The 57,671-nt window shown below is 33.2% G+C and carries 54 protein-coding genes (2 of these 54 cut by a window edge); 27 read left to right on the forward strand and 27 right to left on the reverse strand.

Annotated elements, in window-relative coordinates:
* A protein-coding gene (locus ACNQGB_RS04800; protein ID WP_417943750.1) for a PAS domain-containing sensor histidine kinase crosses the window boundary here: on the reverse strand, window positions 1–979 show its 5' portion. The gene continues 851 nt to the left of window position 1, outside the view; the window shows 979 of its 1,830 coding nt (coding positions 1–979); the start codon lies at window positions 977–979; its stop codon lies beyond the left edge, outside the window.
* Window positions 980–1,341: 362 nt separating this feature from the next.
* On the opposite strand from ACNQGB_RS04800, the gene ACNQGB_RS04805 reads away from it, so the two are divergent.
* Together ACNQGB_RS04805 and ACNQGB_RS04810 are read left to right on the forward strand one after the other, a co-directional pair.
* Window positions 1,342–2,403, forward strand: a complete 1,062-nt coding sequence (locus tag ACNQGB_RS04805) for a hypothetical protein (RefSeq protein ID WP_417943751.1) — start codon at window positions 1,342–1,344, stop codon at window positions 2,401–2,403.
* Window positions 2,404–2,444: 41 nt separating this feature from the next.
* On the forward strand, window positions 2,445–3,323 hold the full coding sequence (locus ACNQGB_RS04810; RefSeq protein ID WP_417943752.1) for a hypothetical protein: 879 nt from the start codon (window positions 2,445–2,447) through the stop codon (window positions 3,321–3,323).
* On the opposite strand, the gene ACNQGB_RS04815 is transcribed toward ACNQGB_RS04810, so the two are convergent.
* Entirely contained in the window at window positions 3,306–7,040 is a 3,735-nt protein-coding gene (locus tag ACNQGB_RS04815) for a metallophosphoesterase (protein WP_417943753.1), read from the reverse strand. The genes ACNQGB_RS04810 and ACNQGB_RS04815 overlap by 18 nt on opposite strands.
* 155 nt (window positions 7,041–7,195) lie before the next feature.
* Here ACNQGB_RS04815 and ACNQGB_RS04820 point away from each other — a divergent pair, with 155 nt between their 5' ends.
* Window positions 7,196–7,381 carry a hypothetical protein gene (locus ACNQGB_RS04820; protein ID WP_417943754.1) on the forward strand — a complete coding sequence of 62 codons (186 nt, stop codon included), beginning with the start codon at window positions 7,196–7,198 and terminating at the stop codon, window positions 7,379–7,381.
* A 159-nt stretch (window positions 7,382–7,540) separates the two neighbouring features.
* Here ACNQGB_RS04820 and ACNQGB_RS04825 read toward each other — a convergent pair whose 3' ends face one another.
* The 5 genes from ACNQGB_RS04825 to ACNQGB_RS04845 all read right to left on the reverse strand — a co-directional run bounded on the left by ACNQGB_RS04825 (window position 7,541) and on the right by ACNQGB_RS04845 (window position 11,257).
* Window positions 7,541–7,780: a DUF1660 family phage protein gene (locus tag ACNQGB_RS04825; RefSeq protein ID WP_417943755.1), complete on the reverse strand. Its 240-nt coding sequence runs from the start codon at window positions 7,778–7,780 to the stop codon at window positions 7,541–7,543.
* Window positions 7,781–8,011: 231 nt separating this feature from the next.
* Entirely contained in the window at window positions 8,012–9,070 is a 1,059-nt protein-coding gene (locus tag ACNQGB_RS04830) for a nucleoid-associated protein (RefSeq protein ID WP_309756110.1), read from the reverse strand.
* 209 nt (window positions 9,071–9,279) lie between these two features.
* On the reverse strand, window positions 9,280–9,819 hold the full coding sequence (locus ACNQGB_RS04835) for an IS1096 element passenger TnpR family protein (RefSeq protein WP_417943756.1): 540 nt from the start codon (window positions 9,817–9,819) through the stop codon (window positions 9,280–9,282).
* 398 nt (window positions 9,820–10,217) lie between these two features.
* Complete coding sequence (locus tag ACNQGB_RS04840) at window positions 10,218–10,610, reverse strand: hypothetical protein (RefSeq protein ID WP_309756114.1); 393 nt, start codon at window positions 10,608–10,610, stop codon at window positions 10,218–10,220.
* 83 nt (window positions 10,611–10,693) lie between these two features.
* A complete protein-coding gene (locus ACNQGB_RS04845; protein WP_417943757.1) occupies window positions 10,694–11,257 on the reverse strand; it encodes a sugar O-acetyltransferase in 564 nt (187 codons plus the stop codon).
* Between the two features lie 273 nt (window positions 11,258–11,530).
* On the opposite strand from ACNQGB_RS04845, the gene ACNQGB_RS04850 reads away from it, so the two are divergent.
* The 6 genes from ACNQGB_RS04850 (at window position 11,531) to ACNQGB_RS04875 (ending at window position 17,470) form a co-directional block, all read left to right on the forward strand.
* Window positions 11,531–13,690 (forward strand): TonB-dependent receptor, encoded by a 2,160-nt coding sequence (locus ACNQGB_RS04850; protein ID WP_417943758.1) that lies wholly within the window; start codon window positions 11,531–11,533, stop codon window positions 13,688–13,690.
* A gap of 223 nt (window positions 13,691–13,913) precedes the next feature.
* Window positions 13,914–14,534 carry a hypothetical protein gene (locus ACNQGB_RS04855; protein ID WP_417943759.1) on the forward strand — a complete coding sequence of 207 codons (621 nt, stop codon included), beginning with the start codon at window positions 13,914–13,916 and terminating at the stop codon, window positions 14,532–14,534.
* 55 nt (window positions 14,535–14,589) lie between these two features.
* Window positions 14,590–15,924 (forward strand): histidine kinase, encoded by a 1,335-nt coding sequence (locus ACNQGB_RS04860; RefSeq protein WP_417943760.1) that lies wholly within the window; start codon window positions 14,590–14,592, stop codon window positions 15,922–15,924.
* Window positions 15,925–15,943: 19 nt separating this feature from the next.
* A complete protein-coding gene (locus ACNQGB_RS04865; protein ID WP_417943761.1) occupies window positions 15,944–16,243 on the forward strand; it encodes a 2TM domain-containing protein in 300 nt (99 codons plus the stop codon).
* Between the two features lie 75 nt (window positions 16,244–16,318).
* Entirely contained in the window at window positions 16,319–16,654 is a 336-nt protein-coding gene (locus tag ACNQGB_RS04870; protein ID WP_417943762.1) for a 2TM domain-containing protein, read from the forward strand.
* A 48-nt stretch (window positions 16,655–16,702) separates the two neighbouring features.
* On the forward strand, window positions 16,703–17,470 hold the full coding sequence (locus ACNQGB_RS04875) for a LytR/AlgR family response regulator transcription factor (protein WP_417943763.1): 768 nt from the start codon (window positions 16,703–16,705) through the stop codon (window positions 17,468–17,470).
* A gap of 106 nt (window positions 17,471–17,576) precedes the next feature.
* On the opposite strand, the gene ACNQGB_RS04880 is transcribed toward ACNQGB_RS04875, so the two are convergent.
* From ACNQGB_RS04880 to ACNQGB_RS04920, 9 genes are all read right to left on the reverse strand, one after another.
* The gene (locus ACNQGB_RS04880; RefSeq protein ID WP_309759718.1) at window positions 17,577–17,759 is read right to left on the reverse strand and encodes a CsbD family protein; all 183 of its coding nucleotides are present in this window, start codon (window positions 17,757–17,759) and stop codon (window positions 17,577–17,579) included.
* A gap of 238 nt (window positions 17,760–17,997) precedes the next feature.
* A complete protein-coding gene (locus tag ACNQGB_RS04885) occupies window positions 17,998–18,771 on the reverse strand; it encodes a CDP-alcohol phosphatidyltransferase family protein (RefSeq protein ID WP_417943764.1) in 774 nt (257 codons plus the stop codon).
* 55 nt (window positions 18,772–18,826) lie between these two features.
* Complete coding sequence (locus ACNQGB_RS04890) at window positions 18,827–19,846, reverse strand: COX15/CtaA family protein (RefSeq protein ID WP_417943765.1); 1,020 nt, start codon at window positions 19,844–19,846, stop codon at window positions 18,827–18,829.
* A gap of 58 nt (window positions 19,847–19,904) precedes the next feature.
* Window positions 19,905–21,320, reverse strand: a complete 1,416-nt coding sequence (locus ACNQGB_RS04895) for a CCA tRNA nucleotidyltransferase (RefSeq protein ID WP_417943766.1) — start codon at window positions 21,318–21,320, stop codon at window positions 19,905–19,907.
* A gap of 108 nt (window positions 21,321–21,428) precedes the next feature.
* Window positions 21,429–21,728: a GxxExxY protein gene (locus ACNQGB_RS04900; protein ID WP_417943767.1), complete on the reverse strand. Its 300-nt coding sequence runs from the start codon at window positions 21,726–21,728 to the stop codon at window positions 21,429–21,431.
* A gap of 38 nt (window positions 21,729–21,766) precedes the next feature.
* A complete protein-coding gene (locus tag ACNQGB_RS04905) occupies window positions 21,767–22,330 on the reverse strand; it encodes an L-threonylcarbamoyladenylate synthase (protein ID WP_417943768.1) in 564 nt (187 codons plus the stop codon).
* On the reverse strand, window positions 22,327–23,151 hold the full coding sequence (locus ACNQGB_RS04910; protein WP_417943769.1) for a glycosyltransferase family 2 protein: 825 nt from the start codon (window positions 23,149–23,151) through the stop codon (window positions 22,327–22,329). Before ACNQGB_RS04910 ends, ACNQGB_RS04905 begins: the two co-directional genes overlap by 4 nt.
* 100 nt (window positions 23,152–23,251) lie before the next feature.
* A complete protein-coding gene (locus ACNQGB_RS04915) occupies window positions 23,252–24,184 on the reverse strand; it encodes a glycosyltransferase family 2 protein (RefSeq protein WP_417943770.1) in 933 nt (310 codons plus the stop codon).
* Between the two features lie 24 nt (window positions 24,185–24,208).
* Entirely contained in the window at window positions 24,209–24,964 is a 756-nt protein-coding gene (locus ACNQGB_RS04920) for a glycosyltransferase family 2 protein (RefSeq protein WP_417943771.1), read from the reverse strand.
* A gap of 75 nt (window positions 24,965–25,039) precedes the next feature.
* On the opposite strand from ACNQGB_RS04920, the gene ACNQGB_RS04925 reads away from it, so the two are divergent.
* Window positions 25,040–25,750 (forward strand): polysaccharide deacetylase family protein, encoded by a 711-nt coding sequence (locus ACNQGB_RS04925; RefSeq protein WP_417943772.1) that lies wholly within the window; start codon window positions 25,040–25,042, stop codon window positions 25,748–25,750.
* Here ACNQGB_RS04925 and ACNQGB_RS04930 read toward each other — a convergent pair.
* The gene (locus tag ACNQGB_RS04930; protein ID WP_417943773.1) at window positions 25,742–26,479 is read right to left on the reverse strand and encodes a glycosyltransferase family 2 protein; all 738 of its coding nucleotides are present in this window, start codon (window positions 26,477–26,479) and stop codon (window positions 25,742–25,744) included. The genes ACNQGB_RS04925 and ACNQGB_RS04930 overlap by 9 nt on opposite strands.
* A 54-nt stretch (window positions 26,480–26,533) precedes the next feature.
* Here ACNQGB_RS04930 and ACNQGB_RS04935 point away from each other — a divergent pair, with 54 nt between their 5' ends.
* The gene (locus ACNQGB_RS04935; RefSeq protein ID WP_417943774.1) at window positions 26,534–27,352 is read left to right on the forward strand and encodes a glycosyltransferase family 2 protein; all 819 of its coding nucleotides are present in this window, start codon (window positions 26,534–26,536) and stop codon (window positions 27,350–27,352) included.
* 29 nt (window positions 27,353–27,381) lie between these two features.
* Here ACNQGB_RS04935 and ACNQGB_RS04940 read toward each other — a convergent pair whose 3' ends face one another.
* A complete protein-coding gene (locus tag ACNQGB_RS04940) occupies window positions 27,382–28,443 on the reverse strand; it encodes a glycosyltransferase family 9 protein (RefSeq protein WP_417943775.1) in 1,062 nt (353 codons plus the stop codon).
* 64 nt (window positions 28,444–28,507) lie between these two features.
* Here ACNQGB_RS04940 and ACNQGB_RS04945 point away from each other — a divergent pair, with 64 nt between their 5' ends.
* Window positions 28,508–29,263, forward strand: a complete 756-nt coding sequence (locus ACNQGB_RS04945) for a lipopolysaccharide kinase InaA family protein (protein ID WP_417943776.1) — start codon at window positions 28,508–28,510, stop codon at window positions 29,261–29,263.
* A 46-nt stretch (window positions 29,264–29,309) separates the two neighbouring features.
* On the opposite strand, the gene ACNQGB_RS04950 is transcribed toward ACNQGB_RS04945, so the two are convergent.
* The gene (locus ACNQGB_RS04950) at window positions 29,310–30,125 is read right to left on the reverse strand and encodes a 2,3,4,5-tetrahydropyridine-2,6-dicarboxylate N-succinyltransferase (protein ID WP_417943777.1); all 816 of its coding nucleotides are present in this window, start codon (window positions 30,123–30,125) and stop codon (window positions 29,310–29,312) included.
* 295 nt (window positions 30,126–30,420) lie between these two features.
* Between ACNQGB_RS04950 and ACNQGB_RS04955 the strand changes: the two genes are divergently transcribed.
* From ACNQGB_RS04955 to ACNQGB_RS04965, 3 genes are all read left to right on the forward strand, one after another.
* Window positions 30,421–31,008 carry a hypothetical protein gene (locus tag ACNQGB_RS04955; RefSeq protein WP_417943778.1) on the forward strand — a complete coding sequence of 196 codons (588 nt, stop codon included), beginning with the start codon at window positions 30,421–30,423 and terminating at the stop codon, window positions 31,006–31,008.
* 68 nt (window positions 31,009–31,076) lie between these two features.
* Window positions 31,077–31,493, forward strand: coding sequence for a Holliday junction resolvase RuvX (gene ruvX / locus ACNQGB_RS04960; RefSeq protein ID WP_309759683.1), 417 nt, complete (start codon window positions 31,077–31,079; stop codon window positions 31,491–31,493).
* A 119-nt stretch (window positions 31,494–31,612) separates the two neighbouring features.
* Entirely contained in the window at window positions 31,613–33,109 is a 1,497-nt protein-coding gene (locus ACNQGB_RS04965; RefSeq protein ID WP_417943779.1) for a malate:quinone oxidoreductase, read from the forward strand.
* A gap of 59 nt (window positions 33,110–33,168) precedes the next feature.
* Here ACNQGB_RS04965 and ACNQGB_RS04970 read toward each other — a convergent pair whose 3' ends face one another.
* Window positions 33,169–35,385 carry an FUSC family protein gene (locus ACNQGB_RS04970; protein WP_417943780.1) on the reverse strand — a complete coding sequence of 739 codons (2,217 nt, stop codon included), beginning with the start codon at window positions 35,383–35,385 and terminating at the stop codon, window positions 33,169–33,171.
* Window positions 35,386–35,579: 194 nt separating this feature from the next.
* Between ACNQGB_RS04970 and def the strand changes: the two genes are divergently transcribed.
* The 4 genes from def (at window position 35,580) to ACNQGB_RS04990 (ending at window position 39,138) form a co-directional block, all read left to right on the forward strand.
* The gene (def, locus tag ACNQGB_RS04975) at window positions 35,580–36,167 is read left to right on the forward strand and encodes a peptide deformylase (protein WP_417943781.1); all 588 of its coding nucleotides are present in this window, start codon (window positions 35,580–35,582) and stop codon (window positions 36,165–36,167) included.
* A gap of 87 nt (window positions 36,168–36,254) precedes the next feature.
* Window positions 36,255–36,737, forward strand: coding sequence for a DUF5606 family protein (locus ACNQGB_RS04980; protein ID WP_417943782.1), 483 nt, complete (start codon window positions 36,255–36,257; stop codon window positions 36,735–36,737).
* 80 nt (window positions 36,738–36,817) lie between these two features.
* Window positions 36,818–37,591: a nucleoside triphosphate pyrophosphohydrolase gene (gene mazG / locus ACNQGB_RS04985; RefSeq protein WP_417943783.1), complete on the forward strand. Its 774-nt coding sequence runs from the start codon at window positions 36,818–36,820 to the stop codon at window positions 37,589–37,591.
* A 92-nt stretch (window positions 37,592–37,683) separates the two neighbouring features.
* The gene (locus tag ACNQGB_RS04990) at window positions 37,684–39,138 is read left to right on the forward strand and encodes an APC family permease (protein WP_417943784.1); all 1,455 of its coding nucleotides are present in this window, start codon (window positions 37,684–37,686) and stop codon (window positions 39,136–39,138) included.
* A 5-nt stretch (window positions 39,139–39,143) separates the two neighbouring features.
* On the opposite strand, the gene ACNQGB_RS04995 is transcribed toward ACNQGB_RS04990, so the two are convergent.
* A complete protein-coding gene (locus ACNQGB_RS04995; RefSeq protein ID WP_417943785.1) occupies window positions 39,144–39,824 on the reverse strand; it encodes a Crp/Fnr family transcriptional regulator in 681 nt (226 codons plus the stop codon).
* 109 nt (window positions 39,825–39,933) lie between these two features.
* On the opposite strand from ACNQGB_RS04995, the gene ACNQGB_RS05000 reads away from it, so the two are divergent.
* The 8 genes from ACNQGB_RS05000 to ACNQGB_RS05035 all read left to right on the forward strand — a co-directional run bounded on the left by ACNQGB_RS05000 (window position 39,934) and on the right by ACNQGB_RS05035 (window position 48,795).
* Entirely contained in the window at window positions 39,934–42,381 is a 2,448-nt protein-coding gene (locus ACNQGB_RS05000) for a heavy metal translocating P-type ATPase (RefSeq protein ID WP_417943786.1), read from the forward strand.
* Between the two features lie 117 nt (window positions 42,382–42,498).
* Window positions 42,499–42,690 carry a cbb3-type cytochrome oxidase assembly protein CcoS gene (gene ccoS, locus ACNQGB_RS05005; protein ID WP_417943787.1) on the forward strand — a complete coding sequence of 64 codons (192 nt, stop codon included), beginning with the start codon at window positions 42,499–42,501 and terminating at the stop codon, window positions 42,688–42,690.
* A gap of 49 nt (window positions 42,691–42,739) precedes the next feature.
* The gene (ccoN, locus tag ACNQGB_RS05010) at window positions 42,740–44,929 is read left to right on the forward strand and encodes a cytochrome-c oxidase, cbb3-type subunit I (RefSeq protein ID WP_417943788.1); all 2,190 of its coding nucleotides are present in this window, start codon (window positions 42,740–42,742) and stop codon (window positions 44,927–44,929) included.
* A 5-nt stretch (window positions 44,930–44,934) separates the two neighbouring features.
* Window positions 44,935–45,105, forward strand: a complete 171-nt coding sequence (locus ACNQGB_RS05015; protein WP_417943789.1) for a CcoQ/FixQ family Cbb3-type cytochrome c oxidase assembly chaperone — start codon at window positions 44,935–44,937, stop codon at window positions 45,103–45,105.
* 27 nt (window positions 45,106–45,132) lie between these two features.
* Window positions 45,133–46,032 carry a cbb3-type cytochrome c oxidase N-terminal domain-containing protein gene (locus ACNQGB_RS05020; RefSeq protein WP_417943790.1) on the forward strand — a complete coding sequence of 300 codons (900 nt, stop codon included), beginning with the start codon at window positions 45,133–45,135 and terminating at the stop codon, window positions 46,030–46,032.
* 75 nt (window positions 46,033–46,107) lie between these two features.
* Window positions 46,108–47,526, forward strand: coding sequence for a cytochrome c oxidase accessory protein CcoG (gene ccoG, locus ACNQGB_RS05025; RefSeq protein ID WP_417943791.1), 1,419 nt, complete (start codon window positions 46,108–46,110; stop codon window positions 47,524–47,526).
* Between the two features lie 42 nt (window positions 47,527–47,568).
* The gene (locus ACNQGB_RS05030; protein ID WP_417943792.1) at window positions 47,569–48,021 is read left to right on the forward strand and encodes a FixH family protein; all 453 of its coding nucleotides are present in this window, start codon (window positions 47,569–47,571) and stop codon (window positions 48,019–48,021) included.
* A gap of 72 nt (window positions 48,022–48,093) precedes the next feature.
* Window positions 48,094–48,795 carry a sulfite exporter TauE/SafE family protein gene (locus ACNQGB_RS05035; RefSeq protein ID WP_417943793.1) on the forward strand — a complete coding sequence of 234 codons (702 nt, stop codon included), beginning with the start codon at window positions 48,094–48,096 and terminating at the stop codon, window positions 48,793–48,795.
* Between the two features lie 67 nt (window positions 48,796–48,862).
* Here ACNQGB_RS05035 and hemN read toward each other — a convergent pair whose 3' ends face one another.
* The 6 genes from hemN to ACNQGB_RS05065 all read right to left on the reverse strand — a co-directional run.
* Window positions 48,863–50,227, reverse strand: coding sequence for an oxygen-independent coproporphyrinogen III oxidase (gene hemN, locus ACNQGB_RS05040; protein WP_417943794.1), 1,365 nt, complete (start codon window positions 50,225–50,227; stop codon window positions 48,863–48,865).
* A 145-nt stretch (window positions 50,228–50,372) separates the two neighbouring features.
* Window positions 50,373–52,295 (reverse strand): DUF349 domain-containing protein, encoded by a 1,923-nt coding sequence (locus ACNQGB_RS05045; protein WP_417943831.1) that lies wholly within the window; start codon window positions 52,293–52,295, stop codon window positions 50,373–50,375.
* Between the two features lie 402 nt (window positions 52,296–52,697).
* Entirely contained in the window at window positions 52,698–53,447 is a 750-nt protein-coding gene (locus ACNQGB_RS05050; RefSeq protein ID WP_417943795.1) for a shikimate dehydrogenase family protein, read from the reverse strand.
* A complete protein-coding gene (locus ACNQGB_RS05055) occupies window positions 53,447–54,844 on the reverse strand; it encodes a tetratricopeptide repeat protein (RefSeq protein ID WP_417943796.1) in 1,398 nt (465 codons plus the stop codon). The genes ACNQGB_RS05050 and ACNQGB_RS05055 overlap by 1 nt, the downstream gene beginning before the upstream one ends.
* A gap of 239 nt (window positions 54,845–55,083) precedes the next feature.
* The gene (locus ACNQGB_RS05060; RefSeq protein WP_417943797.1) at window positions 55,084–56,271 is read right to left on the reverse strand and encodes an aspartate aminotransferase family protein; all 1,188 of its coding nucleotides are present in this window, start codon (window positions 56,269–56,271) and stop codon (window positions 55,084–55,086) included.
* Window positions 56,272–56,422: 151 nt separating this feature from the next.
* Window positions 56,423–57,671, reverse strand: the 3' portion of a protein-coding gene (locus tag ACNQGB_RS05065; RefSeq protein ID WP_417943798.1) for an OstA-like protein. Its footprint extends 383 nt past the window's final position; 1,249 of the gene's 1,632 nt are visible here — the last part of the coding sequence; its start codon lies off the right edge, out of view; the stop codon is at window positions 56,423–56,425.

Here is a 57,671-nt window from a genome sequence, read left to right on the forward strand (position 1 = left end):
TGCTTTCTTTATTTTTGATGGCTTCTCTCATTAATTTTGAAGCTGTAAAATCAGTTTCTGGACCCTTAGATAAATAACCAGGTTTTTGACCAATAACCTCTTCCATAGCCAAACCAGTTAAATCTAAGTAAGCTTGATTTGCCCAAACCGCTTCCCCATTTCTATCTGCTATTACAAGGGTATCCGTTGTTTCTGAAGCTGCTAGTGACAGTAAATTTAATTTATTTTCCGCATTTTTTCTCTCGCTAATATCCCGGATAAAGCATACAACGTAGGTTTTTTGATCGACTTTAAATTTTTTTCCGGAAGCTATCTCAACGGGTGTTATCACATTAGATTTTGTTTTGATAACGGTTTCATTGATGGTATATTCGTTTCTATCTAAATTATATTTCAGAAAATAACGGATGTCTCTTTTAAATTCATCTGGAAATAATTTTGAATTATGCAAGCCTTTTAATTCTGCATTACTATAACCAGTAAGTTCTGTCGATCTAAGATTACAGTCACTGATTTGTCCATTTGAAGTATCAATGATAAAAATGGCATCATTTGCACTAGAAAAAATAGAAGAGAATTTCTCTACATTATATTGCAATTCATTTATTAAATTCTGTTCATTTGTTATGTCTTGAAATGTACCTAAAAGCTCGATAGGCTTAACATTTTTAAATACAACCTGGCAAATACATTCTATGTACTTGATGTTGTTTTTAGCAGTCATAATCTGAAATTTACTCTCAAAAGAAATCCCTTCATTGATTGATTTCTCAATAAGTACTTTAATCCGATCACGATTTTTCCCTGGAGTATAAAAATTTAATGCCTTGTCAAGCTCTGGCTTGTAGTCAATGGGTACTTCATGAATACATTTAGTGACTGCATCCCAAAAAACATCATTGGTTTGCAAATTAATTTTCCAGATTCCTATTTTAGCAGACTGTGCAGCCTTGATGTAAAGGTCAAGTTTTTCTTTCATTAGTAGAACTTTAAGGATTTAACTACAGTATTGATAAATGAATATAAAGTTTGTAGTTTAGGTTTTAAAATTTCCGGTTATAAAACAGTAGGCTGTAATTCTATTTTTATTAGTCGTTAATAGTATTGATTTAGGGTAGTATTGTGTTTATACATTTAACAGTAAATAAAAATTGATTTTTATCCATTGACTAATTAATTTTCATTTTATAGCTAATACATATTGTTTTAATTCCATTAAGAAAATGTGCCAGCGTATGCAGGTTATTTTAATAATTCTTCATTAAAGGTAGTTAAAACATATGAAATGAGTGTATTACATCGGCTTATTTTATTGTAATTTTGTTCTAAATCCTTATTTCAATGAGTAGTGAGCCTGTAATGCTTTTTAAAAAACCATCGTATCCAGTAAATAAATCACTTTTAGAATATTTGGAGCGTTTTGATCGTTTGTCAAAAGTTGCTATTGTCTATGATGATTTATTGCGTTTTTCAGGATCGGTAACTGTTTATGATAAAAACGATGAAGATACGTTATGGATTCGTGTGTATTATACTGAATTTGAGAGACAAGAAATTGATTTAACTTTAAAAAAAATCTATTCATTGCTGCATTCTGATGGTAATTTGGGAATCATTAAATTCTTAAATGTAGATTCTATAGATTATTGCACTTTTGGTAATTCAAAACCGTTTCGGATAAAAATCAGAAATATATTAAATGACAATTACACGCACTTCTACATAAAGAAAGCCGATGCTTCTCGAATTTATGGACTCGAATTAGAGCATATTTTATCTCCAGATAAAATTAATTTCCTAGTGTATAACGACACTTTAATAGAGGAACACATTATGGGGATTCCCGGTGATGTTTTTATTAAAAAATTATTATTAGAGTGCACCGAAACTGAGAAATCTCAAATTGCTAAAGAGTTCGTAAAATTCAATGAGCGTTGTATGATTCGATTGCTTGGCGATATGCGTTCCTATAATTACGTGATAGTTCCCACACATGATTTTGATCATGTTGTGTATAAAATTCGCGCTATAGATTTTGATCAGCAGTGCTACGAAGGAAATTTTAAAGTGTACCGACCTCAATTTTTTAAGGAAAATTATCCAATGGTAAAATTGGTAAAGGACAAACTTCAAAACAGTTCTATCGAGCAATACAAGGATGAAGAAAGAGCGGTTCTTGCCAAGAGAATTCATTCTGCTGAAAACCGAATAAAACGATTGTTGCAAATTATGGGAGATGACGTAATCGCTCCCGAAGAACATTTGAAACAATTGCAATTAGAATTGTATCGCTACACGAATGATATGAATTTTAAAAAAGCCAAATCTATGGGGAATATCATGAGCGCAGCTTTTGGATTTATTACAAGAAATTTCAAGAATGCGACTGTTTTTAAGATTTGATATTAGTTTTCTTAAATCTATTTATTACTACTAATTTTACTATGAGAAATTATATTTTCACTTTATTTGCATTGACTTTTTTGTCCTGTCAGCACGATTCAGGAACTGTATCACCCGTTTATTCATTACCCAAAAAACTAAAAGAAATCTCAGGAATTATATATGTAGATTCAAGTAATTTACTCTGGGTGCTGGAGGATAGCGGTAACGCGAATGAAATTTATGGACTCAATTTTGAAAACGGTGCAATTGAAAAAACATTAACGATTGCAAACACAACCAATATCGATTGGGAAGACATTACTAAAGATAAAGACGGTAATCTCTATGTTGGAGATTTTGGTAACAATGATAATGAACGAAAGGATTTATGTATTTACAAAATTGATAAAAAGTCTTTAACTACAAAAAGCGCCATTCCAGCTTACAAAGTTTCCTTTGCATATCCTGAGCAAAAAGATTTTCCTCCTAAAAAAGCAGAAATGTTTTATGATGTTGAAGGATTTTTCGAATTCAAAAATAATTTCTATCTCTTTACAAAAAATCGAAATAAAGGTTTTGACGGAACCGCTTTTTTATATAAAATCCCCAATACTGCAGGTTTTCATCAAGCAGTTTTGATGGGAAAATTTAAAACTTGTGATAACTACAATCATTGTGCAATCACGGCTGCAACTATAGCTCCAGATGACTCTAAATTTGTTATTTTAACCCATGATAGGATTTTCTTATTCGAAAATTTCGAAGGGGATAATTTTTTGGATGGAACAAAAACTACTCTCGAATTAAATCATTTTTCCCAAAAAGAAGCAGTATCATTTATAGATAATGACCGACTTTTTATTGCCGATGAAAAAACTAAAAGCGTAGGAGGGAAGGATTATGAAGTTAGTGTCAAAAAATTAAAATCCAAATCCTAGTCCAAAAGCGATTCGGGCTTCCTCATTAGAATTTTTAAAATAAGTGATTCTGGCTGTGATTACATTTAATCCATTGAGCCATAATCCGCCACCAAAAGATTGATGCCATTTCTCTGAATTTTCTCCTTTTTTCCACACGCGTCCATAATCAACACCACCCAGAATTCCGTACGTCATAGGCAACACGCTTCTTCTTATTTTTCCAATATTCCAGCGAATATCGCTGCTTTGATAGAATGATTGATTGCCTAAAAAACGTTCGTTTCTAAACCCTCTTAAATCATAATCACCGCCCAAAGTCGCTCCTTGATGAAATTCGAAATTAGTGTTTAAAAGTATTTTTGCTTTCAAAATTGTTGCAAATACTACTTTTCCATTGGCATCAATTTTATGGTTAAAATTCAGTTTACTCTCTAATGAAGGAAAATTTCGTTTTGTATCATTCACATTCATTTTCCATGATCCTGCAATAGAAAATCCCATTCCCATTGAAGGAAATGACGGCATATCATAATTTTCAAAACTGTATTTGAAGGTTGCTCCAGCAAATCGTTGGTTATCAAAAACATTGGGATTTACAATTCCGGGAATGTTTATGAATCGGTTATTGGTTTCCTCTACACTGATTTGTTCAAATGAAGTTTGAAAATAAATTGTACTACCATATTTCCCTACTTTTTTGATTGACGGTAAAACTTTGAGCATTCCAATACGAACGCGATTGTAATCCATTCCGAAAATTTCGTCATTATTTGCGCTTTCGTTACCAGTTCCAAAATAATTAATGGTAAAATTAGGACTGTTAAACTGGCTCTCTAAGTCTAAATCCCATTTACCTATTGATTTTGGAAAATGTGCATTGTAAACCAGTTCGTACCCATCTGTTGCAAAAAAGTAATTTGCTTTCAGAATATGTTTTTGTGTGTATGGATTTTGATTAAATTTATTGATTGTATAGCTGGTAATAAAACCTATTTTCACTCCATCATCTGGATTAAAACCTATATTGGGTAATCCTGAAAATGCATTGTATTTTGGTTTTTTAAAATCATATAAACTAGCTTTATAATCATCAGATAAAAGAACTCTTGTTTTTGAGTCTAAAGAATAGGTATTCATTTTGGATTTAAAATCATGAATTTTTATCTTTTTACCATTCTGAACAGTATAAGAATCTTCGTTTTGACCGCCAATTAACCGTATGTTTATATCTGATTTTGCGTTTCCTTTTACTTCAAAAATATCGTCTTCATCCAATCCGTAAATCCAAATATTTTTTGTTTTATCGGCAAAGAATTCTTTCTTGTACAGTAATTCATCTCCTTCATTTTTAGCACGGTATACGTCGACTTCTATTTTGTTTTTGGTAGCTTGTCGAATTATAAATTTATCTTTTTTATCAGTACCAACAATTAAAACTGTTTTTTGTAAAACCATATAATAAGCTGATGCGTAGTTTTGTAAAGCTGTTTTTCTAATAATTAATTTTTGTTTAATGCTAGTAAGTGTTTCATCTTGAACTTCCTTTGGTAGATTGTCAAAGGCATTGTATATAGCAGTATCGGTTAGATTTTCCTGAATGAATTTAGCTTGTTTGAGCCACTCCTTTTCGTCTGCCGTTTTAAGCAAAGCGAGGTCCAAAGAATAAGGTTCGCGATTAAACCATTTTACATTTTTAATTTTATTTTCAAAACTTTGCATGTGGCGCAACAAAGGCATATTCATCAATACGGTAAGCAATGCTCCATCATATTTTGTAAAAGCCTGATCTCGATCCCTTGGTATTGGTTTGTAAACTATTTTTTTTTCTACTTTATATTCGCCCCAGCGCCATTGATCTTCGTTTCTGTTCCAATCTCCTATGAGCATATCAAACAATCGTGCTTTGATGTATTCGGCTTCGTCTACACTATATTTTTCATCTTTATGAAGGTTCTTTAAAACATCTTGTGTACTGATAATAGCACTAGGATTTCCATAGCTTTTCGCATTAATTTGGCTATCAGTAGGACTTTCTTCAACCAAATACAATTCATCTCCAAAACTTGTATTGAAATCTTTTAAGGCTTTGTGTTTAGGAATATAATACAATACTGGATTGGGATGTGAAACTCCAATTTTTTCGGCTAAATTCCCAACTGCAAATGTTGTGTAAGGATGCGAAGTTGTGTAAAAATCAAGCAAAAAATTCTCTGCATAGGTGTCTTCAAATTCATTTTCGATGAATTGGTTTTTAAATGCTTCCGCTTGAAGGAAACGAGAAGCACTTTTTTTCAAGGCTCGCATTACATATTCTTTTCCGTTTTTGTCCACAATTTGTAATGATCTGGACTGATGACCACCTCCAGCTCGTTTTGGTTGTAACCCCCCAAAAAGAGTATCAAGAGTTGTGGTTGTTGCTGTTATGGGTAAACTGTAATAATTTCTATAATGTTTTCCAAAAAGCAATCTATAAAAGGCTTTTTGATCCGTTTGTTTTGCGGTATAGACAGTTGCAGTAGTGGTTTTAGCAAATGAAGTAGGGAAGCTTCTAGTACTGAAATCGTCTTTTTTTGCAAGTATAAACTGTTTGAAAATCAGTTTTTCTTTATTGTTTTCTTTTCCATAAAAAGTAACTTTTGCCGCTCCGTTTTCATAAACACTTAATTGAGTATAACCATTTCCCCCATAAGAAAAATCATTAGGGTTCACCGCTTTTGCAGCTTCTGATTTTGAGCCGGCCCCACTTATAATTTGTCTGAGGTTGTCTTTTTCAATGTATTGTAAATTATGGTCATGACCAGAAACTACAATGACATTTTCTTGACTTTGTAACAATGTTTTTAGTCGTTTAATAAAAATTGTATACTGTTTATTTTGAATGTCTTGCGGGCTAATTCCCGATGTTTTACGAACGAAGTTAAGAATAGAGCCTACCACTGGTAACGGAATTTTTTGCTCTAATGGGAATAGTTGTTTTTCTAGTGAAAACTGTCCACCATGTATCCCGTTACTCATTAATGGGTGATGCAACGCCAGAAGTATTGTTTTTTCTTGGTTTTTATTCAGAATTTCTTCTAATTCATTAAAAAAAGCATCTCTAGATTTTATTGTACAATCATCATTTATAGTAGGACTGTTGTCCCAGTCTTCTAAAAACCATTGACTGTCAATAGTTATTAAAACTAGATTTTTATTGATTTCTAGGTTGTCGATACCACAGCCTTTTCTGGGCAAAAATGAATTTTTATCATTCAAATAATCGGTGATAAATTTTGCTTGGCGTTCTAAACCTTTTATTCCGCTGTACCAATCGTGGTTTCCTGGTATAAATATGGTTTGGCCCTTAAAATTTTCAGACAATTTGAGTTGATTGGTAAGCTTACTTTCGGCAATTAATCGCTCATTTGCATTAGTAGTATTAGGCAATCCTTTTGGATAAATATTATCACCAAGAAATAAAAGTGTTGCGTTATTATCTGCTTTTTTTAAACGATCCTCAAGTAAACTAATTGTTTGTTGCGCTTTTTCTTCATTGGCATTTCCAGCATCCCCAATTAAATAAAAAGTATGCGAAACTTTAGAACTATCTATTCCTTTTTGTTCTGCAGTATTTTTAGTTTTTTTACCAAATTGTTCGTAATGCGTAGCACAAGATTGGAAAATAAATACAGCTATAAGTGCCTTAAAAATTATTTTATTCGAAGCTATAAAACAATTATCCGAAAATAATTTCATCTTTCAGTTGTTTAAAAAATTTTGTACGAACCTTATCGAACAATCCGAAAATTTGGTTAGTAAATTACTCAAAGATAAACTTTCTCGTTCATATACCTACCATAATTTTAAGCGCACGAGTTATGTAGTCCATGTTGTTATAACATTTGCGGATAGTGAGGATATTACTGCTTGATAAGGAAATTTTAGTAGGTAGCGCGTATTTTTATAATACAGGATATTCAAAAAATTGTAGAAATAATGTTGCTGCTAATAGTACAATAGGTTCTGATTTTTTATCAGAAATAGGGAAATCAGAAGATTATATTGAGAAAGTGACTGGACTAATTGAAGGTACCTAAATACAATGTGTTCTTCAAAGCCTTTCTGAAAAAATAATTAAAGACGCAGCTTATTTTTCATATTGTAATCGATTAGTATATTTCAGTTGTGAAAGATTACGAAAAGAGAAAATAGTGTGATAATAAATAAATGTAGAAGCGAATTTTTAATAGTTCAATTTAGGCAGAGTGTATTCTTTTATTATGAAATCCTATTAGGGTTTCGTTAATTTCTTTTAATTCAGGCGTGAGAAATGTTTTTCTACCTTTTTCATCATTCGTTAATTCGAGTTCACAAACAGTGCATTTAAATTCTTTGAAATGATCCGTAACATTTCGTGTTGTAATTATTTTGTGCCCAAATAGAGTGCAGAGTATTTTTTTGCTTAAAATTTTTTCTTTAATTTCGATTAAGTTCATACTGATTAGATGTTAATATTATGATTTTAAGAGCAGTATAAATATAATCAATAGTAATTAAGTTTTCAAATTTAATCGTTAAAAAACACTATTTCTGAATAAAAACCATATATTTCTTATATAATTAGATTTATTTCTTATATAATTTTTGTTTAATTGTGATATTAAATTAAAAAAAATCCTCAATTGCTTAAGCAATTGAGGACTATATAGTTGCCATTGAGGTTGAGTCTAGCTTTTTTCTTCTTTGTTAAAATAGACCAGATAATAGTACATTTGTTTTTCTTCATCCCAACCCTTTTCCACATACTTTTCAGCACTCTCAGGGTTGATAAAATCCATTTTAATTTGAATGTGCGTATCTAAATTAATGACGTTTTTGATTGATTTACGTGCGTCAGAAACTGCTGCATTTGCAATAGGAAATGAGGTAACATCTTCTATACTGTATTTCTCTCCTTTGTCTACTTTATAATTTTTAAATTCAGGAATTAAATCGGGATTGTCTAAGACTTCATTTAAAAAGTTTGTTTCCTCGAACTGATCGTTTTTTGCAAAATAGTTTACAGAGCGATTCATGAACATCACTTCTTCTTTTTTATCCTCAGCTGGAAAAACGACGTCTTTAGCAAAGTTTTGGCAGAATTTTAAATACTTTTTAGTGATAAAGTTTTCATCCTCAAAGGCATCAACTGATAAAAAATGCTCTAGCCAATATCTGGCATCATAGCGGTTGCTGTCAACTGTTAGTATTTTATATCCTTCCTCTTTTTTGTAATTAAAGATCAAGCACCCTTTATCTAGTTTATTTAAACTCACACCATGCTGTAAAATCATCTCTAGATGGGAACTTTTTTCTTCAAACTGTAAAAAGTCTGCTTGAATTTCACTTTTAAAAATTCCAATAGCATCAACCACATTATTATCAATACTTACGTTACTTAAATAGGTCACGTATACCTCACCATTTTTGATATGAGGATGATTGGACTGCTCAAAGAGGTGTGTTGTGATTTTTTTAGAAATTTCATGAGCACTACTAGGATTGTCAAAAATTTCTGTCGCAAACTTGAACATATCATTGTAATCCAAATCAACTTCATGTGCAAACTGAAAATAATTTTCTTCTTTTTCTCTAAAGGATTTAAAGAAAAATTCCTTCATTAAAGGCACAATTTCATCATTGAGCGTAAAAGGTTGCTCTGATAAAAAAATGGCTTCGTTTCTACTTTTATTCCCCACTCTGTGAATGGACAAATTTTCGATGTGCGTATTGTATAAGTTGATCATTTTTTTTATGGTTTCCTCCCCCCAGCCCCCTCCGAAGGAGGGGGAGATGAGGAGTGATTTTGTGCTTGTTAAATTTTTTTATATTTGTCTGGAGTACTACCTAACAAAGAAACCCATTAAAAAGATGTCCTCTGGGAATAGATACGGACATTCTTTTTATTTTTGTGCAGGTATCCCTCCCTTTCCTTTGGAGAGGGTCGGGGAGAGGACTAATTCCAATTTTCTTCAAAACCGTAGTCTTCAAAACTATCGTCTCCCTCAAACATATCTAAATCATCTTCATCTAATCCGTCTTCAAATTCAGCATTGTAGTCATCGGCATTGTCAGATTCAAAGTTTTTTTCCATTGCTTCATCCGGCATTTCGCCATGAGAAAAAATAGTTTCAGGATATAAATTTCCAATATTTTGATCTTCTACAGCTGCAAGCTCTACAAGGAAGGTCCACATATTAATAAAATCATAAACGTAGAGGATTTTAGTATTTTGTTTGTCTAAAATATCAGACAATTGATAGTCGCTCATGATTTTTTGCTCGCCGGGAACATCACCAGTATCAAAAAGTGAAATCTCTTCTTCTTGGTTCCACGTTTCATCACAAGTGTAAAACGAAGCCACTTCCATGCCATCAAATCCAAAGGAATTAAAAATAGCATTGTGCAAATCTTCTAAAGTATCGTCTTCAAATATTGCGATGTCTCTAAAAACATCTTCTTCCGCGTCTAGAATCACTCTAAATTTATAAACCATAATCTTTCTTTTTATTGAAAGGTCAAAGGTAAAATTTAATTTCAGTTTTCGATTTCAGTTTTTAGTTTTGTTGATAAGATTTTTGCAATCGATTTACGAAGGGAATGAGCTCTTGATTATCAAAAACAGTTACTGCTGTATATTGGTTAAGGCAATAAATGGAATTGTTTTGCTTTATTTTCAGTACCGTTTACACGTTTTTTAAATAGGGGTGTTGTTAGCTTTTCATATTCTATGAAGCTGTTATTCATATACATTATCAGGTATTGAGCGAATCATTTATTAGGATTCACCTAATCCATTTTAAATTCGGGATACTATCAGAATTTTAACTTCATAAAAATACCCCCAAAAAAAGCATTAGTTTTTGGGGGCTGTCTATCAAATAATAAGTTGAATTATTTCGTCTCAGAACAAAGTCCTACGATCTCATGAAAAACATCATGCAATTCAGTAATTGATTTTACTATCGCAGCATCAGCTCCGTTTGAAGTAACTAATTCATGAAGCGCTTTACTTTTTAATTGCAAGCGTTCTGCCGAAGCTAATATTGCTTTTGTTTTAAATTCTGTTGGGATATCAGACTTTAATAGTAAAGCCGCCTTGTTCATCATTTCCTCTGAACGTGCTTTTATTGGTGCTAAATTTCCTTCCTCTGCAGGATGAAAAGTTTCAGACATTACACCATGAAATTCTTTTATGGCTGGCCATTTATCAAAAGTAGATTGTGCCGAAACAGAGTTTGCGACAACAATAAGTGCTAAGACTAGAAAGGTTTTAAGATGTTTCATTATGATTTGTTTAGGTTTAATTTTTATAACAAATATAGTAAAATTTAGTTTTGACATGTTCCTATTTTTGCTTTTCAAATTTATTACTCATTCAATTTCCGAATCACTGTTGCTGGGTTTCCAACTGCCAATGAATTATCAGGAATATTTTTGGTCACCACAGAACCTGCTCCAATAACACAGCCTTTCCCTATCGTGATTCCAGGGCATATAACCGTATTGCCACCAATCCAGCAATCATCACCAATGGATATTGGTAAGGCGTTTTCCTGGATTTTTCTCAGTTCAGCATCTAGCGGATGTGTGGCGGTATACAACTGCACATTGGGCGCAAAAAACACATTAGAACCAATTGTAACGGGTGCGCCATCTAAAACCACACAGTTTACATTGAAATACACATTCGTGCCACACGTAATATTGTATCCGTAATCACAATGAAAGGGCGGTTCCACATAAAAATTCGCTCCTGCATTCGGGATCAACTCTTTTAGGATTTCCCGTGCTTTTTTTGTCACTCGGTATTCCGTTACATTCAATCTGTGAAGCAAATTTTTAGCTCTTCGACGGTCTTTTACTAAAACCGTATCGCCTGCGGAGTAAAAAGCTCCGGCAATCATTTTTTCTTTTTCGGTTTGTACTATCATTTTTTCTTTGTTATTTTTTGGGCATGCCCTCCGCAAAAGCTTCGGTCGGGCTCCTTCGCTTCAATCTTTATTATCTCGTTTTGAAAACGATACAATAAAGGATTTCCACTGCGATACCTTATGCAAATTAGATCCGTATTTTGACACTTGATGTAAATATACCAGAAAAATAGGTGCGTTACAATTCATCCATTAATTTCAACAGTTCGGTAAAGTATAGTTTTTTATCGTTGGTAGCTATTCTATTTTTGTTTCATCAAAAAATCAAATCACATGAAAACTATTATTACACTTACTATTTTTTTATGTACCACGTTTGTTTTTTCTCAAACTACACTATCAGGAAAAGTAGTAGACGAGAAAGGAAAACCCGTTGCAGGTGCAAATGTTTTTATCGAAGGAACCTATGATGGTGCTTCAACTACTGAAACGGGTAATTTTAGTTTTACAACTGCAACCACGGGCAAGCAAACTTTGGTGGTGAGTTTCCTGATTTATGAAACTTCAAGAACGGTAATTGATGTGGCTACTTTTCAAAATAAAACCATCAAGCTTCGGGAGAGTGTAAACGCGCTTGATGCCGTTGTCATTACAGCTGGAACATTAGAAGCAGGCGACAAATCAAGGGTTTCGGTGCTAAAACCATTAGATATTGTAACTACAGCTGGTTCTGCAGGAAATATTATTGCCGCGCTGCAAACCTTGCCGGGAACACAAACCGTGGGCGAAGATGGCCGATTATTTGTTCGTGGTGGCGAAGCCAATGAAACACAAACCTTTGTAGATGGCATTCGGGTTGCCCAACCGTATGGAGCAACCACGAATAATTTGCCTACTCGAGGTCGATTTTCTCCCTTTTTATTCAGCGGAATATCATTTTCAACTGGCGGTTACTCAGCAGAATATGGTGAAGCCTTGTCTAGTGTTTTGCTATTAAATACACAAGATGAACCAGATCAGAATAAAACCGAAATCTCTTTAATGACCGTAGGGTTGGGAATTGGAAATACTCAAAAATGGAAAAAAAGTTCGTTGAGCGTCAATGCCAATTACATTAATCTGGCTCCGTATCAAGCCGCAATTCCTCAAAACGTAGATTGGAATAGTCCTTTTCAATCTTTGTCAGGAGAAACGGTGTATCGCTATAATTTCAATAACGGAATTTTGAAAGTATATGCTGCTTTCGATTCTTCAAAATTTGATATCAATCAGGAAAGTATTAATTCGCTAAATAAAATTAGGATTGCATTAAACAATAATAATTTCTATTTGAATTCATCTTACAAGGGAGTTTTTGGAAATAATTGGCAACTTACTTCTGGGTTGAGTTATGGCTACAGCACAAACAAAGTCGATTTAGCTACTGATAAAGTGAACAATGATGAAAATGCAGCACATTTAAAATTAAAACTACGAAAAAGCTTTTCAGACCGATTGAAAGTTTCCTTTGGAGCAGATTATTTTGTAACCCAATTCAAAGAAGATTTTAAAGAAAATTCGGGTTCTGTTTTTACCAATGGATACGATTCAAATATTGGTGCTATTTATACCGAAGCTGATCTATTATTCTCTAAAAAGTGGGCGGCAAAAGTTGGTGTACGGGCTTCTAATAATGATTTGTTAAATGAAACGGCTATTTCTCCGCGGGTTTCTTTTGCATATAAAATGGCTAAAAACAGTCAGTTCTCCTTTGCCTACGGTGATTTCACACAAACTCCAAGTGCAGATTATATCAAATATTCTAATAATCATCAATTTGAGAGTGAGAAAGCATCACATTATATTTTGAACTTTCAATACAGTAAAAACGGAAAAACATTTCGTGCCGAAACCTATTACAAAGACTATCGTAATTTAGTAAAATTCGACACTCAAACGGCTCTATTTAATTCAGTTTATGACAATACAGGTTCTGGATATGCAAAAGGCTTGGATTTGTTTTGGAGAGATGGAAAATCCATAAAAAACTTAGAATATTGGGTTTCTTATTCATATATCGATACCGAGAGAGATTATAAAAATTTTAGTTCTCAAGTCACACCAAGTTTTGTTGCAGATCATAGCTTGTCTATCGTTACTAAATACTGGATCAATGACTGGAAATCACAAATAGGTTTTACAAACTCCTACAGTTCCGGTCGTCCCTACAACAATCCAAACGAAACAAAATTCATGAACGGTAAAACAAAATCCTACAATAGTTTAAGTTTCAATTGGGCGTATTTACTGTCACAACAAAAGATTTTATATTTCTCAGTTTCTAATGTTTTAGGTTCTCAAAATGTATTTGGTTACGAATACGCCAACAATCCAGACAATGCTGGTTTTTATAAGCGAAAAGAGATCATTCCTACTGCTGATCGGTTTTTCTTTGTAGGTTTCTTTTGGACGATAAGCAATGACAAAAAAGACAATCAATTGAGAAATCTATAAAAGGAGTCATACTATCTTAAAGTCAAAGGTCTAAAGTCCTTGTAAACGAAAACTCTTTCAAGTTTATGACTTTCGACTTTTTATCAAATAACAATTCATCCATCAAATTCTACAGTTCAGTATTTATAAATTTTAAACCACGAATAACCGAGATACTTTTGAAGTATAAATTAATTATAACGTTTCAATCACAAAAAAAACAACTATTTAAAACCAAGAAATTATGATCAAAATTATCACAACTATCGCATTTTTTATCTGTAGTTTAGTATCTGCTCAAGGACAATTCGAGCAGGGAATGGGAAAAGCTTTTCAATTATGGGGCGAAGGAAAAAACACTGAAGCTTCGGATGTATTCGAACGAATTGCAGCTGCCGAAAAAACAAGTTGGTTGCCAAATTATTACGTGGCATTAGTTAACACCACAACTGCTTTTAAAACAAAGGATAAAGATCAAATGAATTTGTTGCTTTCAAAAGCACAAAAAGCATTGGATATAGAAATGGATAAAAATCCTAACAATGCAGAACTATTAGTTGTACAAGCAATGATTCACACCGCCTGGATTGCTTTTGATCCCATGACAAACGGACAAAAATTATCTGGAACAGTAATGCAATTATATGGCAAAGCACAGGCAATTGCTCCAGAAAATCCAAGAGTAGTTTATAATAAAGCAGAGTTTGAAATAGGTAGTGCTAAATTTTGGGGAACCGATACCAAGCCAATGTGTGCTCAAATTGAAAAAGCTATCGGACTTTTTGCTACTTTTAAACCAGAAACACCTTTCTCACCAAAATGGGGTTTAGAAAGAGCGATCGAAGCACAAAAAAACTGTAAATAAAAACGCAGCATCTTGAAATTTCATAAAAAATGCGCACCAATAAAAAGCTACACAAATGAATATTCTCTATAATCAACTACTGAAAGCAATAAAACTAACACTAGTTATTTTTGTAGTAATGCAAATTATTAATGTGGTTATGGGTAGCGAAATCCATTTTGGTAAAAAATTACTAGTTCAGTTTTTCTTTACGGCGTTGTATACGTTTTCATTATACACTGCAAATGCGCTTTTGTTTATGAAATTAGATTCCTTTTTTGCTGATCGATTTTCAATAAGAGGATTAGTAACAGGTTTTATAGGTTCTTTAACACTATCGTTAACGGTTATTTTTTTATTGCACGTTTTTGAAGAAGTAATCTATAATGGCAACTCATTTGACTACTTTTTGGCAAATGAAAAGCCTTCAAATTATCTAGCAGGAATCGTAATTACTTTTTTTGTCACGCTTTCAGTACATGCCATTTCATTTTACAAGGCCTACAATGAAAACAAAGTCAAAGAGCAAAAAATCATAGCAGGAACAGCTAATGCCAAGTTTGAAAGTTTAAAAAACCAAATCGATCCGCATTTTCTTTTTAACAGTTTGAACGTATTGAGTTCTTTGATCGAAGAAAATCCAGAAAATGCGCAACGGTTTACCACTTCTTTGTCTAAAATTTATCGGTATGTTTTAGAACAAAAAGACAAAGAATTAGTTTCTGTTGATGAGGAATTGGCTTTCGCCAAAACCTACATGAACTTGCTGAAAATGCGTTTTGAAAACAGTCTTTTTTACGATTTACCAGCAACAGCTATAAATCCAGAGGCCAAAGTAGTGCCGCTATCGCTGCAATTATTGTTAGAAAACACAGTAAAACACAATGTAGTCAGTGAGCAACGGCCGTTGCATATTAGGATTTATGTAGAGGGCGATTACTTAGCAGTTCAAAACGATTATCAAAAAAAGGAAGTGTTACAAGAACGTCAAGGCGTTGGTTTACAAAATATTATCAATCGATATGGAATTATTACCAAAAGAAAAGTATTGATTGCCCAAAACGAAAAAACATTTACAGTCAAAATACCTATTTTAACCAAACAAATAATAGTAATGGATACCACTACAAATTACAACGAAAACAATGCGTATTACAAAGCAAAAAAGCGAGTAGAAGAGCTGAAAGGGTTTTACGGAAACCTAATTTCATACTGTTGCATTATTCCTTTTTTAATATTTATAAATTTAAAATTCTCCCCACATTTTCAATGGTTTTGGTTTTCTGCTGTGGGATGGGGATTTGGATTAATTATGCACGCTTTAAAAGTGTATGGATACAGTTCGAACTGGGAAGAACGTAAGATTCAGGAAATTTTACAAAAAGAGGACAACAAGAAAAATTGGAATTAAATACATAAAAAAGTACAACATGGAAAATACATTTCAGAACGACGTGCGCTACTTTAGAGCAAAAAAGCAAATTGAAGAAATTAAAGGATTTTATGGGAACTTGGTTTCCTACATTGTCTTTAACAGTGTGTTACTAGTGATTAATTTAGTTACATCACCAGATCATTTATGGTTTTATTGGCCTTTGTTTGGTTGGGGAATTGGGGTAATTATCCACGGATTGAGAGTTTTTAATTATTTGCCATTTCTAGGTAAAGATTGGGAAGAGCAAAAGATTAAAAAACTTATGGATCAGGAGAATAAAAAAAATTGGGAGTAATCCAGATTAGATAATTTTTTAAATTAGATTATGATTTTGGAGATCTTAATCAGTTTCACTTAAAAATAAAATAGTATGATAAACAATACTGAGGTGGATTATAATGGCCACCAACCTGAGGATAAGTATGCAGAAGCTCAAAGAAAAGTTAAAAAATTAAAAGGCTTTTATAACCATTTGATGATTTACATATTGGTCAATATTTTTATTTTTTTCCTAAACGTTAATGACCTAAAACCGGGTGAAAGTTACTTTAAATTAGAAAATTTCTTTACAGCATTTTTTTGGGGTATAGGACTGTTGTTTCATGGTTTGTCTGTTTTTGGGGGAAATATATTTTTTGGTAAAAGCTGGGAAGACAAAAAAATCAAGGAATTGATGGAAAAAGAGAAAAGTGAAAAATGGGAGTAAAAATGAGTGTTCAGTTCGACAAATAACCAAATTAACGATTCAATATAAATGACTACTATAATAATTGAAGACGAAAAACCTGCTGCCAGATTACTGCAAAGAAAATTAGAAAAACTAAACGTTGCAGTAGGAGTAATGTTGCATTCTGTTGAGGAATCTATTGATTGGTTTTCTAAAAATGAGCATCCTGATTTAATTTTTTTAGACATTCAATTATCAGATGGGTTGTCCTTTGAAATTTTTGAAAAAGTAAGTATCAAAAGCGCTGTGATTTTTACAACTGCCTATGATGAATATGCGCTTCGTGCTTTTAAATTAAACAGTATCGATTACCTCTTGAAACCCATCGATGAAGATGATCTTGAGGCCGCTGTTACTAAATTTAAATCACTGTTACCAAAACAAGAATTACAAACTCAAAATCTCACCATCGATTTTGAGCAAATCAAAAAAATGCTAACCAATCCTTTTGAAAAAACCTTTAAAAAGCGATTCACAGTAAAAATTGGGCAACATTTAAAAGTGATTTCAATTGAGGAAATTGAATGTTTTTTTAGCGAAAATAAAGGAACGTATTTACATACTTTTGACAACAGGAATTATTTATTGGAATGCACATTGGAACTTTTGGAACAGGAATTAGATCCAGCAGATTTCTTTCGAATCAGTCGAAAATTTATAATTCCTCTGAAAGCAATCAAAGAAATTGTTGTGTACAGCAACTCTCGGTTGAAAGTTATTTTGCCTTCTTATAAAGACGAAGAAGTGATTGTGAGCAGAGAAAAAGTATCTGATTTTAAGACTTGGATTGAGTAATTTTAAAACATAAAAAAAACTGTTTCAAATGAATGTCAAAAAATCCTAATAGGAAATTTTGACTCTAACGATTGAAACAGTTTTAAGTACGTGTTGGATTTAAAAATTAATCAAATAATGATTTAATTTCTTTTTCTGTCTTGCCTAATTTTTGTTGTAATTTACCCCACATTTCATCTTCTTTTCCTTCGTCGTAAAGTAAATCATCATCGGTCAAATCGGCATATTTCTGTTTAAGTTTTCCTTTCAACTCATTCCAGTTTCCTTCAATCTCTTTTGAATTTGGCATAATATCTAAGTTTTAAATTACTATTTGTTCTTTACAATTTTGGCTATTTTAAACGGTTAAAATGTTATGCAATTCTAGGAAACAGTTGTATAATTACTATCCGATTAATTTTTCTTCACCGTAATAAAAATGAAATAGTTATTATGAAATTAATTAAATTATTGATTCATATAAAATTATTTAAATCACTGGTAATGTATTGTATAAATAGGTGATATAGATTTTTGTTATCAGGAGTTTATGCCTTAAATGCTGTTTTTCTAATGCCAATTATCACAAAAATAAATAGGGTGTAAATAATGAAAAATGGGATGATGTATTCTATGAATCCAGCAGGTAGCATTATTGCAATTATCAACAATTGAAAACCCAAACCGTAAATGGATAGTAGTGTCATAAACCAGTTGGGGAATGTCTTAACCTTATATGCGTTTTTATCTAGGGAGTGAATTATTTTGTCAAAAACGCCATACACAATAGTATAAATGCCAAACAAAATATCGACCGATTTTTGAGTTTCTCCTGCTAAAGCGCGCGGTGATTTGTATTCGAAAACTTTGCTAGTTGTGTCGCCTCCAACCGATTTATTTCGGAGAATTACATAATAATAATTGTATAAAGTACCTTGTAATTGAATGCCAATAAAGGCCAAAATTGTTAGCCAAATTGTTGTTTTCGAAACATAACAAATAGTCATTAAAAACAAAAAATTGAGTATGATGTCAAACACGCTATCAAGGTATCTACCGGTATAAGAAGGGGTGTTTTTCTGTCGTGCTAATTCACCATCTGCAGCATCAATTCCGGATTTTAAAACTATAAAAAAACCTGCCCAAAAATACGATCCGTCAAGAATACTATAAATAGCGATTAAACCCGAAACACCAAAAAGTAGGGTCACATGAATGGGTGTAAAGCGGGTGTCTTTTAATTGACTGGCTAGAAGTTTTCCGAACGTTCTCCCATAATCTGATAAATCTAAAAATTTATCTTGAGCGGCAAGTTTTGACATTTTAGTACTACGTGAACAATGGTAAATGCGACAATATAGTCTGGATTTTATGTTTTTATGAATGTATTCTTTTTGCTTTAGATTCTAAAATAATGTAAAATTGAACTCCAAACAATAGAGTTGCTAATACCACATGAACAGTTTGCGTACCAAATGGAAAATCAAGATAATACATGGCTATTCCCGAAATGATCTCCATAATTAAGATTGATATTACCCATTTTGTTTTTGAAAATCCTAAACTTAATTTGTGGTTTAGTGAAAACAAATATAAATTAGTTAGCAATACTACAATAGAAAAAGAACGATGAATATAAAACACAAAGGTTGGGTTTTGAAGCCACATAATTTCTGGTGCACCCGTTTTTGAAATGATATCTACTTGTTCTCTCACATCGGTACCTAAAACAATTTGGATTAAAGTAAGCGCTAAAGAAATAAGTAAAACGGTATTGAATTTAGCATTATAGCCAACTATTTTCTTGTTGTTTTGAGTGCTGTGAATAACAATTAATTGAAAGGCTACAATCAACAATGCAGCAAGCATGTGAGTAGTTATTTTGTAGGGACTCAAATCAGAGTCTACAACGGTTTTGCCAAGCCATGCTTGAAATCCCATTAAAACACACACTAAAAAGGTCAGTAAAAGGAGTGTTTTATTATCTTTCCTATACCCAAAAGCAAGTGCAAAAGTGATTACACACGCAATTCCGGCAAGTGCTCCCAATAATCGGTTTATATATTCGACCCAAGTGTGTATTGGGTTGAAAATAGCGTAATCGTGTTTGGTATATTTTTCCCAGTTCGATGCATCAAAACTTGTTTTTGAAGTAAAATCAGTTTTTGCAACTAAAAGCATTTCGTCTTTGATTATAACTTGACCTTTATCATATTCTTTTTGTGCTGTAAAAAGCAGTTCTTTTTTCTCTGTTGGAGGTATGTAATATCCAAAGCATTTTGGCCAATCTGGACAACCCATTCCAGAGCCTGTCAATCGTACAAAGGCACCGGCAAAAATGACAAGATATACAAGAACTAAAGCTATTTTGGCTGATTTTAAAAAGTATTTTTGCACTTGAAATTTATTTTGGTAAAATTATCTTTTTTTGGTGTAGAAATAAAATGCACAATAGTTAAACTTTAACTAAACCTAATTTGGTCGCTTTTTTCAACATAAAGTCATAAGCAGCTTGGTACTCGTTAAGGATTTCGCCTTCCAGAATGGCTTCCTTTATAGCTTCTTTGAGCATTCCGATTTCTTTTGATGGTTTTAAGTTGAATAACTCCATAATTTCTTCTCCTGAAATAGGCGGTTGAAAATTACGTACGTGATCACGTTCTTCAACTTCAACAATTTTTTTTCGAACGATTTCAAAATTTTTGTGGTATTTCTTGAACTTATTTGGGTTTTTAGTCGTTATGTCTGCTTCGCATAACGTCATTAAATTTTCAACATCTTCACCAGCATCAAAAACTAAACGACGAACGGCACTATCTGTAACTGTATCTTGCGACAAAACGATAGGGCGGGAGCTCATCATCACCATTTTTTGCACAAATTTCATCTTTTGGTTTAACGGCATATGCAATCTTTCGAAGATTTTTTTTGCCATTTTCCCGCCAAGAAATTCATGACCGTGAAAAGTCCATCCTTGTTTTTTATTGAAACGTTTCGTGGGTGCTTTTCCAATATCGTGCAGTAAAGCAGACCAGCGCAACCAAACATCAGCCGTATTAGGGCAAATATTATCAACAACTTCCAGCGTGTGATAAAAATTATTTTTGTGTGTGTGACCTTCAATTTCCTCTACTTGATTCAATGCAGTCAATTCAGGTAAAATAATATCCAAAAGTCCGGTTTGGAACAAAAGTAAAAATCCTACTGATGGTTTGTCTGTAGATAGTATTTTATTCAACTCGTCTACGATGCGCTCCCCAGAGATGATCTTGATTCGGTTCGCGTTTTTGGTTATCGAATTTAGCGATTTTGCTTCAATTTTAAACCCCAATTGGTTGGCAAAACGAATTCCTCTCAACATGCGTAAAGGATCATCAGAGTAGGTAATGTCTGGCTCTAGGGGTGTTCTTAAAATCTTTTTTTCAAGATCTAGTAATCCTTCAAAAGGATCCAGTAAATCTCCATAATTTTTTACATTAAGCGAAATAGCGAGCGCGTTGATTGTAAAATCACGACGGCCTTGATCGTCTTGTAGTGTGCCGTTTTCTACAATAGGATTTCTACTATCAGATTGATAGGATTCTTTACGAGCGCCTACAAACTCTATTTCGGTATCTTCAAAACGCAACATGGCGGTGCCATAGGTTTTAAAAACTTGAACTTTCGGTTTATTGGGAAGTAGTTTTGAAACGTGTAAAGCCAATTCGATTCCGCTGCCAACGGCAACAATATCAATATCTTTTTTGAAATCTCTTTTTAAAAGTAAATCTCGCACAAAACCACCAATTACATAACTATCAACGTTAAGTTCTTGGGAAGCTTGAGAGATAACTTCGAAAATTTTATTTTGTAATGCTTGTTTATAGTTCATTTTTTATTACCGCAAATTCGCTAATTATTTTTTGGTATCAACGATACGTTTGTATTCAAGGGAGGTCAAGTTAAAATTAACTAGTATGGCAAGTTTGTTTCCAAAAATTTATAAATAATTTAAACACTGATTGTAATGGCTATTGTTAAAACATTCGACAGTTTTTATTTCAAGAATTATTTTGTCAAGAATTATAAAATCTGCATAAAATTTATGTTTTAAGATGGAATTTTTATAGTTAACAGAATATTCTTTTTCCCTCTCATAATGAATATTATTTTCGTTAAATTCAAATTCTAGAGCATCTTTATATACGATTTCTGAAAAACCTTTTCCTAAATTTTTGTGTACTTCATACAATAGTCCAACAATTTTATAACATTCTTCTTTATAAATTAAGTCATCCATTTCTAAAATTAAATTAGCGAATTAGCGGTGAAAAACTTTTATTTCCGAATAATTTTAACCTGACTGTCTGAACTCAATTTTATAATCGTAGAAGGTTTTCCTCCAATTTTTTCACGATGCAAATTTACAACATAGTCCACACCTTTTATAATTTCGGGACTAATATCTTTAAAGGCAATGGGCGTGGGTTTTCCAGAGATATTTGCCGATGTTGAGACTAATGGTTTTTTCATTTTTTCCATTAATTTAAAGCAAAAAGGTTCCTTGACAATCCGAATTCCAAGAGATTTATCTGCGGATATGATATTTGGAGCTACATTTCTAGGATTATCTAAAATTAGAGTGGTTGGGTTTTCAGATAAATCAATGATTTGCCAAGCCACTTCTGGGATATCTTTAAAAACATTATACATCATTTTTTCGCCATTCATCAAGACGATCATGCTTTGGGTTTCTGCTCTTTGTTTCAGTTTGTAGATCTTGGCCACCGCCTCAGCATTTGTGGCATCACAACCAATTCCCCAAACGGTATCTGTAGGGTACAAAATAATTCCGCCTTCTTTTATTATTTCGTAAGCATTGTGTACTTCTGTGTTGATCATTTGTTTGATTTGTTCCTTAATTTATAAAATAGTTTCCTGTACCACACATTGTAATATTTTTTTTTATACTTTCCATTGCTGTCTTTTGACTGTAATAGGGTTTCGATATCATAACCGTTTGCAGCAAAAAAAGAGTAGTTTTTGTTGTAAATGTATATGGTTGATTGTTGTCCTAGGTTTTTACTATTGTCCGTAATAGAGCTTTTATCGAATCTTTTTCTGTAAAAGAATAGTGGTTGATCGATTTTATATACGCCTCCCACTTCTTGAACGATTCGGATCCATAGGTCCCAATCTTCTGTGTATCCTAATTTTTCATCAAAACCACCTACCTTTTTAAAGACTTCGTTTCGTATGACAGCTGAAATTGGAATACAATTTGCTTCTAAAAAATTTGGAATACTAAAATTTGGTAGATTCCATTTTCCTGTTTTTGCGCCAAAATATTCACCTTCGGTATAAACTATATTTAGATTTTTATCACGTTCTAAATTTGCAATACAAGAATCGATGTAAGTTGGAGCCAAGAGATCATCCGCATCCAAGAACATCAAGTAGGTGCCTGCTGCAATCTGAGCACCATTGTTTCTTGATTTTGATGGTCCTGCATTGGCTTGATTAATCAAAGTAATATTGGTAATTTTTTTACTTTCGATATAACTAGTAATTACTTTTTCGCTGTTGTCAGTTGATCCATCATTTACGATAATCATTTCTATGGATGAGTACACTTGTTTCATGACAGATTCGATTGTTTCGATAATCGTATTGTCGTTATTAAAGCAAGGGATTACTATTGATATTTTTGGGAATGATTTCATTGTTGTGTGACCAATTGTTTCTTAAATAATTTATTTTTTTACTGGATATGATTTTCTTATTTCTTTAGATTTTTGCTACAAGTAATTGCACATTAAAATTTTAAAACAATTCAATGTTTTGTAATTTCTGCTTAATTTTTAACGATTTAGACAGAGGCGCTCCAACTATTAATACTTTAAATAAAGCCCAATATCTTGGTTTGAAAAAGCTCTTAAAAAAATATTGAATTTGGAGATGGGTTATTAAAAATTTATAATTCAAATAATTCGAGTGCTTTCTCAGCACATATAACATCGAAATTTTCAATTCAATTTTAATATGAATAGAAGGTGTTGTACTAGCACCGTGGTAATGTATGTATCTTGCCTCGGGAATCAAAAAACAACTTTTATTAATTTTTTCTAGTCTTCTGCACAAATCTGTTTCTTCATAGTATAGAAAAATAGCAGTATCAAATCCTCCAACTAAATTAAAATCAACAGTATTAACCATCATAAAGCTTCCTTGCACATAGTTGACTTTTGTAGGTGTAAGGTATTCCGCTTTTCTCTTGGGATATTTTTTTGGGTTAATTTTTTCTAGAAAATCTCTACCAAATAATTCTTTAGTGAGCGATGTAAAATGGTCAAATGCTTGCATTCTTTTTCCATCTTCTTTAAAGGATTGCCCGCCAACAATTGCTACTGATGTATCGTTTTTAAGTGCGTTCCATAAAATGCTCAAACAATCGTTTAAAAAAACGGTATCATTGTTAATAAAAGCTAGATGGTTCGCCGATGCATAATGAACTCCCAACATGTTCCCTGCTCCAAAACCTGTATTTATTTTACTTCTTACAAGTTGTAAATGTGGCCAAGTAAGCGTATCACAAAAGTGTTTTAGTTTTAAAAAGTCTTCTTTTTCAGAGCAATTATCAACAACAATAATTTGAAAATTGATAGCGTCTGATGTATTTTTAATAATGCTTTCTATACATTCTTGAGTAAGTCTACTGGAGTTGTAGTTGATTATTATCGCTGCAATTTCAAACATTTTTTTGTTTATTAATTTAATTGATTAGTATATTTTTCGATACATAAGCCATAGTAATAAATAGCGTTTAAGCACGGCGAAAGAATGTAAATAGGCTAAAATAAATCCTTCTTTCCCATCTAGAAATCCTAATTTCACAATATAGTTTTTTATAAAAAAAACTATTGGGCGAAGGAAGAAATGATAGGCATTAGGTCTTGTTTTTTTTTGATAAAGTTCTTGTGCCTCTAGCTTACTAAACAAATTTAGTTTCTCATTATAGGCGTCAAAATTTTTGTAAGCGTAATGATTACTATGATTTTTTAAAACATCGGTTTTTCCTTGTGTAATAAGTTTTTCGTGTACTAAACTTTCGTTATAATGGCATGATTGCTTCTTAAAAATCCGAATCGATTTTTTGGAGTTGCAACCTCCAAATTTCATCTGTTTTCCCATAAAATGGAAATTACTTTTCAAATAATATGCTGAAAAAATATTTCCAGAGCTAATTGTCATTTGAATTTCTTCAGCAAGTTCTGGAGTGACATTCTCATCTAAATCAAAAAAGAGAACCCAGTCGTTATTGGATTGCTGTAGTGCAAAGTTACGTTGTGTTGCAAAATCATCAAAAACTCTTTGAATTACGGTAACTCCAAGTTCTTTTGCAAGGGCTGTTGTCGCATCAGTACTATAGCTATCAATAAATATAATTTCATCAGCAAAAGATAAACTTTGAACATATTTTTTTACGTTCTCTTCATCATTCAAAGTGATTGCCAATGCAGTTATTTTAGGTTTCAAATTTTTTTCTTTAGGATGAGGCATGAACGAGGCAAATGTAATAAATTTACAACTGTATTTTTACAAAAAAAGCAAATGGCGCAATTACCTATTTTAATGTATCATAATGTTTCCCAAAAGGAATTAGAAAGTAATGGTCTTACCATTTCTATTCAAAAATTAGATAATCAATTTCGCTATTTAATGGAGAATAATTTCGTTTCCTTTCATCTTTCAGAATTAGAATCGCTGTCAACCATTCCGCCAAAAAGCGTAGTGTTAACTTTTGATGATGTGACTGAAAATCAGCTTTTTTATGCTTATCCTTTACTCGAAAAATACAATTTGAAAGCTACTTTCTTCATTCCATTTCAATACATTGGTAAAGCTGATTTATGGAATCAAGGAAAAGAAAAAATCATGTCGGTTCAAGACCTAAAAAGCCTTAGTCCTAGAATAGAATTGGGTTTGCATTCTTATGCTCATGGCAAATACGATTCAATGTCAGCTGCTGAAATTAATGAAGATTTCGAAAAATGTTTTCAGATTATCGAACAAAATGATCTGAAAGTATACCATGCACTAGCTTATCCTTACGGTAATTTTCCAAAAAAGAATCCAAAAAATGCAAATTTCAAAACTATATTAGAAAACAATAATATCAAAATGGGATTACGCATTGGAAATAAAGTCAATAAATTTCCGTTTAAAAATAGGTATGAAATTATGCGAATTGATGTGAAAGGCGAGGACAGCTTACTGCAATTTAAATTAAAATTACGCTTTGGAAAACTGAAATTATTTTAGACCTTTTTCGATTAAAATTATTTTTGCATAGCGAGAAAAAACACCATAAGCATTCACGCTTGCGAGAGCCAAACCTGGAATTCCATCCATAAAACCTCTTTTTAAAATATAGGACGAAAAAAAGCGGTAAAAAGGTTTGAATATCAGATGAAAGTAGGTTGCTTTTTTCCCCTTATCAAAAGATGTTTTTGCTTGAAACCAAGCATAAGAATCTTTTTTCTGTAATAAATTTGTTAATCCTTTGTAGGTGTAATGAATCATAAAATTTTTTAGTATTCCAATACTTCCTTCTACGTGTAATTTTTCATGAACATCTCCTGTGAAATAAATGTTTTTATTTTTTACCAAACGAACAACTTTGTCTACTTTGTGGTATAAAAAACGATTCATATAAAAATGGGGAAAACAAATTTTATAACCAGCATGCTTGCCCTCCTCGATTACGGATAGAATTTCTAGCTTGAGCTTTTGAGTTACACGTTCATCACCATCCAAAAATAATATCCAATCTCCCGATGCTGATGAGATGGCATGATTTTTTTGATTCGAAAAGTTGTCAAATTTACGTTCAAGCAAAGTACAGCCTAATGCGATTACTTTTTCCCTTGTACCATCAGTGCTGAAAGAATCAATTACAATAATTTGATCAGCAAAATCGATCGATTTTATAGCGTCTTCAATATAATTAATCTCATTATAGGTAGGAATTATGACCGAAAGTGTACTCATTATTTCTTTTTAAGAAAAACAAAATTAACAAATTTGCGTTACCTTTGCAGCATTATGCAGAAGAATATTTCAGTAATTATAAGCACATACAATTCGACCGAATGGCTTAAAAAAGTAATTTGGGGCTACAATACGCAAACCTATCGCAATTTTGAAATGGTCATAGCTGACGATGGTTCTCGACAGGATACCTTCGATTTAATTGAAGAATTGAAAAAAGAAGTTTTTTATCCCATAGTTCATGTTTGGCATGAAGACAATGGTTTTCAGAAATCCCAAATTTTAAATAAAGCAATTGTAGCTTGCACCACAGATTACATTATGATGTCTGATGGCGATTGTATTCCACGTCCAGATTTTGTTGAACAACATATAAAATTTAGAGAAGAAGGCTATTTTCTATCTGGTGGTTATCATAAATTACCCTTACAATTATCTAAGGATATTAGCAAATCTGATATTTTTGCTGATTTGTGTTTTGATGTTTCTTGGTTAAGAAAACACGGAATGAAATCTTCATTTAAAAACAATAAAATTAATGCTACAGGTTTAAAAAGTAGTATTCTAAATTTCTTGACCCCTACAACTCCAAGTTGGAATGGCCACAACGCATCAGGTTGGAAAAAAGATATTCTCGCTATTAATGGTTTTGATGAACGAATGCAGTACGGCGGACAAGACAGAGAATTGGGGGAACGATTAGTAAATTATGGCATTAAGCCAAAGCAGATAAGGTACAGTACAGTTTGTTTGCATCTGGATCATCCTCGTGGATATGCCACTGAAGAATCGATAAACAAGAACAGAAACATTCGTAAAGAAACAAAAGTGGAAAAGAAAAAATGGACTGATTTTGGTATCCGAAAAAAATAAAAAAAGCAACTCTTGGAGTTGCTTTTTTGCTATAAATTATTTTTTAAAAAGAGGTCTAATTCTGGTAGAACTAACTCTGGTGTAAGTTGCTGGTATAATGCATCAGGATTTTTCTCGATTTTCTTGCGTTCTTCAAAAGTAAACTCATCAAATAGGTTTGGTTTTATTTCGAGTAAATGAACTGAATGATGAAATTTTCCGTCCTCGAAACTTGCCCAATGATCTTTATTGACATAAGGTGAGAAAATGGTAAAACTAGGTTTATTCAATGCTTTGGCAATATGTACCGTTCCTCCTTCATTGGCTACTAAAACATCGGATTTATCCATGATTTTGATAAAATCACGTATGTTTTTAGCTTTAATATCAAAAATGATATCCGCCTTATTTTGGCAAAGATTGTAAATTTTTTGTGCTTCTTCTTTTTGGTTAGGCGCATAGTTAAACAATATAGATACATTGTAGTTTGTGGCTATAAAATCAACCATTTCTGCAACATATTCGTAGGGCATAGATTTTTGGGGTGTACTTCCTAATATACCTACTACAACTACTTTTTTATTTGAATGCAACTCTAAGTTAGCTTCATTTTTCTCGTTGTCAGTTAAAAATATTTTAGGTTCATAATCTATAGGTTCATAATTGCCCGATTGGTTTAACAAATGAATCCGATCTTCGATAGCCTTACCACAAATTTTTGTTTTCTCTTTCGAAATAGCTACAGGATGGGTATAATAGCCCCAGTTTCCTAGTTTTTTTCTGCTTTTATGACCAATAGTTTGTTTGGCTCCAGAAAATTTACAGATTAGTTTACTCTGTGTTTTGGAGTAGGGATCAAAAATAATATCATATTTTTCGTTTCTGATTTGGCGAATTAATCGAAATAAAACGGGTAGTTTCTTTAGCTCTTTATCGTTAATTGAGATAATTTTATCAATATTTGGATTGTTTAGGATTACACCATGGGTAAAATCGTATGCCAAAAAATGAACCGTACTGTTTGGGTATTTTGCCTTAAAGTTATTTGCTATTACGGAACTAATCAAAACATCGCCAATGCGCTTATTTTGTATGATTAAAACTTTTTTCATAAAATTATTTCTAGGTACAAAGTACTATTTTTTATACTTTTAAACCAAATTTAAATAAAACATAGTGCAAGTTATTCTTCATCCCGATTTTAAAAATCAGAAAAATTCTATTCTTCAATTAGTTGCGACTTTTTTTAATGAAGGAGATTTAATTGTAAAAGGTGCAAGAAACACAATAAAATCCAACGATTTAGACGGAAAAAGAGTTAACATTAAATATTTTGCCAAACCAAATCTTTTTAAATCAATTATCTATTCTTTTTTTAGGAGCACAAAAGCTAAACGTTCTTTTGATTATGCTAATTATTTATTGGTACATAATATTGCTACTCCTGCTCCGATTGCTTATGTTGAAAACCGAAATCGCTTCGGTTTTTTATCAGAAAGTTATTATATATGTGACCAAGTCGAATATGATTTTACAATCAGAGAATTGATACACAATCCCTTATTTCCCGACCGAAAGAATATTTTAGAGCAGTTCACAGAATTTACCTTCAGGATGCATGAAGCCAGTATTAATTTTTTAGATCATTCTCCCGGTAATACTTTGATTGTAAAGAAAAGTGAAGGGAAATATGATTTTTATTTAGTTGATTTAAACCGAATGAAATTTGAAAATCTGTCCATTGAAGCACGAATTGATAATTTTAAGAAAATGTGGTTGTCTAAAACAATGGTAAAAATAGTGGCTAGTACTTATTCAAAATTAAGCCAACACCCTGAAGAAAAATTGCATAAAATACTTTTAAAAACAACAACCTCATTCAAGCGAAAAATTACTAAAAAGAAATACTTGAAAAGAAAAATAGGCAAATAAAAAAGTCCCAATTTTTAATTGAGACTTTTAATATATTAATACCAAATTAAACCGCTACGTCATATTCTCGAAGCGCATTATTCAAGGAAGTTTTTAAATCAGTTGATGGTTTGCGTGTACCAATAATTAATGCGCAGGGTACTTGAAAATCTCCAGCTGGAAAAGATTTGGTATAACTCCCTGGTATCACAACTGAACGTGCAGGAACATATCCTTTCATTTCAACAGGCGTTTCTCCGGTTACATCAATAATTTTTGTTGAGGCTGTTAAACAAACATTGGCACCTAGAACGGCTTCTTTACCCACATGAACACCTTCAACAACGATACAACGAGATCCAATAAAAGCACCATCTTCAATAATTACTGGAGCAGCTTGTAAAGGTTCAAGAACACCACCGATACCAACACCACCACTTAAGTGTACATTTTTACCGATTTGAGCACAGCTTCCTACAGTTGCCCATGTGTCTACCATAGTTCCTTCGTCAACATATGCACCAATATTTACATAGCTAGGCATCAAAATCACACCACTTGAAATGTAAGCTCCGTAACGCGCAACAGCGTTTGGAACAACGCGAATTCCTTTCTCGGCATAGCCTCTCTTTAATAACATTTTATCGTGGTATTCAAAAATTCCAGATTCCAATGTTTCCATTTTTTGAATAGGGAAGTACATAACGACCGCTTTTTTCACCCATTCGTTTACTTGCCATCCTTCACCAACTGGCTCCGCAACACGTAATTTCCCGGTGTCTAATAATTCGATAACTTCTCTGATAGCATCAGTTGTTGTCGTTTCTTGCAACAAAGCACGGTTTTCCCAAGCTTGTTCTATAATTGTTTGTAATGGATTCATTTTTGATAGATTTTTGGCAAAGATAAGATTTTTAGCTAAAAGCAAAAACGCAAAAGTGATTGAAAATGTTATATATTTCTAAATTATCGAAGGCATTCGAATAGAATTTCGGACCAGCATTAAAACCCAAACTTTATAATTATAGAGTTCGGTCATTTAGGATGAATTATATTTAGTTTAAAAAGATTTATAGTAATGAAAATGAACTAAAATCTTAAATAGAATAAAATTTGTAAAGTAATTTTGATGTTTTGGCATTGTATGTGTTACTACCTTTTTTAAAAAAGTTATATTTATGAAAAAAATTATACTAATTGGAATTCTACTATTTATTTTTCAAAGTTGTGGTCTTTATTCTTCAAATGGCATCTATAGACAAACAGATACTATTAAAAACACCATTATAGTCTCTTATAAACAACGGTATTTCATCAAAAACAACCGTGAAATCTATTATGTAAATAATGATTTTGTTCTAGAAAAAAAGAAAGAATCTGATACATTTAGTTCTTTTTTTAATTTTTTTACAATTCAAGATTTCGGTAAAATAGACAGCTTGGTTTATGTAAAGATAAATGATAGAATTTACTGTAAAACGATCAAAAATTATAGTCAAAGTATAAATACAGAAACTAAAACTGAAACCGAGTCTATTAAAGACAATGAGGATAAAAAAGTCGAAATTGTTACAGGTTTCCAAAGTGATTCTCGTTTACTGCATCAATTTGAATTGAATTATAATGAAGAGGAGCTGCTAGAATTTAAAAATATTAATACACTTAGTTTTCAGTTTTATAAAAATAAAAAGCCAATCTTGATTGATGTTAACACTTCTGAAATTGTTAAAATAAGAAATATTTTTAACCAAAAATTATCTAATTAAATAATAACTTTATCTTAGCATTTTAATCAGTTAACCTTTATTTTAGTACTAAGTTTTTATATTGTAATATGCCAAGAATTCTCTCCATAGATTACGGACAAAAACGAACCGGAATAGCCGTTACTGATGAAATGCAAATTATAGCTTCAGGACTAACAACCATTCCTTCTCCAACCGCGATTGCTTTTTTGAAAGATTATTTTGCCAAAGAAAAAGTAGAAGCAGTACTTATTGGAGAACCCAAACAAATGAACGGAGAACCATCCGAAAGTGCTTCTATCATAAAAGGATTTGTAACCCATTTTTCGAACCATTTTCCTGAGATGAAAGTCATTCGCGTTGATGAGCGCTTTACTTCAAAAATGGCTTTCCAAACGATGATCGATAGTGGCCTCAGTAAAAAAAAGCGTCAAGATAAAGGACTTATTGACGAAATTTCAGCAACTATAATGTTGCAAGATTATTTGAATCGGAAGCCTTTTTAGAATCTAATTGTTATCCATTTGGTTCGGTTGAGCTTACATTACAATTCCTTACTTTTTAACAATAAATTGTTATACTTTTTTTATAGATATAAAGTATCTTTGCGCCTTAAATTTTTGTTATGCCTGATACAACCATTCGTTCGCAAAGTGATGTAGTTTTGATAGGTGCTGGAATTATGAGCGCCACTCTTGGCTTAATCCTAAAAGAGTTACAACCAGATATTAAAATTGAAATATACGAAAGATTAGCCATGGCCGCTGCCGAGAGTTCTGATGCATGGAATAATGCTGGAACCGGTCATTCTGCTTTTTGTGAACTCAATTATACTCCAGAAGGGTATGATGGTAGTATTGATCCCAAAAAAGCGATCAGTATTGCTGAATCTTTTGAAGTTTCAAGACAATTTTGGGCCTACTTAGTACAGCAAAATAAAGTTTCCGCACCTGAAAATTTTATCAAAAGTATTCCGCACCTAAGTTTTGTTTGGGGCGAAAAAAATGTCGATTATCTTAAAACACGTTTTGAAGTTTTGCAGGCAAATCCACTTTTTAAACAGATGGTTTTCAGTACAGATTTCAATCAATTAAAAGAATGGATGCCTCTAGTCATGGAGGGTAGAACTGAAACAGATAGAGTAGCAGCGACCTCAATGACAATTGGAACTGATGTGAATTTTGGTGAGCTAACCCGAAATATTTTCACTTATTTGGCCAATTTAGAAGGTGTAACGATGCATTTTAATTGCGAAGTTCAAAAACTGAAACAGGGTGAAGATAAATTGTGGCGTATAAAAATCACTGATTTGGCAACTGGAATAAAAAGAAAGGCATATACCAAATTCGTATTTATAGGTGCAGGTGGTGGTTCTTTACCTTTGTTAGAGAAAGCCAATGTTCCAGAAGGAAAAGGCTATGGAGGTTTTCCGGTAAGTGGGCAATGGTTAAAATGTACAAATCCTGACGTTATTGCCAAACACAAAGTAAAAGTATACGGAAAAGCAAGTGTTGGTGCTCCGCCAATGTCAGTTCCACATATCGATTCCAGAATGATAAATGGAGAAAAACAGTTGTTATTTGGACCTTTTGCTGGTTTTTCTACTCGCTTTCTAAAAAATGGTTCCTATTCTGATTTACCTTTATCTATAAAGCCCGATAACATTATCCCGATGATTGCTGCGGGTATAAAAAATATCCCACTTACTAAATATTTGATAGATCAAGTGCGTCAGTCGCCTAAGGATCGTATCAATGCTTTACGCGAATATGTGCCTGGTGCAAGATCCAAAGATTGGGTATTAGAACGAGCTGGTCAACGCGTACAAGTAATAAAAAAGGATGAAAAAGAAGGCGGTATATTAGAGTTTGGCACAGAAGTGATTACCACTGCTGACGGCTCTTTATCGGTTTTGTTGGGTGCTTCTCCTGGTGCATCAACAGCAGTATCGATTATGTTGGACTTAATTACAAGATGTTTTAAGGATGATATTGAAACTCCTGAATGGCAGGAAAAATTAAAACTAATGATTCCATCATACGGACAGACTTTAAATGATAATCCTGCTTTATTAGATGAAATAAGACAAAATACGGCGACCGTTTTAAAACTAAACAATTAGAGATTCAATAGTAATTTACAGGCGCTGAATAATAGATGTATCTATTTTCAGCGCTTTTTTTATGAAGTTTTTAATAATATTTTGATGTTTTTTACAATGTTTTCTGAGAGGTTCGTCAGCCACATCAACTGCTCTATCACTAATTGAGCTTCTTGCATTTTTAATTGAAACGCCTCTTCATCAATTGCAATTCCCTGCTTCAATTCCTTTTCACGAATATTTTTTAGTTCTGTAAATCGGATTTCCAAGTCTTCCATTAAAATATTTTCTTGAAGCTTTGCGTTATTTTCATTCAAAAGAAAAATGGCATTGTCAAGTTTTTTAATAGCAGTATCAACAACTACATTAAATGCTTCAGAAGCTGTTGTCGTTTTGTGTGATTGGATGTAAGTTCCCAATGACGCTAAAGACGAAAGTAACGAATGATTTAAAACAGCCAGTTTGTACACTTGTGGTAATTGTTTTTGCTTCGATTTGGGTTCTTGTGTCATACGTTGAAAAGAAGCCATTAAATTACCTATTTCAATAAAGGCATTCTTGCGCGCCAAACGGTAGGAAGTCGAAATACTTCCTTTTTTATTATAAAAAGCAGCTATTTCTTTAAGATAAATTTGATTGGCTTTGATTGCTTTTTCTAGATGTATTCGCACATTTAGAAATTCCCAGGAAGGCCATAAAAAATGGTTTGCAACAAATGCCAAAACTGCTCCTACCACTGTGTCCAGAATTCGATACTGCACTAAATCACTAATATTTGGTGTAATGATTCCATAAATAAATACAACATACATGGTGACAAATGTGGCACTTATTTTGTAATTGACTTGCGTAAAATAAAATCCCAATAGCATGCAAGCAATAGAAAAAACACCAATAATGCTCTTATCGTCTACAAGGTAAAGGATTCCAAATGCGAGTATGCCTCCCAACACAGTGCCAATTAAACGATGAAAAGATCGCTCCTTCGTCAAGCCATAACCCGGTCTCATGATTACAATTATGGTCAATAATATCCAATATTCATTGTGGAATGATACAAATTTACCAATAATAAACCCCGTCATTAAGGTTATGGTTAATCGCATGGAATATCTAAAAATCGTAGATGAAAAACTAAGATTTTGGGTTAAAGTACTTAATGGATAGTATTGCGGATTGAGGAATTTTTCAAGATCCTTGTCAATTCCTTTCCAATCATGTGCGCTAAAACTAGGAGAGAACGCACGCTCTACAATTTTAATCTTTTCTACTTGTTTTTCAGCATATTGTAGCATTGTTGTCAACATAAAAACGCCTTCGGAAGCATTTTGTTTCCCTAATTCATTTTCATAAGCTGCTATTGAAAGTTGTAAGGCATGCATATCATGCAACAAAGTAGACTTATAAATGTATGTCGTGCTTTTTTTGACACTTTTTGATAATTGTTTTAGACTAGTCGCAAGTGAATAGGCTAAGTTTTGATAGGAGCGCAACACTTTCGGATGGTCATCGAATTTTTGATGTAACGTATTATGATCAAATGCTGTAGATAAAGCCAATTCTAAAATCTCTACCAATGAGATAAAAACAAGTAGCATTTTTCGGTTTTGATTGGAAGATCCTGAAGTACCTTGTCCGCTGACTAAAACTTCTCTTATGCTTTGATGTATGGTATTAAGCTCTACTTGAAGATGTAGTTGCTTCTCGATAATAGCTTTTCTATCGGCAGTTACAGTCCATAAATCGCCTCGAAGTTTTAAATATTTAGCGGTAAGTTTTATACAATCAGCAATCTGTAATTCAACATAGCGATGCGGTCTTAGATACTGAAAAATAATCGAAATAAGTAAATAGAACAGCCCACCTGAAAGAATTAAACCTGAGTGTATGACCATTGACCAACCCGTGCTGATACTCGCAAATGCTAATGAAACGGCAATCAAACAGGAAAATGAAACCATGTTGGCTCTTTGCCCATATACCGACAGCATGGCAATAAGGAAGATTAAAACCGCTAAAAAAGGATAAAAAATAAAGGGAAAAGGATAAACGAGATTAACCAGTAAATGGAGTCCCGATACTAAAAAAGCAGTAACTACAATGCCTTTTATTTTATGTTGAATACTACTAGGAATATCACTTGGATATGCAAAAATTGAACCCAGAGCCATAGCAAAACCCATTTGAAAATTACCATAGAAAGTGAATAATAGAACAGGGATAACTGCCGCTAATGTAACTTTTAAAGCACTAGTAAAATTGGTGCTGTCGATAATTTTTTGGATTTTGTAAAGCATATATTTGTATTGGTACAAAGGTAAGGTTTGTACGAACGATGCAAAGGATCTGTTGCGCTCTTTTTGCTTAAATTTTAAATATTAGCTAATAATTAACAGAGGCTCACGCAATGTCTAATTTTTTACTATTTTTGCAAACTGAATTAATGGGATCTTTTTCCTAATTACAGTAGATAATACTTAATACAAAAACAATGATTTTACCAATTATAGGTTACGGTGATCCAGTTTTAAGAAAAGTAGGGGAGGTGCTTTCACCAGAACATCCTAATTTGAAAGAAACGATTGCTAATATGTACGAAACGATGTACAATGCTTATGGTGTCGGACTTGCCGCACCTCAAGTAGGATTAGCGTTGCGATTATTTGTAATCGATACTACGCCGTTTAGCGATGATGAAGAATTAAATGATACCGAGCAAAAAGCATTAAAGGGATTCAAAAGAACTTTTATCAATGCTAAAATGATAAAAGAAGAAGGAGAAGAATGGAGCTTTAATGAAGGTTGTTTAAGTATACCTGATGTAAGAGAGGATGTATACAGAAATCCAACAATTACAATTGAATACTGTGAGGAAGATTTTGTGACTAAAACGGAAGTTTTTGACGGATTAATAGCCAGAGTAATCCAACATGAATATGATCATATTGAAGGAATATTATTCACCGATAAGATTTCCTCATTGAAAAAAAGATTGAATCAAAAGAAATTAAAAAACATCTTAGAAGGGAAAACTTTTCAAGAGTACCGAATGAAATTTTTTGCTAAAAAAGGAAGATAGAACAATTTTAGTACTCAATTTTGGTATGAAATTTGTTTCTAAATGAAAAACGAATAAGTCAAATTCTTAATAATAATTACACAAAACATGAATTTAGAAAAAATATTAGCCATTTCTGGTAAACCAGGTTTATATGTATTAAAAGTGCAAACACGTACTGGGTTTGTAGCAGAGTCGTTATTAGACGGAAAAAAAATAACAGTAAACTTAAAAAGTAATGTAAGCTTACTATCTGAGATTTCAGTTTATACCTATGAAGGCGAGAAACCTTTAGCTGAAATCATGCAAACAATTGCAGATAAAGAAAATAAAGAACAAGCAATTTCTCATAAAGAGGAAAACGGAAAATTAACTGCTTATTTCAAGGAAATTTTAGCAGATTATGATGAAGAAAGAGTATATCCTTCAGACATAAAAAAAATCCTAAATTGGTACAATATGTTGCAAGCAAAAGGGTTAATTGTAGATGAAGCGCCAGTTGCAGCTGAAACTACAGCAACTTCTGAAGAAGAAGTAACAATTCCAGAAACTAAAGCTCCAGCTAAAAAAGTAAAAGCAAAAAAAGAGTAATACTACTTAAAAATAATATTATATCCTGTTCAGCTATTTTCTGAACAGGATTTTTTTATTTTTACCAAAAACATTTTCTAATGAATTCAAGACAAAACCAGTTGCAAGCTTTCGAAAGATTATTGGACATTATGGATGATTTGCGTGAAAAATGTCCGTGGGATAAGAAGCAAACCATGCAAACGTTGCGTCATCTTACCATAGAAGAAACCTATGAATTGGGTGATGCCATTTTGGACAATGATTTAAATGAAGTCAAAAAAGAGCTGGGAGATTTGCTATTGCATATTGTTTTTTATGCTAAGATAGGAAGCGAAACGAGCGATTTTGATATGGCTGATGTTTGCAATGAAATTTGTGATAAACTAATTCATCGTCATCCGCATATTTATAGTGATGTTGTAGTGAAAGATGAAGAGGAAGTAAAGCAAAACTGGGAGAAATTAAAGTTGAAGGAAGGTAAGAAATCAGTTTTAGAAGGTGTTCCAAAAAGTTTACCGGCCTTAGTCAAAGCCAGCCGAATTCAGGATAAAGTAGAAGGAGTGGGATTTGATTGGGAGGAACCACATCAGGTTTGGGATAAGGTCCAAGAGGAATTAGAAGAATTACAAGTTGAGGTTGAAGCAGGTGATCAAGATAAAATTGAAGCTGAGTTTGGGGATGTTTTATTTTCGATGATCAATTATGCTCGTTTTCTCAATGTTAATCCAGAGGACGCCCTTGAACGTACAAATAAAAAATTCATCAAACGCTTTCAATATCTAGAAAGTAAAGCGGGAGATTTAGGAAAACCCTTAATGGATATGACTCTTGCAGAAATGGATATTTTTTGGGAAGAAGCGAAGAAATTATAGTTTTCAGTGTTCAGTTTTTATAGTAATCAGTGCTCAGATTTCAGTCTCGATATTTCGAGATTAGTATCCTTTTTTAAATAATTAATTTACCCATGTCAGAAAATAAAACCGAGTTAAAACGTTCCTTAGGATTAATAGATGCCACAAGTTTAGTAGCTGGTTCCATGATAGGATCTGGAATTTTTATTGTAACATCAGCAATGGCTAGGGATATTGGCTCCGCTGCTTGGTTATTGGTCATTTGGGTAGTGACAGGATTAATTACAGTCGCCGCAGCCCTAAGTTATGGCGAATTGGCAGGAATGATGCCTAATGCAGGCGGGCAATTCGTTTACATTCAGCGTGCTTACGGCAGATTAGTTTCATTCTTATACGGCTGGACCGTTTTTACGGTAATTCAAACGGGTGTTATTGCTGCAATTGCAGTAACTTTTGCAAATTATGCCGCCATCTTCTTTCCTGTTTTAGATCAAACGCTCTTTACTGTTGGTACTAGTTTTGTTTTTTCGTACCAAAAAGTATTGGCTATCTTCAGTATAATTTTGCTAACGTACATCAATACCAAAGGAGTTGAGAGCGGGAAAACGGTTCAATTGATTTTCACTTCGGCTAAACTAATTGCACTTTTTGCATTGATTGTTTTGGGATTGTATGTTGGTTTACAAACGGATGTATTGTCCAATAATTTTGCAAATATGTGGGAAGCCAGCAAAACGGTCGTAAATGCTGATGGAACAATTACAGTTACAAAATTAGCAGGAATGGCAATTTTGGGTGCTGCAGGAGCAACGATTATCAACTCGTTATTTTCTAGTGATGCTTGGAATAACGTTACTTTTATTGCTGGAGAAATTAAAGAACCTAAAAAGAATATTCCTCGCAGTTTATTTCTAGGAACATTGATAGTAACAGTTATATACGTTTTAGCGAATATTGCGTATTTGGCTTTATTACCTATGCAAGGAACTCCAAACGCTGCAGATATTGCCAGTAACGGAATCATGTTTGCCAGTAATGATAGAGTAGGCGCGGCAGCTGCAAGCATGATTATGGGAAATGTAGGGGTTTTTGTGATGGCTGCGCTAATCATGGTTTCCACTTTTGGATGTAATAGCGGATTAATTCTTTCAGGAGGAAGATTGTTTTTTGCTATGGCAAAAGATGGGTTGTTCTTTAAACAAGCTACGGAGTTAAATAAAAATCAGGTTCCAGCCAAAGCGCTTTGGGTGCAGTGTATTTGGGCTTGTGTGCTTTGTATTTCAGGAAAATTTGGGGATTTATTAACGTACGCAACTTTTGCATCGTTGTTGTTTTATATCCTAACTATTTTGGGCGTATTTATTCTTAGAAAAAAAGAACCTAATGCGGATAGGCCTTACAAAGCTTTTGGTTATCCATTTGTGCCTGCACTTTATATTGTAGTAACAGTAGCAATTTGCTTCACATTATTGATTTATGATACGTTCAATACGGGATTAGGATTGTGTATAGTTGCACTTGGTATACCGGTGTACTATTTTGTAATGAATAAGAAAGAGCAAAATTAATGGAGCTATTCTGCTAGTTTTTTTAGCGCATTGATATCTTTTAAAATAATTTTTTTGCCTGTCAATTCTATCAAACCTAATTTTTTAAAATCGGAGAGTAAACGGATACAACTTTCAGTGGCAGTGCCAATTATACTGGCTAATTCTTCTCTTGAAAGTTGTATTTTCAAAGAATTATCTTTGTTTTTTCCAAAAGTATTATTTAGATAAAGCAGCGTTTCGGCTAACCTTTCTTTGACTGTTTTTTGGGCCAAATTCACCATGTGATCATCGGCTTCTTTTAGATCTCCACAAATACTTTTCATCACATTCATCGAAAACTGATTGTTTTTGTCAAAGTACCCCATCACTTCCGACTTTGGAATAAAACAAACCTGCATATCTTCTAGAGCTACGGCACTCAAGTTTACCGGTTCATCACTAATCATCGAGCGTTGTCCTAGTAATTCTCCTTTAGTAACTAATTTTACAATATGGTCTTTGCCGTTTGCACTCAATTTGGTTAGTTTGCACACACCATCCTTGATACAGTAGATACCATTCACATTCTCACCTTCCTCAAAGATAACTTCTCCCTTTTTGATAATATGGGATGTTTTACAGCTAGAAAGTTTTAATAATTCATCTTTAGTTAAGGCTTTTAAAGAGCTAAATTCTCTGACGATACATTGTTCGCATTTGCTCATATTGCTTATGATTTATTTACAGAACAAAACTAACTCATTAATATGATAAATGTCATGTTTTATTTAACAATCGTTTAAGTACTTTGCTCTAGGTAAAATGAGCAGAGTTATGGACACACAAAACTGTTTCCATTGTGGGTTAGACATTACTAAAGAAGACGAAATTATTTTTGATGCTAAAAATTTCTGTTGTAACGGTTGCAAAACGGTCTACGAAATTTTCAGTCTGAATGATTTGACGTGTTATTATGATTTTGAAAAATCCCCTGGAGCAACCCCGCAAGATAGTACTGGTAAATATGATTTTTTAGACAATGAGAGTATTGCATCCAAATTATTGGAATTTCAAGAAAATTCAACCGCAATTATTTCACTTAGTATTCCACATATTCATTGCAGCTCGTGTATTTGGATTCTGGAAAATCTACAGCGTCTTCAGGAAGGAATAAGCACTTCACAGGTAAATTTTCCAGAAAAAAGAGTCCGAATCACCTTCAATCCAGAAGTTGTTTCTATCAAAACGATTGTTTATTTATTGAGTTCTATTGGTTATGAACCCTACATTAGTTTAGAAAATTATGAAACGGGAAGTGATGAAGTAGATAGAAGTTTGACTTATAAACTAGGCGTTGCTTTCTTTTGTTTTGGGAATATTATGTTGCTGTCGTTTCCAGAATATTTTGAAGTAAAAGAATTTTGGTTAGACCAATACCGTGGCTTTTTCCGCTGGTTGATTTTTACTTTAGCGTTACCAAGTTTCTTTTATTCGGCGAGTGGTTATTATGTTTCTGCGTATAAAAGTATCAGAACTAAAATGCTCAATATTGATATTCCTATTGCATTGGGAATCGTGGTGATGTTTGTGCGAAGTACGTTTGATATCGTCATGGATTATGGTTCTGGTTTTTTCGACAGCTTAACCGGATTAATTTTCTTTATGCTTTTAGGGAAAATGTTCCAAATCAAAACCTATAGTTTTTTGAGTTTCGAAAGGGATTTTAAATCCTATTTTCCGATAGCAATTACCAAAATCAATTCGGATTTATCAGAAGAAAGTGTGGCGATTTACGACGTTGAAAAAGGTGATCGATTACTCATCAGAAATCAAGAACTCATTCCCGTTGATGGCATTCTAATTTCGGAAAATGCAGAAATCGATTATAGTTTTGTAACCGGAGAAGCGATTCCTATTGCTAAACAATCTGGAGACAAAGTTTTTGCAGGAGGAAAACATATAGGAAAAGTAATTGAAATGGAAGTTTTACATGCTGTTTCCCAAAGTTATCTAACGCAATTATGGAGTAATGATGTGTTCCAAAAAAATGTAGAGCAAAAACACAAAACGATTACGGATAGCATTAGCCGTTATTTTACACCTATTTTATTATTGATTGCTTTTGCAGGATTTGGCTATTGGATTTTTATTGATGCGAATATCGCTTTCAATGTGTTTACGGCAGTGCTTATTGTTGCTTGTCCTTGTGCTTTAGCATTGACGGCACCATTTACTTTTGGGAATGTTTTGCGAATTTTAGGAAAACAGAAATTCTATCTCAAAAATGCTTTGGTTATTGAACAATTGGCGAAGGTAGATGCCATTGTTTTTGATAAAACAGGAACGATTACGACCAATAAAAAATCGAAAATTTCTTATGAATCCTCCCCCAACCCCTCCGAAGGAGGGGAGCAAAAAACAGTAGAGACAGATACAAATTTAATATTGATAAAAAACGCACTTCGTGGATCAAACCATCCATTGAGTAGAATGCTCTATGACTTTTTACCTGAAATGAAAAGATTAAAAATTGATGATTTTGAAGAGATTACAGGGAAAGGAATTAAAGTAAAAATAGAAGGGAATATAATTCAAATAGGTTCATTAGAATTTTGTACTCCGCCATTATCAGTTTTGTCTCCATCTCCTTTGGTGAGTCCCGTAGCGTCGGGAGGGGAGGGGAATACCTCGGTTCACATAAAGATAAATGATTTGTATTACGGAAAATTTATTTTCAATAATCAATATAGAGAAGGACTTGAAAATCTTTTCAAAAATTTAAGCAATACCTATCAAATCATGGTTTTATCAGGTGATAATGAAGGCGAACGCGCTACTCTAGAACAACTTTTGCCGAAAGGCATGGAGTTAATTTTCAATCAGAAACCGGAACAAAAATTAGAATTTATTAAAAAATTACAGGAAAACGGCAAAAATGTAATGATGGTAGGAGATGGATTGAATGATGCCGGGGCTTTAGCGCAAAGCAATGTAGGAATCTCTATTTCTGAGAATGTCAATGTTTTTTCACCTGCTTGTGATGCTATTTTGGATGCCAGCGAGTTTCAAAAATTGAATTATTTCTTGAAATTATCGAAGAATTCAATAAAGACTATAAAAATGAGTTTTGCACTTTCTTTATTGTACAATGTTGTTGGATTATCATTTGCTATAACTGGGAATCTACTGCCTCTGGTTGCAGCTATTATAATGCCTTTGAGTACAATAACCATCGTAAGTTTTGTAACGGTGATGAGTAGTTATTATGCAAATAAAAAATAGAATTGTATACGTTTTTGAGGTGTGCAATCAGATAGATTTAACAGATATCATCAAGTATGACAAATGTCATATTTTACTCAAAAACGTAAAAGTAACTTTGTTAACACAAATTAAGGTATGAGTGTCATTTATTTATTAATCTCCATTAGTATAATTGTTGCCATTGGTTTTTTTATTGCTTTTATAAGGGCAGTAAAAACCGGTCAATACGACGACGATTATACGCCATCTGTCAGAATGTTATTTGACGATGAGTTAATACAGCCGAAAGTTGAAAAACCAAAAGTCAAAAGTGAGAAGACTTCGTGATATTCAACAGTAATTTTTAAAATTTTTCAATCATTTAATTTTTTTATTTATGGAAATGCAGCAGTTTTATTATGATAACAAAATTGTAAAAAACTTCATTTACGCGACCATTGTTTTTGGAGTAGTAGGAATGTTAGTAGGACTTACATTGGCCTTTATGTTTCTTTTTCCAAATATTACCGATGGGATTTCGTGGTTGAGTTACGGTCGATTAAGACCTTTACACACGAATGCGGTTATTTTTGCCTTTGTAGGGAACGCAATGTTTGCGGGTATATATTATTCCTTGCAACGCTTGTTGAAAGCCAGAATGTTCAGTGATTTTTTGAGTAATCTTAATTTCTGGGGCTGGCAATTAATCATTGTAGCAGCAGCCATTTCATTACCGTTGGGGTATAGTTCTTCTAAGGAATATGCCGAATTAGAATGGCCAATTGATATCGCAATTGCATTAATTTGGGTTGTTTTTGGTATCAATATGATTGGAACTATTATAAAACGTAGAGAGCGCCATTTATATGTTGCGATTTGGTTTTACTTGGCAACATTCGTAACGGTTGCAGTTTTACATATTTTCAATAGTTTATCATTACCGGTTTCTGGAATGAAAAGTTATTCCGTTTACGCAGGGGTTCAAGATGCCTTGGTACAATGGTGGTACGGTCATAATGCGGTTGCATTTTTCTTGACTACACCTTTCTTAGGATTGATGTACTATTTTATACCAAAGGCGGCGAATCGCCCTGTGTATTCTTACAGACTGTCAATTGTTCACTTTTGGTCGTTGATTTTCATATACATCTGGGCAGGACCACACCATTTATTATATTCTGCTTTGCCAAATTGGGCGCAAAATTTAGGTGTTGCCTTTTCAATTATGCTTTTAGCGCCTTCTTGGGGTGGTATGATAAACGGATTATTAACATTAAGAGGGGTTTGGGATAAAGTACGTGTAGATCCAGTTTTGAAATTCTTTGTGGTAGCTATTACCGGTTACGGAATGGCAACTTTTGAAGGTCCGATGTTATCCTTGAAAAATGTAAATGCTATTGCACATTATACAGATTGGATTATTGCTCACGTTCACGTAGGTGCATTGGCTTGGAACGGATTTATGGCTTTTGGTATGATTTATTGGTTGGTTCCTAGAATGACTAAAAGTAATATATACTCTCTTAAGTTAGCAAATTTCCATTTTTGGATTGGTACTTTAGGAATCATATTATATACTATTCCAATGTATGTTGCTGGTTTTTTACAAGCATCGATGTGGAAACAATTTAACCCAGACGGAACTTTAACGTATGGTAACTTTCTGGAAACAGTAACTCAAATTATGCCAATGTATTGGATGAGAGCTATTGGCGGAACCCTTTATTTAATTGGAATGTTTACTTTGGTGTATAACATTATTCAAACGGTTCGATTGGGTTCTAAAATTGAAGACGAATTAGCGGAGGCTCCTGAGTTAATCAAAATTAGTGCGGGTAGAGTAAAAGGAGAGAAATTTCACCCTTGGTTAGAAAGAAAACCTATTCAATTAACCATTTTGGCAACGGTTGCAATTTTAATTGGAGGTGTTATCCAAATTGTTCCCACGATTATGGTTAAATCGAATATTCCGACCATTGCCAGTGTAAAACCGTATTCTCCACTAGAATTAGAAGGACGTGATTTATACATCCGTGAAGGTTGTGTAGGATGTCACTCGCAGTCTGTTCGTCCCTTTCGTAGTGAAGTAGAGCGCTATGGACCACAATCTAAAGCAGGCGAATATGTATACGATCATCCATTCCTTTGGGGATCAAAACGTACAGGTCCCGATTTATTAAGAGTGGGTGCAAAATACAATGATAATTGGCACTTTAACCACTTCTGGAATCCGCAAAGTATATCTGCAGGATCTATTATGCCAGGTTACAAATGGTTGTTCGACAATAAACCAATGGATGTTTCTTTGACTCAAAAGAAAATGCAGGTTATGGCGACACTTGGAGTTCCTTACACAGAAAGTCAAATTGCAAGTGGTTTAGATGATTTAAGAAAACAAGCTGTCGCTATTGAAGAAAACTTGAAAAATGATCCCGATTTTGTAAAAAGTTATAACGAAAGCAAGAAAAAAGCCGCAGCCAGAGGAGAGAAATTTGTTCCAATGAACGAAAGAGAAATCGTTGCCTTAATTGCTTATATGCAAAGATTGGGAACCGATATTAAAGTAAAAGATAATACTAAAAAATAAAAGTCATGTTCGAACAAATAAAACACAATATGGAAACTATTGAAGGTGTGGCGATATATCCCATCGTATCATTATTAATTTTTTTCTTCTTTTTCGTGGGTCTTGGTTTATGGGTGTTCTCCTATAAGAAAGAGACGATAAGTGAATTGAGTCAAATTCCATTGAGAGAGAACTAAATAGTTTAATTTTTTAAAATTTATAAAATGAAAAAATTAATTCCAGTATACGTTAGGATACCTGTTATTTTCTTTGCCGTAATGATGGCAATGGAGTATTTTATCGACTCAGGAGATCGTCCTGCTTTTATAAAATTCCCAATTGTTTCCGTATTCTTATTTGTGTTTCTTTTTCTTTTGATAGCAATTGAAATTACCGTAAGTGCAGTAGATACTATTACGTATTACTTGTTGACCGAGGAACAAAAAATCCAATTAAATGCAGTTAGCGATTTAAGTTTCAAGGATAGTGAATGGTACAAGAAATTGATGGCAAAATTGACTAAAACTGAACCTTTAGAAAGTGAAGGTCAGCTTTTATTAGATCATGATTATGACGGCATCAAAGAGCTTGACAACAATTTGCCACCATGGTGGGTGTATTTGTTTTATGCATCAATTGTTTTTGGAGTTGTTTATATGGTTCGATACGAAGTTTTGGGAGCTGATAATCAAGAGATGGAGCTTAAAAAAGAAGTCGCTCAAGCCAAAATTGATATTGCAGAATACATGAAAACCGCACCGGATATGATGGATGAAAAAACGGTGACCTTATTGACAGATCCTACAGATTTAGCAGCTGGAAAAGAAATATTTACAATCAATTGTGCGGCCTGTCACAGAGCTGACGGTGGTGGGCAAATTGGACCAAATTTAACGGATGATCAATGGATTTTAGGTGGCGGAATAAAAAATGTATTTCATACTCTTGTAAATGGAGGACGTGACGGAAAAGGAATGATTTCTTGGAAAGGCACATTGAAACCTAAAGAAATGCAGAAAGTTGCCAGTTATATCTTATCCTTAAAAGGTAGTAATCCACCAGATGCTAAAGCTCCAGAAGGTGAGGTTTGGGTAGAAGAAAAGGGTACTGTTGCAGTTAAATAACAATTAGAAACACACGTTTTTATTTAGCTTAAGAATTTTAATAATTATTTTGAACTTGTTTTTTAAATAAAAAAAATGTCAAAATTACCAGACGAAGCATTTAGAGATACCATAGGAACTATTGATTTAGAAGGAAACAGAAAATTTATTTTTCCTAAAAAGCCTTCAGGAAAGTTCTATGATTACAGGAAATGGGTGAGTTATTTTTTACTGATAGTCCTTGTTGCGAATCCTTTTATAAAGATAAATGGGAATCAGTTCATGATGTTCAATATATTAGAACGCCGATTTAATATTTTAGGTTTTCCTTTTTGGCCTCAGGATATTTATCTTTTTGTGCTCTTTATGATAATCGGGATAGTTTTTGTCATCCTTTTTACAGTGATTTTTGGACGGATATTTTGTGGATGGATTTGTCCACAGACCATCTTTTTAGAAATGGTTTTTCGTAGAATAGAATACTGGATTGAAGGCGATCGTGGTGCCCAAATTCGTTTGGAAAAACAAGAATGGAATAGAGAAAAAATCAGAAAAAAGGCCTTCAAATGGACAATTTTCTTAATCATTTCTTTTTTTATTGCCAATGTCTTTCTCGCGTATCTCATCAGTAGTGACAAGTTGCTTTTAATGATTGAAGAAGGACCAGAAAACCATGTGAGCATGCTGATTTCATTATTGATTTTTACAGGAGTTTTCTATTTTATTTTTGCATGGTTTAGAGAACAGGTTTGCATTATAGCTTGTCCTTACGGAAGATTGCAAGGGGTTTTATTAGATGATAAATCGATAAATGTGGCTTATGATTTTGTTCGTGGCGAAAAAGAAGTAGGCCGTGCTAAATTCAACAAACAAGAGGATAGAGCGACAACTGGAAAAGGCGATTGCATAGATTGTAAACAATGTGTAAATGTTTGTCCAACTGGAATTGACATTCGTAACGGAACGCAAATGGAATGTATCAATTGTACCGCTTGTATTGATGAATGTGATACGATTATGGATAGCGTTGGTTTACCAAAAGGACTTATTAGATATGCTTCAGAGGATGAAATTGAGAAAAAAGTAGCGTTCAAGCTTACCCCTAGAATGAAAGGATATTCAGCAGTATTATTCATTCTAACAGGAATTTTGATTGGATTATTGTTCTTGCGTTCTGATGTTGAAGCCAGCGTTTTAAGATTGCCAGGACAATTATTTCAGCATAAAGGCGATAATATTAGCAACATTTATACTTTTAAAATTATCAATAAAACCAATAATGACTTTGATGATATCCATTTTAAACTTGTTGGAATAAAAGGAAATTTGAAAGTGGTTGGAAAACAAGAATTAAAAGTGCCTAGACAAGGGATGAATGATGGAACACTGTTTATTGAAATCAACCAAAATTTATTAGACAGTGATAAAACAAAACTGAGAATTGAGGTGTATAACGGAAATAAAAAAATTGAAACAGCAACTACTAATTTTTTAAGTCCGCGAAGTTTTGATTAAATAGTATGAAATTCAAGGTTCAAAAAATATAAATATAATAGTATGAAAATTAGCTGGGGAACAGGAATCGTAATCGCTTTTGGTTTGTTTATAACCTTCATTTTGTATTTTGTTTTTACGGTTCAATCCGATTCAAAATACGATAATGAGTTAGTGGTAGAAGAATATTACAAGCATGATGCACATTTTGGAGATGAAATGGCACGTATACAAAATGCAGCTGATTTGATGCAAAAGCCAACAATTACAAGTGTTGCAAACGGAATTGAAATAGTTTTTCCAAAAGTTTTTGATCCAAAAAAAATTAAAGGTAAAGTGTCCCTTTACAGACCGTCTAACAAAAAATTAGATTTTGAAATTCCAATTTCATTATCTAATGCTACTACTTTGCTCATACCTAAAAAAAGTTTGGCAGGCGGTCGATGGGACATTAATATGGAATGGCAATACGATGGAAAATCATATTTGACTAAAGAAACGATATATATCAATTAGTCTTACAGTAAAAATTTTAAAGTCCATCAATTGGCTTTAAGATTTTCAACTTTATGACATTAGACAAAAAAAATGCTTTATACTGCCTTCATTTTCGGTTTAATAAGTAGTTTTCACTGCATAGGAATGTGCGGTCCTATTGCTATGATGTTGCCTGTAGACAGAACAAATCAGACTAAAAAAGCAACTCAAATCATCACCTATCATTTAGGAAGATTAACGGCGTATGGGACAATTGGCTTTGTTTTTGGTCTGCTGGGAAAAGGTTTCTTCTTGGCCGGTTTACAACAGAATTTATCCATATTTATTGGTGTAGCCATGATCTTAGTAGTTTTGACTCCGGAGAAAATTTTTGCGAAATACAATTTTTCAAAACCTGTTTTTAAATTAATATCAAAGATAAAAACAGCTTTAGGAAGTCAGTTTAGAAACAAGAGTTACAAATCCCTTTTTACTATTGGTGTACTGAATGGCTTTTTGCCTTGCGGAATGGTTTATGTTGCCTTGTTTGGTGCTATTGCTATGCAAAGTGAAAGTTTGGGTGTTTTGTATATGATTCTATTTGGGCTAGGAACCGTTCCCTTGATGAGCAGTGTAGTGTACATCAATTCATATCTCACAATTCCTATTCGAAACCGAATCCAAAAAGCAATTCCATATGTAGCGGTTTGTATTGGCTGCTTATTTATTTTAAGAGGATTGGGATTGGGAATTCCTTATATTTCGCCATCCAATATGAGTTTGTTTATTCAAGAAAATCCAAACTGTCACTAACTTTTAGATCATATAGGATGTGAAAAAGCACGCCATATCGCGTGCTTTTTTTGTATATTATAAAACATCAAATTGTCATTGAAAACAAAGCAGTTTCCGGTACTTTTCTTTTCAAGCGTAAATCGAATGCCATACAAATATTACGAACATAAGGTTTTCCTTTTTCTGTAACTGAAATTCCATAGTCATTAATTACTAGTAATCCGTCACTTTCCATTTCTTTCAATTGTATTAATACATCTGGAATTTCATTAAAATAATCGGCTATATTTTTCCAGGAAGTTTCAAATTGACACATTAAATTTAGAATGTGCTTGCGGATGATGAGGTCTTCATTGGTCAATAAATGCCCTCTAAAAACCGGTAATTTGTCCCATTCTAAAATTTGATAATAATCTTCTAAATTTTTTACATTCTGTGCAAAACTAGACCAACTGTCACTGATGGAAGAAACGCCTAATCCAATCATTAATTCTGTTTTAGACGAACTGTACCCCATGAAATTACGGTGCAATGTGCCATTTTGGAAAGCATCGAATAAACTGTCAGTCTCCAACGCAAAATGATCCATTCCTATTTCATGATAGCCATTTTCAGATAATAATTTTTTACCCGTTTCATAAAGCGTTCTCTTTTTATCATCTTTTGGAATGTCTTCGTCGTTAAAACCGCGCTGTCCATTGCCTTTAATCCAAGGAACGTGAGCGTAGCTATAAAACGCCAATCGGTCGGGTTGTAATGATTTTGTTTTCTCAATCGTATCAATTACATCCTCTATTTCCTGAAAAGGCAATCCAAAAATAATATCATGACCTATAGAAGTATACCCAATTTCTCTGGCCCAAAACGTAACTTTTGCTACATTATGAAAAGATTGTAAACGATGAATTGCTTTTTGAACTTTCTCAGAATAATCCTGAACACCAAAACTCACTCTTCTAAAACCTAAATCATATAGCTTTTGCAAATGTTCATAAGTTGTATTATTTGGATGGCCTTCAAAACTAAATTCATGATCTTTGGCTTTTTTAGCATGAACAAAGATGCCATTTATTAAATCCTCTAAATTTTTTGTAGAAAAAAATGTGGGAGTTCCACCACCCAAATGAATCTCTTTTATAGTTGGCTTTTCTCCAAGAATCTTGCAATATAAGGTCCATTCTTTCAAAACGGCTTCTATATATGGATTTTCAACGCCGTGATTTTTGGTGATTCGCTTGTTACAGCCACAAAAAGTACATAGGCTTTCGCAAAAAGGCAAATGAATATACAAACTAATGCCTTCTGAAGAACCACTCGCTTGAAAGGATGTATTTAATCTTTTAGCCCAAATTTCATCCGTAAAATCCGTCTCGTCCCAATACGGAACTGTAGGATAACTGGTGTATCTTGGTCCAGGAACATTATATTTTTGTAGTAAGGAATTTTTCATGGCAAAATCATTTATAGTTGTTCAAAAGTAGAACGACTACTCAACTATTAAAATGATAATTATCATATTGAAGAAACCTTTTGTAAAAATAAGAGGCTGTCTTTATTGGACAGCCTCGGGATTATTTTTGATGTAAATTTGAAATTTACTCTATTTTCAAATTTCTCAATTGTTTGAGTTTATCTTTCCAAACATCTAAACTTTCTTTATGGATAGCGATGTTTTTACGAACTTCTAGTACTATAGAATTCTCTTTTTTAGCATTTCTAGTATTGGTAAAAAATTGAATGTTGTTCTCCAATTGGAAAATTTCATTCTGAACTTCTTCAATTTTTCGCATCAAGAATATTTTCTCATTATCCAGTTTGCGCGTATCATTACTCTCTGATAAATGATCCATTCTATTAGCAAAACGCATCATTTCAGTATCTTTTTTACTCAAACTCAATTTTTCAAAAAGGGCATCCAATATTTTATTGAATTTCCCTTCAATATGTCTTCTTGGAAATGGCACTTTACCAAAGTTTTTCCATGTTTCAATATGCAATTTGATGGCGTCTAAATCAGTTTTGTGATCTCCGGTCAACTCAAATTCTCTCAACGTTTCCAAGTAGGCTTTTTTACTGTCAAATGCAGCTACCTCCTCTGTGTTCTCTTCATGTTTCTGCTCTTTTACTTTATCAAAATAATGATTGCAAGCATCTTTAAACTCTTTCCAGATTTTATCAGAATATTTTCTTGGAACATGACCTATCTGTTTCCACTCATCCTGTATCTGTTTCATGATTGGAGTAGTCACAACAAAATCTACACTTTCTTGTAACTCTCGAGCTTTAGCAACAAGAGCATTTTTCTTGCTTAAATTATCGTTTTGATCTTTTTTAATGTCTTTATAAAAGGAGTTTTTGAAAGAATTAAAGTTTCTAACAGCTGTTTTAAAACTAGTCCAAGTTTCCTCATTCACATCTGATGGTACTTTTCCAGCAGCAAAAAAAGCTGTTCGAAGCGCTTCTACCTTTTCTATTTGAGCCAGCCATTGGGAATGTGCATTGACTTTTTCAGTTGCCAAAACTTCAATTTTAGCAATAATTTCTTTTTTCTTTTCTAAATTCTCAAGTTCAGTTCCTCGTTGATTTTCGAATAAAACTTCCCTTTTATCATGCATTTGCTTGGTCAAATCACTAAACTTGTTCCAAATTACATCACGATGTTCTCTAGAAACAGGACCAATGTCTTCCTTCCAAATTCGGTGTAAATCTTGAAGTTCTCGAAACGCTTTGTTGATGTCAGCTTCGTTAACCAATTCTTTAACACGTGCTATGATTTTTTGTTTTTGCTCTAAGTTATGTTTGAAATCTAAATCTCTTGCTTCCCGGTCCAGATGCAAATAATCGTAGAAATTTTCTACATGAAAATGAAAATTGTTCCAAACATGGTTGTATTTATCTTTAGGAATTGGCCCAGCAGTTTTCCATCGTTCTCTTAAATCATTAAAATGTTTTAAAGTGTCTTTGATGTTTGCTTGCGGATTAATCAACTCTTTCAGTTCCTCAACAATAGCCAAACGATTTTCTAAATTCGTTTTTGGATTGGTTTGTAAACTCTTGAAATGATTATTTTTAATATCTCTAAACTGAGTATAATATTTGTCAAATTGAGACTTTAATGGCGAATGGTATTGAAAATCTTCGTTTGGATCTTGATTTTCTGCTAGGAATTCTTCTTTTTTCTCCTCAAGAAGATGATTGTATTTAGCTAGAAATGCTTTTTTTATTTCCTCAATATGCTCCTTAAATGAAAGAACTTTATCATTAGAAACTAAATTTTTCAGCTCGTCAACCAAAGCTTCAAGCGATAAAGTATCATAATTTTGCATCGGGATTTCGTGACGTTCCTTCAACGTTTCATCCTCACTTTCGGCAGCATTAGTGTCAGCAATGGCGTCTAGTACCGTCTGATTGCCGGTTTCTAAAATAAGAGCATCAGTTGGTTTTACCTCTTCAGCAATAGCTTCTACAGTGTCGTCATTAGGAGTACTAGCTGTTTGTTTAACTGTTTCAGTTTCCATGACAGTAGCTTCCATTTCATTAAAAGCAACAGCATTGTTTTCTAAATTTCCATCTGCTTCATGCAGGTTATCGTTCTTTTCTTCTAACATTTTTTCAATGTGTAAGGGTTTTATTTTTTTATCGAGTTCGAAAGATACTAAAGGCGTATGAAATTTCAAAACAATTCCTTTATTTAAAGTCGTTTTAGGTTGTTTAATAGATTTTTATGGAGCAATTTCCCGCTGTACGCTATATCTTTTTTGAGCGCCAAAAGGCGGCTCAAAAAAGGATGCCGCTTCCATCAGGGCTAGGGATTTTTGTTAAAAGTAGAACGTACTTATTAAGTTTTCAAAAATAAATACGCAAATTAGTATAGCCCTTATTTAAAAAAAAGCTTGTAAAAAGATTGGTTATTATTTTGCTTATTTATTCCAAATCTTCCAAGCTTTCTCTGCCTGAAAAATAAGCATATCCAAACCATTTTTAATTTTAGCTCCGTGTTGTTTTGCTTTTTTTTGAAATTGAGTTTCAGCCGGATTGTAAATTAAATCATAAGCAATGTGCTTATCGGTGAAAAACTCGTAAGGAATTAACGGAAACGCTTCTACGTTAGGACTTGTTCCTACTGGTGTAGCGTTAATGATAAGATGGTAATTATCAAAAGTAGTGGCGTTGATTCGCTTGTAATCAATGGTGTTTTCCTTGAGTTCTCTAGAAACAAAAGTGTAGGTTATGCCTAGTTCGTCAAGAGCGAATGCAACTCCCTTAGACGCGCCGCCAGTTCCTAAGATGAGTGCTTTTTTATGATGCGGAAGTAATAAAGGCTGCAATGACTTTTTAAAGCCATAATAGTCAGTATTATAGCCTTTTAACTTTCCTTTTTTTGTTATTTTTATGGTATTTACGGCGCCAATTAGAGTTGCTTTTTTTGATAACGTATCCAAAAAAGGAAGTATCGTTTCCTTGTACGGAATGGTAACATTCAATCCTTTTAAATCCGAAGTGTTTTTAATTACCTCTGCAAAGGCATCAATTTCGGGAATATCAAAATTTTCATACGTACAACCAGCAAAGTTTTCGTTATTGAATTTATCTGTAAAATAGCCTTTAGAAAATGAATAGCTAATGTTGCGTCCTAATAATCCAAAGCGTTTTCTAACTGTATCAACCATTACTGTTTTTTATGTTTTGCAATGTAATTCTGCACCATTTTTTTGGCCCAAACCACAGGAAATAAATCTTCTAGTAATATGTAATTTTCAAAATTTAATCGCATTCCGTTACTCAAGTGAAATTTTGCTTTGGTATTGTCTGTTAGCATAAAGTACAATCCAGCCAAACGATATTCAATTTCGTATGCTTCAGGAAAATATTCACAAGCTTGCAGTAACGTTTGAATAGCACTTTCAAATTCGCCTAAGAATTGAAGGATATCGACCCAAAACAACCAGGTTTCTAAACCAGTCTCGCCAAATTCAACTGCTTTGCGATACCCAAATTCTGCTTCTTCAAAAAAGTTCATTTGTTTATTGATACTGGCAAAACATTTCCAATACAGTCTATTTTGGTTGTCAATTGCTAATGCTTTATTGACAAAGAATAATGCTTTTTGATAATTTTTTTGACGTACATAAAAGTCAGTAATGGCAATCCATCCTTTGTCTAAAAGAGGATCTTCATGTACCGTTTGGTTGAAATATTTTAAGGCCAAGGCTTTGTTACCAAGTCTTTCGTAACATTTTCCTATTCGCAATAGCGCGTAGGAAGTTGCATCGTCTAATTCGATTGTACGGTTGTAATTTTCAATGGCTTTGTCATATTTTTTTAAGCGCTCGTAGGCTTTTGCCTTTTCCATAAAGGCACCCATAAACTCATCATCTATCAAAGTAGCATATTCAAAAGCTCTGATGGCATTTTCATATTCTTTTACGCTGTAATGCAAACGTCCCAATTGGTGCCAAGCAATTTCGCTATATGGATTTTTGTCAATGTATTTTTTTATATAACTGATGGCATCTTGATTTTGATCTAAAAATTCAAAACAATAAACAATGTTATATAAGGCAGATTGATCTTCTAAATCCTCTTCAAGACATTTGATAAAGCTATTTTTTGCCATTTCAAGATTGTCCATAAAAAGATATTCCATGCCTATTAAATTATAGACATCAGCAAAATCATCTGTGTATTTTAAGGCTGTTTTTAATAATTCAACTGCTTTTTCGTGTTGGTCTCTTTTAGAGCAGATGTTTGCCTTTTGAATATAAATTTCTTCATTGGTTGGTTCGATGGCATACAACTCATTCAATAGCTTTTCCGCTAATTCGAGTTTGTCGTCATATACTAACATTTCAACTTGCACTAATTTTAATCCTGATGACTTTGGGTGTTGCTCCAAGGCCAATTTGAGTGCTTTTTTTGCCAAACTAGCCTTACCCATATCAAGATAATGAAGAATAATTTCTTCAAATTCTTCGGAGTCAAAAAAGAGTACTTTGTTGGTTTTCAACATCGATTCAAATTTAGACAGAGATAAGTTATAGTCTTCTTCTTCGTTGCTTAATTGCATACTGTGTTTTTTAATTGAGCCTTATTAAAATTAGGCATTCGTGCATGTAATGTGAGGGAAAGTTGGAATTGTTGTGAACAATTTAGTTAACAAATTTCATTGTCAACGGCAAAAATCATTTTCAATAAATAGATTTCTAATCAACGAGATCTCTTAGCCCCGATAGCAGTGAAAATCCTTTTATGGCGGCGTTCGCCATAAAAGATTATAACGGATAGCGGGAAACAGCTCCTGAAAAATTACTTTCTATTATAAATCTCATCCATTACTTCTAGCATAATTGCACAACCTTCTCGAATCTCTTCTTCAGAAATAGTAAGTGGCGGTGTGATTCGGATTGCAGTTCCCTCGAATAACAACCAAAATAATATGAGTCCTTTGTCTTGACATTTAAGAATTACTTCATTCGTGATATCAGCACTTTTAGTCATCGCTGCGAGCATCAATCCTTTTCCTCTTATTTCTTGTATCAAAGGATGTACCAAAAGGGCACGAAATAGATTTTCCTTTTCTAAAGCTTCGGCCATTAAATGGGTTTCAGTTATTTCTTTCAAAGTAGCCAAACAAGCTGACGCAATGACAGGATGTCCACCAAATGTGGTAATGTGACCCAGCTTAGGATTAGTACTCAATAAATGCATCATATCAGATGAAGCAGTAAATGCGCCTACGGGCATGCCGCCACCCATTCCTTTCCCCATTACAACTATATCTGGAACGACGTCGTAATTTTGGAATCCAAAAAGGGCTCCTGTTCGTCCAAAACCCGGCTGAATTTCATCTAGAATCATCATGGCACCTACCTCAGTGCATCGTTTTCGTACTTTTTTTAGAAAATCATTCTGCGGTTGAATGAATCCTGCACCACCTTGAATCGTTTCTAAAATAATCCCTGCAGTTTTGGTAGTAATTTTTTGTAAATCGTCTTCGTTGTTGAAGGTAATAAAATCTACATCAGGTATCAAAGGACGGAAAACTTGCTTGCGTTCTTCAAAGCCCATAACGCTCATCGAACCCATAGTGTTGCCATGGTACGCATTATGACAGGATATTAATTGGCTTCTTCCGGTGGTTCTTCTTGCTAATTTTAGTGCTCCTTCAATAGCTTCTGTCCCAGAATTAACTAAATACGTGGTGTCTAAAGGAGCAGGTAGTAACGAAGCTAAAAGCTTGCAATATTCAACCGCTGGACTTTGCGAATATTCGCCATAAACCATTACATGCGAATATTTATCTAGTTGATCCTTAATAGCTTGATTAACTCTTGGGTGTTGGTGTCCCAGGGAACAAGCAGAAACTCCGGCCACAAAATCAAGGTATTTTTTGTCATTGGTTGCGTATATGTATGAACCTACAGCATGCGAAATTTCCATACCTAATGGATAGGGAGACGTTTGTGCTTGATATTTCAGGAAATCAGTATTCAATTTTTTAGAGATTTAACTGCAAAGTTTGCAAAGTTTTTTCGCAAAGTTCACGAAGGTTTTTAAAGGTGTTTTTTTAATCGGATATCCATGAAGTTATTGTCTTTAAATTGAGACTGAAAACTGCTCTCGAAGCTTCGGGATGAACACAAAACTATTTTTTTGTTTTCTTCTTATCGTAATTCAAAGTTTCTTTTCGGATTTTCATCGGAATGGCTTCTTTTGCTACTGCTGCTTTTGTTGCTTTGGCTAATTTTTCATTGTCCTCGTTTTCTTCGGGTGGGAAAATGTCATCTTTTGATTTGATTCGTTCATCGCCACGCCAGACTAATCCTCTCAATTTTCTGGCATTTTCTGGCAATTCTTTTTCAGGAAAAATGTCACCATCTACTTGCTGGAAAAAGGTAATAGTTTCAATTTCATTTTTTTCTAAAATAAGATTGATTTTACTACTCTTGTTTTTGTTAATGCCAATGAGCTCCTGTGCATCATTCCGCATATAATAAATCACTTCGGCATTTTTTACAATATCGACATCGTGTAGTTTTCCTTCTTCAAATTTACCGTAAAGATTTTGTCCTTTTACTTGATTGTATCCGGTTCCTAAAGTATCTCTGGAGACTATAAATGTATTTTCAAGCACTTTAAGAGAATCTAGTTTTTGGGTGGTGTTGTTACCAATGAGGTGCATAATATCGCCTGTAATTTGGCTTTCGGCATTCCAAAGTATAGGATTTCCAATCATTTTTGTCAAAGCAGTTTTAGAACTCGAATGAATCGAATCACATTTACCACTCATGTCTGTTTTATAAAACCGAACATTATTAAACGCTCGGATAATTCGGTTTCCCTCTTTTTCCGTAACCATCAATTTTTTTCCGTGGATGTAAACAGAATCATTTTCTACAAAATTTACCGCAACAGCTCGTTTAGTTACGTACATAGAATCTAGTTTTTTATATACTTCAGCATAATGTCCTTTTACAATGCCTCGATTGATGGAATCAGTTATTTTTACATTACGTGTTGCCGATGCAAATTCTCGATTGCGATCATAATACAGACTGTCGCCTTTTATCACTCGATCATCGTACCTGATATAAGATTTATTTAGAAAATGAGCCAGATTTTTTTTAGTATCATAAAACCCTTTTTCAGTATAAATATAATTGGCTTTACTGGTAATGGTCGAGGGTCCAAAAAGATACGAATGCCCAGAATTGCTAAAATAATCTAAATGATTCGACTTGATTACATAAGTAGGATTTGTGATTGTAACTGCGGTCAAGAATTGAAACTTCTTTTGTTTTACAAAATACCTTCCTGCATTACTTTTTAGAGTATTGTCTTTATTGGTAATGGTTCCCGGAGTATCATAAAAAACTTCTTGAATATTTCTATCA

This window comes from Flavobacterium frigidum (assembly GCF_048286795.2).

Excerpts from the sequence above, each read along its gene's own strand:
- ACNQGB_RS04805 (WP_417943751.1), top strand. The coding sequence starts at position 1,342 with ATGAGTAGTGAGCCTGTAATGCTTTTTAAAAAACCATCGTATCCAGTA.
- ACNQGB_RS04810 (WP_417943752.1), top strand. The coding sequence starts at position 2,445 with ATGAGAAATTATATTTTCACTTTATTTGCATTGACTTTTTTGTCCTGT.
- ACNQGB_RS04815 (WP_417943753.1), bottom strand. The coding sequence starts at position 7,040 with ATGAAATTATTTTCGGATAATTGTTTTATAGCTTCGAATAAAATAATT.
- ACNQGB_RS04825 (WP_417943755.1), bottom strand. The coding sequence starts at position 7,780 with ATGAACTTAATCGAAATTAAAGAAAAAATTTTAAGCAAAAAAATACTC.
- ACNQGB_RS04830 (WP_309756110.1), bottom strand. The coding sequence starts at position 9,070 with ATGATCAACTTATACAATACGCACATCGAAAATTTGTCCATTCACAGA.
- ACNQGB_RS04835 (WP_417943756.1), bottom strand. The coding sequence starts at position 9,819 with ATGGTTTATAAATTTAGAGTGATTCTAGACGCGGAAGAAGATGTTTTT.
- ACNQGB_RS04840 (WP_309756114.1), bottom strand. The coding sequence starts at position 10,610 with ATGAAACATCTTAAAACCTTTCTAGTCTTAGCACTTATTGTTGTCGCA.
- ACNQGB_RS04845 (WP_417943757.1), bottom strand. The coding sequence starts at position 11,257 with ATGATAGTACAAACCGAAAAAGAAAAAATGATTGCCGGAGCTTTTTAC.
- ACNQGB_RS04850 (WP_417943758.1), top strand. The coding sequence starts at position 11,531 with ATGAAAACTATTATTACACTTACTATTTTTTTATGTACCACGTTTGTT.
- ACNQGB_RS04855 (WP_417943759.1), top strand. The coding sequence starts at position 13,914 with ATGATCAAAATTATCACAACTATCGCATTTTTTATCTGTAGTTTAGTA.
- ACNQGB_RS04860 (WP_417943760.1), top strand. The coding sequence starts at position 14,590 with ATGAATATTCTCTATAATCAACTACTGAAAGCAATAAAACTAACACTA.
- ACNQGB_RS04865 (WP_417943761.1), top strand. The coding sequence starts at position 15,944 with ATGGAAAATACATTTCAGAACGACGTGCGCTACTTTAGAGCAAAAAAG.
- ACNQGB_RS04870 (WP_417943762.1), top strand. The coding sequence starts at position 16,319 with ATGATAAACAATACTGAGGTGGATTATAATGGCCACCAACCTGAGGAT.
- ACNQGB_RS04875 (WP_417943763.1), top strand. The coding sequence starts at position 16,703 with ATGACTACTATAATAATTGAAGACGAAAAACCTGCTGCCAGATTACTG.
- ACNQGB_RS04880 (WP_309759718.1), bottom strand. The coding sequence starts at position 17,759 with ATGCCAAATTCAAAAGAGATTGAAGGAAACTGGAATGAGTTGAAAGGA.
- ACNQGB_RS04885 (WP_417943764.1), bottom strand. The coding sequence starts at position 18,771 with ATGTCAAAACTTGCCGCTCAAGATAAATTTTTAGATTTATCAGATTAT.
- ACNQGB_RS04895 (WP_417943766.1), bottom strand. The coding sequence starts at position 21,320 with ATGAACTATAAACAAGCATTACAAAATAAAATTTTCGAAGTTATCTCT.
- ACNQGB_RS04900 (WP_417943767.1), bottom strand. The coding sequence starts at position 21,728 with ATGGATGACTTAATTTATAAAGAAGAATGTTATAAAATTGTTGGACTA.
- ACNQGB_RS04905 (WP_417943768.1), bottom strand. The coding sequence starts at position 22,330 with ATGATCAACACAGAAGTACACAATGCTTACGAAATAATAAAAGAAGGC.
- ACNQGB_RS04910 (WP_417943769.1), bottom strand. The coding sequence starts at position 23,151 with ATGAAATCATTCCCAAAAATATCAATAGTAATCCCTTGCTTTAATAAC.
- ACNQGB_RS04915 (WP_417943770.1), bottom strand. The coding sequence starts at position 24,184 with ATGTTTGAAATTGCAGCGATAATAATCAACTACAACTCCAGTAGACTT.
- ACNQGB_RS04925 (WP_417943772.1), top strand. The coding sequence starts at position 25,040 with ATGGCGCAATTACCTATTTTAATGTATCATAATGTTTCCCAAAAGGAA.
- ACNQGB_RS04930 (WP_417943773.1), bottom strand. The coding sequence starts at position 26,479 with ATGAGTACACTTTCGGTCATAATTCCTACCTATAATGAGATTAATTAT.
- ACNQGB_RS04935 (WP_417943774.1), top strand. The coding sequence starts at position 26,534 with ATGCAGAAGAATATTTCAGTAATTATAAGCACATACAATTCGACCGAA.
- ACNQGB_RS04940 (WP_417943775.1), bottom strand. The coding sequence starts at position 28,443 with ATGAAAAAAGTTTTAATCATACAAAATAAGCGCATTGGCGATGTTTTG.
- ACNQGB_RS04950 (WP_417943777.1), bottom strand. The coding sequence starts at position 30,125 with ATGAATCCATTACAAACAATTATAGAACAAGCTTGGGAAAACCGTGCT.
- ACNQGB_RS04955 (WP_417943778.1), top strand. The coding sequence starts at position 30,421 with ATGAAAAAAATTATACTAATTGGAATTCTACTATTTATTTTTCAAAGT.
- ruvX (WP_309759683.1), top strand. The coding sequence starts at position 31,077 with ATGCCAAGAATTCTCTCCATAGATTACGGACAAAAACGAACCGGAATA.
- ACNQGB_RS04965 (WP_417943779.1), top strand. The coding sequence starts at position 31,613 with ATGCCTGATACAACCATTCGTTCGCAAAGTGATGTAGTTTTGATAGGT.
- ACNQGB_RS04970 (WP_417943780.1), bottom strand. The coding sequence starts at position 35,385 with ATGCTTTACAAAATCCAAAAAATTATCGACAGCACCAATTTTACTAGT.
- def (WP_417943781.1), top strand. The coding sequence starts at position 35,580 with ATGATTTTACCAATTATAGGTTACGGTGATCCAGTTTTAAGAAAAGTA.
- ACNQGB_RS04980 (WP_417943782.1), top strand. The coding sequence starts at position 36,255 with ATGAATTTAGAAAAAATATTAGCCATTTCTGGTAAACCAGGTTTATAT.
- mazG (WP_417943783.1), top strand. The coding sequence starts at position 36,818 with ATGAATTCAAGACAAAACCAGTTGCAAGCTTTCGAAAGATTATTGGAC.
- ACNQGB_RS04990 (WP_417943784.1), top strand. The coding sequence starts at position 37,684 with ATGTCAGAAAATAAAACCGAGTTAAAACGTTCCTTAGGATTAATAGAT.
- ACNQGB_RS04995 (WP_417943785.1), bottom strand. The coding sequence starts at position 39,824 with ATGAGCAAATGCGAACAATGTATCGTCAGAGAATTTAGCTCTTTAAAA.
- ACNQGB_RS05000 (WP_417943786.1), top strand. The coding sequence starts at position 39,934 with ATGGACACACAAAACTGTTTCCATTGTGGGTTAGACATTACTAAAGAA.
- ccoS (WP_417943787.1), top strand. The coding sequence starts at position 42,499 with ATGAGTGTCATTTATTTATTAATCTCCATTAGTATAATTGTTGCCATT.
- ccoN (WP_417943788.1), top strand. The coding sequence starts at position 42,740 with ATGGAAATGCAGCAGTTTTATTATGATAACAAAATTGTAAAAAACTTC.
- ACNQGB_RS05015 (WP_417943789.1), top strand. The coding sequence starts at position 44,935 with ATGTTCGAACAAATAAAACACAATATGGAAACTATTGAAGGTGTGGCG.
- ACNQGB_RS05020 (WP_417943790.1), top strand. The coding sequence starts at position 45,133 with ATGAAAAAATTAATTCCAGTATACGTTAGGATACCTGTTATTTTCTTT.
- ccoG (WP_417943791.1), top strand. The coding sequence starts at position 46,108 with ATGTCAAAATTACCAGACGAAGCATTTAGAGATACCATAGGAACTATT.
- ACNQGB_RS05030 (WP_417943792.1), top strand. The coding sequence starts at position 47,569 with ATGAAAATTAGCTGGGGAACAGGAATCGTAATCGCTTTTGGTTTGTTT.
- ACNQGB_RS05035 (WP_417943793.1), top strand. The coding sequence starts at position 48,094 with ATGCTTTATACTGCCTTCATTTTCGGTTTAATAAGTAGTTTTCACTGC.
- hemN (WP_417943794.1), bottom strand. The coding sequence starts at position 50,227 with ATGAAAAATTCCTTACTACAAAAATATAATGTTCCTGGACCAAGATAC.
- ACNQGB_RS05045 (WP_417943831.1), bottom strand. The coding sequence starts at position 52,295 with ATGGAAACTGAAACAGTTAAACAAACAGCTAGTACTCCTAATGACGAC.
- ACNQGB_RS05050 (WP_417943795.1), bottom strand. The coding sequence starts at position 53,447 with ATGGTTGATACAGTTAGAAAACGCTTTGGATTATTAGGACGCAACATT.
- ACNQGB_RS05055 (WP_417943796.1), bottom strand. The coding sequence starts at position 54,844 with ATGCAATTAAGCAACGAAGAAGAAGACTATAACTTATCTCTGTCTAAA.